Origin of the sequence: Pedobacter sp., assembly GCF_031119335.1 — a bacterium.
Taxonomy (GTDB): Bacteria; Bacteroidota; Bacteroidia; order Sphingobacteriales; family Sphingobacteriaceae; genus Pedobacter.
In genome coordinates, this window is record NZ_JAVHXT010000013.1 from 1 (window position 1) to 57,671 (window position 57,671).

Consider the following 57,671-nt stretch of genomic DNA (forward strand, 5'->3'; position numbering starts at 1 on the left):
TCAGCTGGTTAGAGCATCTGACTGTTAATCAGAGGGTCGCTGGTTCGAGCCCAGCAGAGGGAGCTTCAGTGGGCAAGCACGAAAATTCGGTCGCTTGCCTTTTTTTTGCCTTGTAATTTGCTGTTAATCTGATAGATAATCGAAAAAATATATCTGCGTTTAACGGTTCCGGAGGATATTCGAAAAGTGGCGACCTGTTTTTTCAAAGTGGCCATTTTTTTCGGTAAGAGTTCAGCTGATTTCGTTTAAAAGTGTTTATTTGGCTGATTTTAATGTTTTTTAAGGACTATTGGATTCATTTCGGGTGTTTGTCTTTGCTAAGGTTGTATTTTGCCTAGCATCTTAAAATAACTGTGGTGCTTTATATAAGATTTGTTGCGAAGCCAACTTCTCCGATCAGTAAAAATGGGTATCTTAAATTGCCTTTTGCATAGCAAAAGGAATCCTTGACAGCTTGAAAAAAACTAAAGTCTCAATCAGGAAAACAGGTATTACTCGCTAGCAGAATATACTAAGAAATTTGGACAGTTTGGAGCGAAGGAGACTAGCTACTTTTACTGGAATAAACATGAGGAACGAAGGACTGAAAATCCAGAGATTTTTTTTAACAAGTATACAGTTTGTCGGGTATTATTGAATTATTTATCCTGCATCTATCAGAATTAATAGTTATATTTTAGGTGAATTAACCGAATAGAAATGACTAAAACTATCTTTTTTCTAGTATCACTATTATTATTGGGAGTAAATGTTAAAGCAGAAATTAAATTACCCTCAATCTTTAGCAACAACATGGTATTGCAACAACAAGCTGACGTAGCTATTTGGGGTAAAGCAAATAAAGATGCCAAGGTTTATATTGTAACTTCCTGGGATAAGAAAAAATATAGTACAATAGCTGCTAATAATGGTAATTGGAAGCTAAAAATAGCTACACCAACTGCAGGAGGCCCATATGAAATTAGCATCAGCGATGGTAAAGAGTTGATACTTAAAAACGTACTTATAGGCGAAGTATGGGTTTGCTCGGGCCAATCTAATATGGAAATGACATTGCGTGGTAACTCATCACCAATTCTTAATGCAAATCAAATCATACTTAATGCCGAAAACCCTAAAATTAGGTTGTTTACTGTGAAGAGAGCTTCGTCATTAACTGCCGTAGAAGACACAAAAAGCGAATGGAAAGAAACAACTTCTGAAACTGCTAGAGAATTTAGTGCATTGGCGTTTCAGTACGGTCAAATTTTGCAGCAGAAATTGAAAGTTCCCGTGGGCTTAATTTTATCTTCGTTAGGCGGTACAAAAATTCAGTCATGGATGAACGCAGAAAGTTTAAAACCTTTTCCAGAAGTAGAAATAGTAAAAACATTAAACGGATTGGCTTCGCCCCATAAAGAAGCCACGGTATTATATAATGGTATGATTGCTCCAATAGCTGGTTATGGGATAAAAGGTTTTCTGTGGTATCAGGGAGAAAGTAATAGGCATGAACCTGAATTATATGGCAAATTATTTCCTGCAATGGTAGCAGATTGGAGAAAACAATGGGGTTTGGGCGAAATCCCTTTTTATTACGTGCAAATTGCACCTTTTGGATTAGACAGCGAAGGCCGTAGTGGACCTAAATTACGTGAAGCTCAACTTAATGCCATGAAGCTTATTCCAAACTCGGGAATGGCTTGTGCCATTGATGCTGGCATGGAGAAAGATATTCATCCTATGGACAAAACCATTCTTGCGCAACGTTTGGCCTATTGGGCTTTGGCAAAAACCTATAATATAAAAGGAATTGGCTATAACGGACCGGTTTACAATAGTATGAAAATAGAGGGAAACAAGGCCGTATTGACTTTTGATAATGCTCCTTATCTTACATCTTATAAAAAAGACTTAACACTTTTTGAAGTTGCTGGAGCAGATAAGGTTTTTTATCCAGCAGAAGCAAAATTGAGCAAGAATGAGGTTACTGTACAGAGTAGCAAAGTTCAAAATCCAGTGGCTGTTAGGTATGCATTTAAAGAGTGGGTAATGGGCGAATTGTATAATAATGATGGATTACCTGCCTCATCTTTTAGAACAGATAATTGGTAGCTTGTCTTCAGTAGTTTATTTCATTCTGATAAGTTATTGTGTTTACTTTTTTGATTTTAATAAATTACCTTTAAGTGTAAAACTAAACTATAATTGGTGAAATTTTCTTTTATTAAAGTACTGCTTTTTTTTCTGTTCCTGTTTTCATCAATCGGGATATACGCACAGTCTCCCAAAATAAACTTTAAAAATTATTCTATTAACGAAGGTCTGTCTCAAAACACGGTTCTTTGTTTGTTGCAAGACAAATATGGCTTTATTTGGATAGGTACAGAAGATGGTTTAAATAAATTTGATGGTTACGAGTTTACCATTTATAAGCATGATAATGCAGATTCTACCAGTATTAGTCATAACCAAATCAATGCGCTTTATGAAGATACGGATGGAAAAATATGGGTAGCAACATCTAAAGGTCTAAATGTATTTGATAGAGAAAAAGAGACTTTTACAAAGGTGATTTATGCTGATGATAAATCGGATGGTTCAAATTATATCATCTCTATTTATAAGGATAAACGTGGCGATTTTTGGATTGGTAGCTTATTAGATTTAAAACAATATCGACCAAAAGACAAAAAAATAAACAGTTACCGACTTTCTAACGAGAAGCAGACTGAACTGAATAAAGTCAACTATATTTTTGGCGATAAAAAAGGTTTGTTATGGGTAAGCATTGGTAGCGATATTAGGCGCTTTAATCCAGTTACTAAAAAATTCATGGCATTGCCTGCACTTTTGGAGGAGAATAAAACTTTAAGGGGTTCAACCATTCGTGTAATTAAGCAAGATAACTGGGGACGGATTTGGATAGCAACAGAAAATAATGGTGTTTTCCTTTTCAATGAAGCTAAAAATACACTTACCCACCTGCAACATCAACCAAATAATAAGAATAGTCTACCCATCAATATTATTAGGGAAATTTATATTGCCAATGAGAATGAAGTTTGGTTTGGTACACGAGATGGCCTATCGATATATCATCTGTTAAGCCAAACATTTATCAATTATCGTAATGATATTTATGATACCCAATCGTTAAGCCACAATTCTATCAGAGCTATTTTAAAAGATAGAACCGGCAACATTTGGTTGGGTACGTATGCCGGCGGAGTAAATATAATTACCCCTGGTAGTAGTATGTTTTCGCTAATAAAAGAACAGATTGGAAACAAAGCTGGTTTAAGTTATCGGGTGGTTAGTTCTATCATCAACAGTGATAATAATTCGCTTTGGGTAGGCACAGAGGGCGGAGGTTTGAACTTTATAGCGAATGATAATTCATTTTATAAGAGATATCCGTTGTTGGAAAATAGTACTGATGTTTCTGCGAATACAGTAAAATCTTTATTGAACGATGGCAAGAATATTTGGATTGGCACTTTTAAAGGGCTTTGGCATTTAGATAACAATACTAAAAAGTTGACAGGCTATCCTGTTCCGGAGAAAAAAGGTGTTTATTCTTTAGCGAAAACAAAAGAAGGGATATGGATGGGGACCAATGGTGCAGGAATTATCTTGCGGAAGCCAGACGGAAGCTATCAGATTTTTAAGCATGACCCTAAAAATCCTAATAGTATTTGTGGTAATAGCATTACAAAAATTTTAAAAGACGGTAAGGACAATTTATGGATTGGGACAGACAGGGGCTTAAATTATTATAATGGCAAAACCTTTAAGCAATATTTTTATAATGCCAAAGATAGCTTTAGCTTAAGCAGTAGCAGTATTCTTTCTGTTTTTATTGATAGTAAAAATGGAATATGGATAGGCACCAAAGGTGGAGGATTGAACTTTTTTGACGAGAAGAATGGTAAATTCTATAACATTTCTACAAAAAATGGCTTGGGAAATAATGTTGTACAGGCTATACAAGAAGATGATAAAGGGAATTTATGGGTAAGTTCAAACAAAGGTTTGGCAAAAATATCTTTTGATAGAAAGAAACTGCCATTGGCCAATCATAACTATACTATTTTCAATTATTACGTGGAAGATGGTTTGCAAAGCAATCAGTTTTTAACCAATGCTAGCAATAAAAATAGTAAGGGAGAACTTTTTTTTGGTGGTATTAACGGGATAAGTTATTTCAATCCCGAAAAAATTAAAAGTAATAACCATAAACCAACGGTAGTATTTACCGATTTTTTGATTAGAAATAAAGTTGTTGACCTTAAGGAAGAGAATTCGCCATTAACCACAACCATTAACGAAACCAAGGAAATTGTTTTAACCTATGACCAGGCTTTCATCACTCTAAAATTTGCGGCACTTAATTACACTAATCCCAATAAAAACCAATATGCCTATAAATTAGAAGGGTTAACAAACGATGATGAGTGGCATTATGTTGGCAATCAAAGAACGGCCACATACACCAATCTTGATGCAGGAACTTACGTTTTTAAAGTAAAAGCAGCCAATAACGATGGCGTTTGGAACGAGGCTCCCAAAATTTTGAAGATAAAGGTGCTGCCTCCGTGGTGGAAAAGCTGGTGGGCATTTGTTATTTACAGTTTAATTATTGCATTACTGTTATACCTCTACTATTCGTATTCATTAAGAACGGCAAAACTTAAGAACGATTTGGTTTACGAATCGCTCATTAGAGAAAAAGATCAAGAACTTTATCAGCGAAAGCTAAATTTCTTTACCAATATTTCTCACGAGATCAAAACGCCGCTTACGCTCATATTGGCTCCTTTAGAGAAATTGGTTGCGTTTAACGATGGCAATAATAAGATTCAAAATCAGCTGATGCTGATGAAGAGAAATGGCGAAAGATTAACAAGATTAATTAACCAGTTACTCGATTTTAGGAAGTTTGAAAGTGGAAATATGCATTTACAAGCTGCTGAAGGTAACATAGTAAGATTTTTAAGAGAAGTAGTATTAGCTTTTGATTCTTATGCACAATACCTAGAAATTAAATTAAACCTGGAAACCGATAAAAAAAGTATTCGCCTGTATTTTGACAGAGATAAATTCGAGAAAATTCTTTATAACCTTTTATCTAATGCCTTAAAGTTCACTAAAAAAGGCGGCGAAATAATAGTTAAGGTAAAAGAAGAAACTGAGAATGGCTACGCTGTTATAGAAATTATAGACAATGGAATTGGCATAGCTGCTCATCATGTTCCGCATATATTTGATCAATTTAAGCACTATAATGAAGAGGGAGTAAATGCCAGTGGTACAGGTATTGGCTTAGCATTTACGAAGGGGCTTGTAGAATTGCACCACGGTGAAATATATGTTTCTAGTCAAGAGCATAAAGAAAATCAACAAGGTTATACCTGTTTTACCATTAAAATCCCGACAGGGAAAAATCACCTAAAGGAGCATGAGATTATTGCAGATTATAAAGACAGTGAAAATATAGATGGTTATTTTGAACAGCAATCTGAGGCTAAACCTTCTGTTTCTTTAGAAAGTAAGCGGGAATTGATTCTAGAAAAAAATGAAGGCGAAACTCCTGTGATGTTACTGGTAGAAGATAATGCGGATGTAATGGAATTCCTAGTCTCTCATTTTCAAGATAAATTTATTATACACCAGGCTGTAAATGGAAAAGATGGGATAGATAAAGCTTTAGAAATTATGCCTGATATTATCATAAGTGACGTAATGATGCCCATAATGAGTGGCACGACGCTTTGTAATACTTTAAAAAATGATAACCGAACCAGTCATATCCCTATTATTTTGCTTACCGCCAGAACACCAATAATTTACAAGATAGAAGGATTGGAAACTGGTGCCGATGATTACATTACGAAGCCTTTTAGCATTAATATTGTAGAAACCAGGGTTTGGAACTTGCTAGAGCTTCGCCAAAAACTTCGTGAAAGATATAAGAAGGAGGTAACACTACAGCCAAAAAACATTGCCATTACCTCTCCAGATGAGATATTTTTAGAAAAGGTAATGAATTTTATAGAAGCAAATATGACGGAGCCTACACTAAATGTGGAAGAGTTAGGCAAGGAAGTTGCAATGAGTAGGGTGACGTTGTATAGAAAAATTAAAGCGCTTACTAGCCAAACCACCATAGAATTTATCAGGTCGGTTAGGTTAAAAAGAGCTGCACAACTGCTAGAGACACAGAATTACAATGTTAGCGAGGTGGCTTATATGGTTGGGTTTACGGATGTAGATTATTTTAGGAAATGCTTTAAGGAGCAATTTAAACTTACTCCGAAAGAGTTTGGGAATGATAAAAAATAAAAGTACTTGGCTATTTCTTGTTGAAAGGAATTATAACTCGCCAGCATTTAATTTTTTATATCTCAATAAAGCTTCTAAAAAATAGTAATCAGCATATACCAAAGGCGCATTTACTTCGCTATTTTTCTGCATGTGACCTACACTATTTTTCAGGATAAAGTTTCCATTTGTGCCTGGTTTGGCCAAGTATTCTTCACCACCCAGCGTATTAATGATATTTACAGCTGCATTATAATATTTGGCTTTTAGTCTCTTGCTAGAAAAGGTACTTAGCTCAAATAGGGCAGAAGCGGTTAATGCTGCTGCAGAAGCATCCCTAGATACAGGGTTGTTTTTGCTGGGGTCAAATGCCCACTTTGGATGATATCCTGCTTGTCCTACATTAAAGTCCCAAAAAGGAACTTTATCTTCTGGAAGATTTTTATGGTCTAGAAAGAAGTTAGCCATTTTTTGTGCGGTAACTAAAAATCGTTTGTCTTTAGTGTTACGATAAACCGTTGTAAAGCCGTAAATACCCCAGCCTTGCCCACGAGACCATTGAGAATTATCTGAAAAACCTTGCACAGTTTGTTGGTGAAGTACTTCCCCAGTTGATTTATCATAATTGACAAGATGAAACGAACTGTAGTCGGCACGAAGGTGGTTCTTCATTGTAGTTTCTGCATGTTTAATAGCAATATCTTTATAAATAGGGTCTTTGGTATATCTTGATACAAAAAATAACAATTCGAGGTTCATCATGTTATCTATAATAACAGGGAATTCCCAATCTGTTTTTCCATCATTAGATTTGCGTTTATTCCACGATTGGATAGCACCAACAGTAGGAGAGTACCTCGTAATTAATGATTTTGCAGATTGCACCAAAACAGGTAGATAAGCTTCATTTTTTGTAATTCTGTATCCATTTCCATAACTATCAAACATCATAAAACCTATATCATGATGGCTGGTGTTAAATTGGTTTTTTTCAAGTGAAGCAGTCCATTTTTCGGCGGCACTTCTCCATTGCTCATCCTTGGTATACTCATAAACATACCAAAGACTTCCTGGCCAAAAACCTCCTGTCCAATCACTAATAGGAACATATTTTGTTTCTCCATTTGCTGTTGTAGTCCTGGGGTACTGGCTTAAATCTGTCGATTTTTCGAGCATTTTTGAATATTGTGTTTTGGCAACATCAAAAACTTTTTCTAAAAGTGTATTCGGATTTCCATCACTCTTAAAGCAGAAAAAAAATGGTGTTATGAATATAATGGCTAAAAAATAGCTCAATTTTTTGTTCATCGTCATTGCTTGTATGCGTTTAATTTTCTTTATAAGCTTGATCTAAGGTCACGGCGTCTCCTCGCCATATTTTGCGTGATGACCAATCTTCGTTTTTTTCTGTCCAAAAGGGATCTGTAGCAGGTAAACCCAAGACCAAAAATGCCTGAGCACATAAATAAAGGCTTCCAGTAGATACATATCCCTCGCCTAATTGTGGTTGATGCCCAAAAAATCCAATCCTTAACCAGCCTTTGTCATCGAATGTTTGAGGAGCTTCAATCTGTTTTTTTATCACATTGAAAAGGGCGAACCTAACCTGCTGCGGTGTTGTCTTTTTGGGCAATGTTTTCATCAGCGCAATTTTGGATAACAAATGAAATGCCCCAAACCGGTATACTATTGAACGGCCTATTGCAGGGTAAGTAGCTTCTGGAGAAATTAACATCTCTTGGATTTCTGCATAACGTTGTGCCCGTTTTACTTCTACGGCATAGGTTTCATCGTAGTTAATTTTTTGGACAACGTTAGCGTCTTTCATCACTTTTAGCACTTCTATAAACATAGGATGTATGACATAACTATTGTAGTAATCAAAATGAAATTCGGGCCCATCGCCATAAATTCCATCTCCCTTATACCAAGCAAGGTGCTGTCTTACCGCATAGTCAACACGGGTCATGTCACATTCTCCTTCAAACTTTAATAGGGCTGCTTCTATCATGGCACTGAATAGTAACCAGTTGTTGAAGCCAGGAGTAACCGATCTTGTAGCTTTAAAGGAGAGTAGTACGTTCTTTTTAGTTTGTTCATCAAGTGGCTCCCAAAGCTGATTAGGCGCTCTCAAAAGTGCTTCGGCTAAAAAGGCTGCATCTACCAATGGTTGCCTGCCTTCACTAAAATTCATATAATCTGCCGCATTTTCATCTGTTGCATTTTTAATACAGATAAGTGCAAGGTTTGTGTATTTCTTCCGAAGTTTTCCTTCTTCGGTTTTGTCTTCACCAAGCTCAATCCACGGAGCCATGCCTGCCATTAAACGTCCAAAACCTTCTAAATGAGTATAGTTTTTGGTGTCTTCCGACTTAAATTCTACGGGCATATTCTTTTTTAATTCATTCTTGCTAAGATTGGTTAAAATAGGGTCTGCCATTTTCAGCATTACATCTACCATGTATTTTCGTTGTTTGGCAGGAGTTTCTTCAGCAATTTTTTGAGCAAAGGTATAGGTGCTTAAAAAAATGGATAGGGTTAGTGCAAGACCTAATTTGCCGTTAACTTTAAAAGTGGCTATGTTTATCATCTTATTTTTCTCAATTGAATTCCGTTTAAAATAGCTTCTCCTTTTATAGGGTTAAAATCTATCGCTATTCCCTGCTTGTCTCTAACGTTCACTCTTGTTTTAACAGATATGGCTCTTTCTGGTTCCAAATCTTCCAAGTTGTTAAAACCTTTCAGAAAATCTATATCGTTTATCTTAATGTCAAAAATTCTTTCCCTAAATTCATCATCATTGCTCTTGTCGGTACTTAAATTGTAGGCTAACTCTTCTCTTTTAACCTTTGAGAGCAATTCAGCAAAGTGTAGATATACTTCATAATCGCCATTTGGTACATCAAACTTAAACTGTTTAATACCTGTTCGTTGTGTTTCAAAAATCGGGTCTAGGTCTGTACCCAAAATGTTTTTGTCGGAACCATAGCTATGTCTGCCCTTTTTTGCCATTTTGAAGACGTTACCACCAATATATCCCCAAGATCCAGGTTGATATTCTTGTTCTGGCAACCACACCTCGTGGTTAATCTCATCATAGAAAAAGCGATTATCTCCCAAACTGATACTCATTTGCTGGAAAGGAAGTGTTTTGCTGTTAAGATTTTGAGATAATAGCTTAAAGTTGATATCAGCCTGATCTGAAATTTCGGTATCGTTTAACGTTGACAGTGCAACCAGTCTGTTTATTCCATTACTAAAAGGTACATTAAAAGAAGCTATGCCGTCTTTTGCTTCGGCACTGCCAATAATTTTACCATTTAATTTAAGGGTAATGTTTTTTTGGTTGGTAAATATTTGAACGGGTTGTACACAAGTTAAATTATCATCTGATATTGCAAAACCAGTTCTCAAATTCCATTCTTTTGAGCCTATTTGAAGGTAAGGTATTTTAAGCAGGTTGGCCTGATAGAAACGATAGGCATCCTTTGGTTTTCGGTCGAGTGTTAAAATACCTTTATTGTTGATATGGGGAACAGCTTCAGCTCTCTCTTCCGAATTAAATTCGGCCAAATTCCAAATCATCCCGGCAGCAACAAATGGTCGTTCGTTTATTGCTTTAAGATAAGCCTGATGGTAGATGGTGGTATATTCTACCGTTTTATCGAACCTTACAGGATTAAAATCATGTAATCGATTGTCTGCATCGGCACCATATTCTGTTACCAATAGTGGTTTGTTTGGTAAAAATTTTCTGTGCTGATCAAGAAAGTCTCCAAAGCCTGCGAGATTTGCACCATACCAGCCATGATATAAATTCCAGCCGACTAGTTTGGGTATCGAGGTAAGCTGTACTTTCCTGTAAAGATCAAAATTTCCATGGTTGGGAATGAGCGTGTAACGGTAAGGATCTTCTTCACGGGTAATATCCTCTAATTCTTGCGCTAATTTGGTAATGGCATTAAAATACTTTTCTTGTTCAGCAGAATCCTTTTCATATCTAGGTCTTAGTAAAATCTCATTCATGTAAGCCCAAATAATTAGGCTTGGATGATTGTAATTTTGCCTGATCATTTCCAAATGCATTTGATGCGCATTTTTAGAAAAAGCTTCAGTTTCTGTAATTCTGTTTACCAATGGTGTTTCTACAGAAGCTAAAATCCCCAGTCTATCGCAAGCTTCGAGTATAGCAGGGTCTTGAGGATAATGCGCAATGCGGAGAAAATTACCGCCCATTTCCTTTAAAAGCTCAACATCACGTATGTGCATGGCATCACTAAGTGCGTTGCCTTTATTTTTAAAATCTTGATGACGGCTTGCGCCGATAAGTTTTACAGGTTTTCCGTTTAAAAGGAAGCCTTTTTCCGAATCAAAATTGAACCACCTAAACCCTAATGGATTACTGATTTCGTCTATTTGTGAATTTGTTTCGGTGTCGGTAAGGGTAGAAATTACCTGATATAAATAGGGATTTTCTATAGACCATAATATGGGATTGCTGATGCTTTTAAAATCCTGATTGAAATTTATTTTTTGCTTTGGGCCTGTTTTGAAATTCTTACTTTGTGATGCGACAATTGTACCATCCGCATTTAAAATGGTATGCGTAACGGATATGTTTTTTTCAGTATTTGTGTTATTGATAAAGGACCCTTTAACATTTACAGATGCCTTAGAAGTATTGACGGTAGGTGTGGTGATAAAAACTCCGTTAGAGGCGTAGTTGTCCATATCAAAATGCACCTTGTTCAAAGCTTTTAGATGCACATCTCTATATAGGCCTCCAAAAAATGTAAAATCTGCAGAAAGAGGAGCAATGTCTTCACTGTGTGAGTTGTCTACACGAACCATGATTTGGTTAGCTGCGTTCCCTTTTTCTACGAATTTTAAATGCTCATTTATTTTGAAATTGAAGAAGTTATAGCCCCCAATGTGTTTACCAATTGATTTGCCATTGATAAACACTTCGGCAACTTGTGCAGCACCTTCAAAATAGATGTAAATGTCTTTGTCTTTCCAATCTGAGGGTATAAAGATTGATTTTTTATACCACCCAGCACCACGGTAATAACCAGGTTCATCGTCCATCACATCTAAAGTATTCCAGCTATGTGGTACAGAAACTTGTTCCCAAGTTACATTATCTTGATTTGGTTTGATATCTCCCTTATGGAAATTCCAATTACTGTTTATGGTTTTAGAAAGTCTATTTTGTGCAAGTAAATGAGGAGAAATGCCAAAAGAAACCAGTAGTAAAATTAATGCACAACAAGTTGTTCTTTTCATTATTTAGTAAGTTTATCAAAGTAATTTATTAACTCATATCTGTTGATATTGAGTTGCTTCATTTTCTCTGCCAATGGCAAATAGATATTATAGTTATTATCGAAAAGCCCCTTGTTTGCATCTGTATTTGATAGTTCTGCCTTGCCATTTGTTGGGTCGTTGTCTTGGTATTTGAACCAATGCCAGCCCACACAGTTTTTAGATTCTAATAAAGCCATGCAAAAGTTTTGATAGAAATTTCCACGGTCTTCCTGTGTTTTAACCTGCCAACCCGCACCAGAAATATTAGGTAAGCCAGAGTCCATTCCTTTGGTGTAAAATTCGGTTACAATAAATGGTTTTCCCGACCATTTAGACCAGTTGCTCATGTTTACTTTTGATGGTGTCCAGGAGCCATAATAATTGATTGAAATAATATCTAGGTATTTGCCTGCCACCTTCATAAATGCTGGTACGCTCTTTTCTCCAGAATAAAACCTACTGCCAATGTAAAGATGGTTCGGGTCGTACTTTTTAATGGCTTTAGCAACTATAGACAAGTATCTTTCGCCCACAAAGGCCAAAAATTCTTCTTGATGCTGTTTTGTAATTTGGGTTTCATCTATACCTTTTTCCTCAATCCATTTTTTAGCAGCAAGATATCCATAGTCGTTTTTATCCTTTAAATCTAGATAGCCTTTTAAGTTATTTATATTAAGAGGCATTTCGTTGTCAGAGAAGTAACCGAATAAATTTGGGTCATTTTTGTATTTGGATAACTGTTTAGCATGTTCATCACAAAATGCCTCAAAACCAGGGTCAAATGCAAAAATTACTCCCCCTGGATAACCAGTATGACCAGGTACGCTATAAGTGCCACCACGTTTTTTTCCGTAAGCCGACATGAAATTCCAATTGATGGTATAAGTTAATGGACGAGAAGATTTTAGGTTTTCTTTTATAAATAAATCATGTTCAGACCAGGAACCTATGCCATTAAAACCAAGTGCTAATAGTTGCTGTTGGGTATTTGAAATCCACTCTTCATCATTTTTAAATTTGCCTTTAAATTCCTTGATGTTGTTTTGTGATTTGCCTTTGTTGATGCTATTTACCGATACATTGATACCAGCATAACCTTCTGGGTCTATGATCCACCAGCGACCATCAATTTTTTCAGTCCTGAAAAAGCCTGACGCATTATATTTCTTCACCAACTGACTACCGTATTTATTAAAGTTGGCTTCTTTTAATGGAGCGAAATCTTTGGTGTTGTCTATAATTCTGGTTTCGTAGGGTTTCCAATCAGAGAATTTTGAACTTCCAGAAGCATCTTTACTTCTGGTTTTTGCATCTATATAAATAGATTGATAATTGCCACTTTGCTGCGCTAACAAAATGTAGGGGTAAAGAAATAAGGACATCAGTATTAACGCAAATGGGCTCCAATTCCTTTTCTTAATGGCAACAACAAATCTTACAAAACGGATGATATACATGAGGTAATTATATTGGTTGTGAGTTGCTACTAAAGTAGGTGGTGTAGCTAACTTGTTTACGCTATTAATAGTTCAAAAACACCCGATAAATGTATAGAACGAATGAAATACCGACGCTTTTGTTGAAATGAGACGCTATTGCGTAATATGTTGGTTGTTTATGAAACATAAGTCATGTATGAAGTGCCTTTAAAAGGGTAAATTAGCATAATCATAACTTTTAGCTATAACAATATGCGTTTATTAAATTCATTCATTTTATTTCTGTTGTTTTTCTGTTTTAAAGATGTTGCCGTTGCGCAAACTGGTAAAAAGCAATTACACCTATATATTTTAATGGGTCAATCAAATATGGCGGGCAGAGGAAAGGTTACTGGAGAACTGGAAACACTTTCGCACCCTAGAGTTTTTATGCTTGATGCGAATGGGGAATGGCAGCCTGCTAAAAATCCAGTTCATTTTGATAAACCAAAGGTCGCTGGCGTTGGCCCAGGTTTATCATTTGGTATAGAGATGGCGCAATTAGATTCGACGGTTGAAGTAGGCTTGGTACCTTGTGCGGTTGGTGGGACATCCATAGAAAAATGGCAATCTGGCGCTTACGATGCAGCCACTAAAACCCATCCTTATGACGATGCAGTAGTAAGAATTAAGAAAGCAATGGAAAATGGTGTGGTTAAAGGAATGATTTGGCATCAAGGTGAAGCCAACAGTTCTTCAAAAGACAGCACCGCTTATATCAATAAGCTTAAAGATGTGATTGATAGGGTGAGGACTTTAACGAACAATTCTAAACTTCCGGTAGTGATTGGCGAGTTGGGGCAATACAAAGAGCAATACCAACAGTTCAATAAAATTTTGGCTCAAGTACCGGGTAAAATACCATTTACTGCTTTGGCTACGTCAGAAGGTTTGATACACAATGGAGACAATACTCATTTTGATGGTAACTCTGCTAATGAGTATGGCAAAAGATATGCAGTGGAAATGAAAAAACTACAAAAAGCAACAGCTAGAAAGTAAGCATTCTTAATAGAAAGCTCATGTAACATTTGTGCAGTGAAATTGAACCATTAGTCCTTTATGAAGGGGATTGTTAAAAGGTAGATTTATTTAATAATCAATAACCATCTTTTACAATTTAAACCTTATTAAAATGGAAAAATTTTACTGTAATGATCTGTATGACAAGTTCCTCTTTGCAACTAAGCAAGAAGGAAGTGTTTATAGTTTTAAGACGCTCAAGAAGCTACTGCTCTGTTTAATGTTGTTTTTTATAACGACGCCAATTTTTGCTCAAGATGCTTTTACCGCAACTTGGCCTTTAACCGCAGACATAGTTGCGAGTAAATCTGGCGCTGGTGCTGCAGATGTTACTGCCAATGATTTGCTTATTGGCGCAGGATATGCCTCAAACGTGTTTAGCAGTGGTGGACTTGGCATTAGAGAAGCCTCTTCGGCACCCTTTTGGGCTGGAAGAAATTTTAATGTAAATGCAGGTTTTTCTGGTCCGGGTACTGTAACTAATCAGTATTTAGAGTTTTCTATAAAAGCAGGCACTGGAAAGGATTTAAAAATTAACCAGATAAACATCCCTCTTTCACGTTCTGGCAATGGTGCGAGCCTTGTTTATAACATTGCCTATTCTTTAGATGGCTTTGCTACTGCTCCAGTTTTCATAGAGGGTACGTTGTCTACACCTACGCCTACTGCTGCTACCATCACTTCCTTTAATTACACCAATGAAATTGTGGTGCCAGAAGGTAAAACGTTAGCAGTTCGTTTTATTATATGGAGAAAAAACACAGGTGCCGTAAACACTTCAAATACTATTACGTTAGGCAGTAATGTAACTATTAGTGGTACAAGTAATCCTGCGGTGCCCGTAGCGAATTTTACATGGATAGATGCTTTGGTGAAATATCAGGGCGCAGCAGATTTTACTATTCAGGCACCAGTTAGCCAAAATACCAGTCCGTTTGTTTATAGTAGCTCTGAAGCTGCTGTGGCTACCGTGAGCAATAATGTAATAAGTGTACATGGTGCCGGAACCATAAATATTACTGTACAACAAGCTGCCGATGGTACTTATCAGGCAGTTTCAAGAACAATCGTTCTAACTGTATATGGCGTTCCACTTATTCAATCTGCCACTTTAACCGCTTCAGAAACAAGTGCAGGAGCATTAGATATCAGATGGACAAAACCAAACCCCGACAATGGATATGGTGCGAATACAATTGTGGTGTTGTATAGAGAAGGGGCAACCGTTACGCCTCCGGTAAATGGCACCACTTACACTACACAACCAAGTAGTGATACTTTTGCTGCATCAGCTACTGGAACCATAGGATCGGGGGCTAATACAGGTTACGTAATTAGTCAAACGGGTACTAGGCCGGGTTCTCGTCCGTTAACAAATGTTCCCGCTGGTACTTATGATATTTATATTTATGAATTTAATGGTTTTAATTCTAATGGGGGAGAAGCTTACTTAACAACCAATCCCCTTAAGGTAACCGTAACTTCTACATTGGCGCCTTTACCTGTAAATTTGGTTTCTTTTTCGGGTAAGGTTACCAATAGTGGTGTTAGTTTGAATTGGGTAACGGCTTCTGAGCAAAATACGGAGAAGTTTGAATTAGAACGAAAAGTGGGAGCAGCTGAATTTGTTAAAATAGGAGAAAAGAAAGCTGCTGGTGATAGTAAAACTACTTTGAGCTATAACTATATCGATAATCAGTTTGTAAATAACGGAAACGTAAATTACTATCGTTTAAAAATGATAGATAACGATGGCACCTTTAAATACAGTAATATAGAAGCCGTAAAAACAGCACTATCTGAATTGGTGGTGAATGCTTTTCCAAATCCAGCAAGCAACGTGTTGAAAGTAGAAATTTTACAAAAGGATTTAGGTAATACGGATATAGCATTAGCTAATTTGGCAGGTAGTGTTGTTAGAAAAGTGACCGTTACAACGTCTGTTAACGAAATTAAGGTAGCAGACTTAGCAAAAGGGATTTATGTGCTTAGTGTAATTAAAAATGGAAAGACAATGAGCACTAAAAAAGTAATCTTGAATTAAAAGACTGTTTAAGTTTCAGTTCAAAATAAAATAGGCGGATAACTCTATCCGCCTATTTTATTGGTAATTGTTTGATATTGGAACACGAATTAAACTAATAGAGGTGTATTTCTTTCAGTAAGCTATGGTTAATTTTTACTTTGGCTGCAGTTATTTTAGCTGCAACGAGCTCTTGATATTTTTCGTCGATATAACTCGTTTCAATACGAGATTTTAGTTCTTCAAAACTCTCTTTATTATTGGCGAAAACACCCTTTTTCATTTTGTCTAAATGAAGCAAAAGTGTGCTATCTGACACATTAAAAAGGGTTTTCTTTAGTTTGTCTTTAGTTTTGATAATAGCGTTGCTAAATTGGTAATCAAAAAAGGTAAGGTCAGAAAATACAATTGGACCATAAATCACTTTGCCATCTTCAACCATCTTTTTTCTAATGTTATTTACAGCTGTCATGTCGTCAATTAAAGCCTGATGATTGAAGTAGGGCCATAAATCATTATTCTTAAATAGAGATTCCTGAACTTTGATTTTAACCAAATTCTCTAAGGCTGTTTTTCTAAGTTCATCGATGGGGCTTATGCCATTAAAATCTTTTTTCCAGAAGTTTTTTAAATCTGTAAGCTGATGGGTTTTGATAAAAATATTCATTACAGCAGCTTGAGAACGTAACATTTCTCTTTTCACTTCTGCAGTTTCGATAGTTTGCTGGTCAACAGTACCTATAACATTAGTAGTTTGCCCATGTACCGCCAGAGAACTGATAAACAACATCCGAATAAGGGCTTTGAATACCAGTTCTTTACTGATTAGGCGAAGGCAAACCATCGTTCTGTTAATGTTTGATAAATCTTGCACTGCCCATCAACTTATTTCCAACAACACTACTTACTCGCAACACGTAAACTCCGCTATTTAAGCGGTTAATATCTTGTTGGATTTCGTTAGAAGGTTTAAAGTTTAAACTGCTAACTTTTTTGCCCGTCAAATCAAAAATTTCAATTTTTACCTGTTCCTGATGGTTTCCTTTAATATTGATGTAGATCTTTTCTTTGGCAGGATTTGGATATAAAACAACTTCTAAATCATCGCCAACAGACGATACATTATAGGTTAAGGCAATTATTTTAGAACTGCTATTTTTCCCGTCGTTATCAAACTGGGTTAAGCGGTAGTAATTAGCTCCTTTGTCGGGATTGCGGTCGGTAAAACTATAACTTTTGGCAACTGAAGAATTTCCAGCCCCGTTTATTTTGCCCAAAACAATAAAAGTTTTTCCATCGGTAGAACGTTCTATGTTGAAATACGCATTATTGCTTTCGCTTGCCGTTCTCCATTGTAAAAGAGCGCCATTTGTTTTTTTGGTAGCGGTAAAGTCTAAAAGTTCTACAGGGAGTGTAGTAATCACTTCTTTCATTTTTTCAGCATATCTAATGCCTAAAGCGGTGGCAGACGAGCTGTTGAAATGAGTACCATCATTGATATCGGTAAGCCCGGTAGACGAAACCAAAGCAGTAAAAGGTACTTCGGCAACCAAACCTGGCATTACTGCTAAAATATTATCGTATTTATTAGGTTCAGCAGGGAAACGTCCCATTTCGCCAATGATAAATGGTAATTGTGGGTTATTAAATTCTGTTCTAAAATTACTGATTAATGCTTTAACGCGTGTTAGCCAAGACGTAGCTGTATTGTTGTTCGCTTCTCCTTGATGGAATAGAATTCCCTTTAATACCCCTTGTGTTCTGGCAATATTCACATATTTTATTGATTCATTATAGATACTCTTATTGGTGCGGTCGTTGGTTACACCAGGTTCAAAAGCCGTAATGCTTTGCCCACCCACAGCAGTAGGAACAAGCCCAATAGTGACATTTGGGTCTGAGTTTTCCAACATTTTTAGCGCAAAAGCTAAGCCTGGGCCAACGCCTGCTGCCGTAGGTTCTATTTCACCATGAAGCGGGTGGGTAGCTGTAGCCCAAGTACCATCCTGTTTCAGTACTTTAATTCTTGGGTTAGATACATCTACATTTGAGGCAACTGTTCCTCTACCAGACATATTAGATTGGCCAGTTAATAAGTAGATGTGGAAATTTTCATCTATAGCAGCTACATTAGTGCCTGGGCCGTTGTAAAAACCAATATTAGGTTTTACCGTTGCCGAAACTGTTATTCCAAAATAGTCTTTACCACCGTTGTTTGGTATTATTCTACCAGCATTCAACGCAGGAGAACCTGGTTTTAATTTATACCCACCCACAGAGTTTAATCCCGTGGTGGCGGTTCCCGGCGCAACAAACATAGGGTTTGACGTTAGGTTGGTCGTAAAATTAATTTGCGACGGTTGTGGTGTGTTGTAAAAGATATTGTCGACAATGGTTCTGTTTTGTATACCAGCGGAGCCAGATGGAGCAAACGCAAACCTTACGCCAGAACTGCCATTACTTGGGTTGTTTGAATTATTGGGATGGTTGTAAACAATGTTGTTATAGAAGGTGTAAGTATGGTCTCTCGTGGTGTTTTCCTGGATAATTCTTGGTCTTAAACCTTCACCTATATAAAAAGTGTTATTGTAAATTCTTATTTCACTGACATCGAAATTTAAGAATATCAGCGCATTTTTATCATTTTGGCTAATGTTGTAGCGACAAATGATACCCGTATCAATGGCATTTGTGCAAGATAAAAACAGACCATCCTGATTATCATGGCTAAAGCTGTATTGCCATATCGTACCCGGACTGCTAATATCAGGGTCGTACATACTTCCATCTAACTTTGTACCTTTATTGTTATAGCCTTCGTTATATTGAAAAATAGTATTTCTGGCACTTCTGCTAAACATAATATTTCCGCCAATATTTTCTCCGGTAGATGGGTCAATGCCATAAGAAGTATCATGACAAAGGTTTCGCTCTACCAAGCCACCATCGGCCAATCTAATAATCATTGCGTTTTTAGAAATATTGTAAATGGTATTATTTCTCACTAGCAAATTGGTTATTTTCCTTTTTTCCCAATCTACAGAGCCAGGATAATCGGATACCGTCACTTCGTTACTAGTTACAATGCCTTGGTTTTCTATATTGTAAATAAGACAATTTTCTACCTTGATATCGTGGTAACGCGTAGGTACGGTGCTGTCATCTGTTACTGTAAAATAGATAGCTGCAGATTTTTTGTCGCTTAGCGCATTTCCAACAGTTCCGTTTACGTCGTGAATAACAAGGTTATTTAGGTAGATATGTTCCATCAGCCCAAAGTTTGCACCATTTATTTCAACACCTCTTCTTTCTTGTGGAGTAGCCGAGGTGTTGGTAATTTCGAGATTGTTGATTTCCCAAAAAGACTGATTGTATAGTTTAATTGTGCCAGTGCCTACAAGTCCGTTTCCATGGATAATCGGTTTGGGGCCGGTTCCGTATTGGTCTATAATGATAGGATTTCCTGCAACGCCCGAACCAGAAGGTGCCAGTTGACCAATCCATGAACTTCCAGCTTTGAATAATAATTTAGAACCCGCCACTAAATTAACAGCATTTACTTTGGTAAGCGATTGCCAAGCAGTAGTTGTAGATAAGCCGTCGTTATTATCACTTCCATTATCTGCATCGATGTAATAGGTGTTAGCGACATCAGCATTTTGGCTAATTACCAATTGTGGTGGTGTAGCGCCACTTGCAGCTTCTTTAGAACGAAAAGTGATGGTGCTGTTGGAAGTGTTACCGTCGGACACTACAAAACTTACAATGGTATTGCTGCTCGAAGAAACGTTTAATGATTGAATATAACTGGTAATATCCCATTCATAATATTTTCCCGCCTCGGTAATTGTATTGCTGCCCACTATTGGCGCACCTGTTCTCGATGGTGCATTAGACCATGAAAGTGTGCTTTCCTGCCAGCCGTTATCTACAGGTAATAGATTTATAGTGTTATTAGCCGTTTCTTTAGCGCTGCAGTACAGTTTTATGATAGCTTTTCCGGTAGCATTTAGGTTAAAAGATGATAGGTTAAACTTGATATAAGAATATCGTGTTTGACCATTTTGAATTTTAACCAATAAGCTTTGGTTAGTGCCATAATTATTTGATTGGCTAGCCTGATAAATCATTGCATCGTCTGTAGCTGTAAAAGTTTGAGATTGTGCAAAAGCATCAAATTGAAGAAATAACAGTAGGCCGGCTAATTTTAACAGGCAATTTTTTTTAAAGAATTGGGTAGAAAAAATCATAATCATGGATGTTTCTATTGAATAATTATTTTTTGCCTTTTTAAAAGCGAATTGTTTTTGTTGTTGATGATTTCAAGAATGTATGTGCCACGTGCTAAATCGGAAACATTCAGGTAATCCTGGGCTGAGGCAGTCGAAGTTTTTGATTTTAATAAGCTCCCTGCTGATGAGTATAGTTTTAGCTTGATGTGTTCGGTGCTATCTTTTGATAAGCGTACAAATAGCTTGTCGGATGTAGGATTTGGATAAATGCTGGCTGCTTTTACCAACAACCTGTAATTTAAAACAATAGGATTTGAGAGGCTACTATCGCCATTAAAATCTATTTGTTTCAGCTGATAGTAGTTAATTCCTAAGGAAGGATTTTTATCCGTGAAGGCGTAATATTTTTTTTCGTTAGCATTTCCTGCACCTTCTAACTCTCCAATTTTTCTAAAGCTATTGCCATTTGCAGAATGTTGTATTTCAAATGCTTTATTATCGCTCTCATTAGCTGAAATCCACTCTAATAATATGCCATTAGAAATGACTTTTCCTCTAAAATCAATTAGCTTAACCGGAAGTGTAGCCTCCTCGTCCCAATTAATAGTACGAAAAGAAGAGGCCGGTAAATTGTCGCCATTATATAAATTGCCTTTTACCCAGTCTGTAAAAGCATAACGAACGGCAACTGGCTGGGCAACCTGTGTACTAGAAACGGTTATCTTATGGTCGGGAGTAATGTTGGCAATAGCCGGTTTAAAAACTTTATCAGCGCCAGCTATTTCAAATAAAGAAGAGGTATTGCCCGAAAATTTTAAACCATTTGCATGAGAAAAAGAAAGCGTGGCTACATTTCCAGAAAAAGTAACGGATTGATATTTTGGTCCCTCAAAGGGAATAGCTGTAAAGCCGTAAGTTTTATTTAAAGCGATGTAAGAAAGACGATGGGCAACAGTTGTCTTGTCTGCATAGTGAATTTCATTTTCTTCGCCAATATCCATACACAGCGCAACGGCAGAATGAGCAATGGTTTGGGCGCTATTGTACTGTACTTCTCTCATTTTGGCTCCACCACCAATAAGACTTGCTGTATTTATTCTATTGGGAGCAATTTGCACTGAATAGAATGGTAAATTTTGATTGCTCCATAGCGTTCTCCAATTGTTTACCATGGTCGAAAAAAGTTTTTGATACAGATAAGGCTCATGTCTATTGGCTTCGCCTTGATACCATAAAAATCCTTTAATTCCAAAACCAGCAATAGGATTAACCATTCCATTGAATAAAGAAGTAGTTGTTTTCCAAGGGTCTGGATTTTGTAACTGTGTAGGGATGGAGACTTCGGGAAATGCTTGCAAACTTTCTCTACTCATCCACGACTGGATAGTGGTGCCGCCAACAGCAGATACGATTATTCCGACAGGTACGTTTAGCTTATCTTTCAATGCTTTTGCATATTGATAGGCAACTGCACTAAATTCTGGCGCATTTGTGGGGTTAGCTTGTAACCAACTGCCGTTACAATCGTCTTGAGGCTTTAATGAGTAAGTATAAGGTAAGGTGAAAACGCGAATATCCAAATCGTTAGCGGCGGCAATAATGGCTGATGCATTTTGTACTGGGGAAGACGGTGGATTACCTCCAAAACCTCTCAATTTCATTTCCATGTTAGATTGCCCCGCACAAAACCAAACTTCTCCTATTTTAACATTGTTGATGGTTTCTGTATGTCCGTCTTCATCTTTCACGTTGATTTCGTAAGCGGTACTGCCACCCACAGGTGTATTTATTTTTACTTTCCATTTGCCATTAATATCGGCAGTTGTTTGATGAGGCGTACTATTCCATGATGGCGTAACAGTAATTTCAGCACCAATTCCGGCTTTGCCCCAAATTGTAACTTCAGATTGCTGTTGCAAAATCATATTGCTACTAAACAATTTTGAAAAGGTAACAGGAACTGTATTTACAGGATTAGTGCTGGCTACCGTATTAATTACCAGCTGGGGTAGGTTTGCTGTGCCATTTTCTTTGGTGTAAAAGACAATCTGATTATTTGATTTTTGTTCGTCACTTAATCCAAAACTTACCGCTGAACTGTTGGCAACCAATAACTTGATATAATTGGTTACATCCCATTCGTAATAATTATTTGCAGAAGTAATTGTGGCTGTGCTTAGTGGTGCATTAAAATCTGGTCTGTTATTATAAGTTAAACTTTGCTCTTCCCAGTCTGTACTGGTAGAAAAAGCGGTTATTTTGGTAGCAACATCTTGTTTCGTGGTACAGTATAATCTCAAAGTAGCTTTACCCACTTGAGAAGGCGTAATCGAACCTAAGTCGAATTTCAAAAATCCGTATCGTGTAATGCCGGCACTGGTAGCATTTTTAACTTGAAAAGTGGTTGCTCCATAATTTTGATTGACATTACCTACCCAAACAGAAGCATCTGCTACCGAATTATAGGTAAATACTTGCTGTGCGCTACATACGTATGAATAAACAACTCCCATAAATAAGCCCAGCATTTTGAAAAAAGATTTCTTACAGCAGATAGGAGTAGAAGTTATATTCATATGCTCGCGGCTAAAAAGTTGAAATCGCTAAAGAAGGAATACAAAATCCATAAAGGAGAGTGTAGGCAACCCTAGGTGTTTATAATTGGTTTATAATTGTAAATCTAAATTAGCGCTGAAGGGAGTTATTAATGCCCGACAAATCTTTCATAAGGGCAGGTGTTTTTTGTCAGGGTTTTGTGTCGCTTTTGATTGTTAAATTGATGGATATCTGTGTTTTATTGCTTTTTTTAACATGAAGCATGAAAGATTTAGAGCGTGCATTTGAATTAAACATCATGTTCTAGAAAATGTATTAATGTAGATATTTGAATGAAATGATAATCTCGTATTATCGAAAACACTTGGGTGCAGCGTATTTTGAAGGAAGGTTTCCTTAGTTAATATTTGTTGCTCAAGATTTGTTTAAACCAACTAACCAAATAAAAAAGTATGAATCAATTTTTACGAAATTGGCGTAGCTTACGTCTTTTGGGTGCGTTTTTCATTATTTGGAATCTGTTATCTTTCCATGTAAAGGCTCAGTCTTCATCCATTAAAATTAATGGAGTAGTGATAGATGCCAAAGGGGAGACAATTCCGGGCGTAGCTGTGAGGATAAAAGGTAGCCAAACAACTACACAGACCAATTTAAATGGAGCGTACTCCATAACAGTTCCCAATAATCAGGCAATATTAGTATTCTCTTATATAGGTTTTGTAACTCAAGAACAAAAAATAAATAACAGAACACAGATTAACGTTTCGCTTAAAGAAGAACAAACAAACTTAAACGAGGTAGTTGTAATTGGTTATGGAGCCGTTAAGAAAGGAGATTTAACTGGTTCTGTTGGTCAGGTAAACATTGCGGATTTGAATAAGGCTCCAGTAAGATCTTTTGAAGAGGCACTTGCCGGAAGGGTAGCTGGTGTGCAGGTTACTTCTCAAGATGGGCAGCCTGGTTCTGGTATAGATGTGGTTATTCGTGGAGCAGGGTCTGTTACACAAGATAATTCTCCCTTATATGTAATTGATGGATTTCCTATAGAAAATCCAGATAATAATGCCATCAATCCAGAAGATATTGAAAGCATAGATGTACTAAAGGATGCTTCTGCTACGGCAATTTATGGTGCAAGGGGTGCAAATGGTGTAATTATCATCACCACCAAGGGCGGTATAGACGGTAAAGCGGTAATCAATTATAATGGTTATTACGGCATACAGGATATTCTTCAAGAAATAGAAGTGCTAAATCCTTATGAGTTCATTAAATATCAATTAGAGCGCCAACCCGCAACCACAACTTCTTTATATCTTGGTGGAGATAAAATTTTAGAAGACTATAGAAATGTAGAGGGGGTTAACTGGCAGGATAAACTTTTTAGAACAACACCAATTCAAAGCCATACCATTTCTATAAGAGGTGGAAATAAAGATACTAAATATTCACTGTCAGGGTCTGTTTTTGGACAAGAAGGAATTGTTCGAGGTTCTGATTACGATAGGGTACAAGGACGATTTAGGTTAGACCAAACTGTAAGCAGCAAATTTAAAGTAGGCATTAATACCAACTATAGCCATACGGTAAGACGTGGCGAGCAACCTTCGGCACTATCGGGTTCAAGTAATACCAGTGCGCTAATGTTTAGTGTTTGGGGTTACAGACCAGTAAGCGGTAATCCGAATGTAGATCTATTTGATGAAGTAGATGAGGATTTGGATTTGCAAAATGATTCGCGTTTTAACCCGATATTGAATGCAGAAAATAGAATAAACAACAGAAAGACAAGTACGTTGATCGCCAATGCTTATGGCGAATATGCTTTTAATAAGTATTTAAAATTAAGAGTAAGTGGTGGTGTTACACGAGAAACCATTAAAGATGAAGTTTTTAATGGCAGCAACACCTTTTCTGGAAGTCCGTTAACAGCATCGGGACGAAATAATGGCGTAAATGGCTCTTTTGGTTATGGCGAAAGAAACAGCTATCTGAATGAAAACATCCTAACTTATAACCGCAGAATAAATAAGGACAATGATCTATCTGTGGTGGGAGGTTTTACCATTCAGGGAAGAGAAAGTACAAACTTTGGTGCAAGAGCTTTACAAATCCCCAACGAGCAACTCATTCTTTCAGGATTAGATGAAGGGATACCTACCTCTATTACTGCCAATGAAACAGATTTTACCCTAGCTTCTTTTCTAGGGAGGGTAAATTATGTATTTAAAACAAAATATACGCTAACCGCTTCTTTCAGGGCAGATGGTTCTTCGAAATTTTCGCCTTCTAATAAATGGAGTTACTTCCCTTCGGCAGCTTTCGCTTGGCGAATGAAAAACGAAAACTTTCTAAAAAATATAAAGCAACTTTCTGATGCAAAATTGAGGATCAGCTATGGTGTTACCGGTAATAATAGGGTAAACGATTTTGCCTACTTATCTGAGTTTACTTTGCCACCAAATAACTCTTACGGCTTTAATAATTCAATAGCTAAAGGATCTATTCCATTTCGTTTAGGAAATCCCGACTTAAGATGGGAAACTTCCAGACAGCTAGACATCGGTTTAGATTTAGGTTTTCTTAAAGACCGTATCTCTTTAACAGCAGATGTATATCGCAAAACCACCGTAGATCTTTTGTTAGATGCTAGTCTACCTGCTTCTTTAGGTTTTTCAAGTACATTCAAAAATATTGGAAGTGTAGAAAATAAGGGGTTAGAACTTACTATCAACACAGTGAATGTGAAGAATAAGAAATTTACTTGGAATTCGAGTTTCAATATCAGTTTTAACAGAAACAAAGTTTTGGCACTTGCACAAAACCAGGAAACGTTGTTAACCAACATTGGATGGGATAATTTTTATCGTGAAATCCCAGCTTATATAGCCAAGGTTGGGCAGCCCTTAGGCTTGTTCTATGGCTATGTTTGGGATGGAAATTATCAATATGAACATTTTAACAGAACAGCATCAGGTACTTATGAGTTAAAACCAACCGTAACGGCAAATACTTTAGATGCATCTTTGGTACAGCCAGGCGATATCAAATACAAAGATTTGAATGGCGATCTTAAAATAGATAACAATGACCTTACCATTATTGGAAATCCAAATCCCGATTTTATTGGTGGTTTTTCAAATAATTTTACCTACAAGGGATTTGACCTAAACATTTTCTTCCAATATTCTTATGGAAACGAAATTTTTAATGCCAACAGGTTGATTTTCGAAGGTGGTCCGGGCAGGCCTCAGCTTAACCAATATGCTACGGTAATTAACCGTTGGACACCAGAAAACCAAACCAATGGTATTTATAGGGCAGGGGGCGATCAAACCAGGGCGTACTCTTCTCGGGTAATAGAAGATGGTTCGTTTATTCGTCTTAAAACAGTTGCGTTGGGTTATCGTATGCCTAAAAAGCTGATGGAAAGATTGAAAGTGAACAATTTGAGATTATTCGTTTCTGCACAAAATTTATATACCTGGTCTAATTACTCAGGCTTTGATCCCGAAGTTTCATCTAGAAACTCAGCACTTACACCGGCATTTGATTATTCGGTATATCCAAGAGCTAGGACAATTACATTCGGGCTAAATTTTGATTTATAAGACAAGTTAAACAAATCATTCAGTTGATTTCAAAAGCATAGAAGATGAAAAATAAGTTTATAATATTCTTGGTTCTAGTTGCTGCCGCAATTACTTCCTGCAAAGATTATCTAAACACACAGCCAAGAGATTTTACACCTCCTGAAAATTACTTCACCACAGCCAAAGAGCTTAACGATGCACTAACGGGTGTATATGATGCACTGGGACAGGATGGTACTTTTAGTAGAAATTTAGTCATAGAGTTGGCGCATGGCAGTGATGAAGGTTTTCTTAAAAGAGATGCCATCACGGTAACTACTACGCCAATGGTTTACCTGCACACACCTTCAGACGCTGTAATTATTGCAGCTTGGAGACAGCTGTATGTGGGTATCAACAGGGCCAATTATCTATTGGCAAATATCAACAAACCCGTAATGGACGAAACAGAGCGAAATGCAATCAAGGGACAAGCATTGTTTCTCCGTGGTTTTATGTATTTCCAGTTGGCGCACCATTTTGGAGAAATTCCAATATTATTAACACCTACGGTAGATGGTAATTCCGTAGATAATCCTAAAAGGCCATTGGCAGAAGTTTATGCCCAAATATTGAAGGACATGACAGAGGCCGAAGCTCTGGTAAAAACGTATACTCAGATTGGTTTTCCCGGAAGAATTTCTAAAACTGCTGTTCAGGGTATTTTAGCTAGGGTTTGTCTTAAGATGGCAGGCGAGCCGCTAAAAGATGTAACTAAATATGCAGATGCCAAAATGTGGGCAGAAAAAGTAATTGCTTCCGGAATTCATAGCCTTAATGCAAGCTACAAACAAATCTTCATTAATCAATCTCAAGATTTATATGATACCCAAGCTAAAGAAACCATTTGGGAAATAGAGTTTTCTGGAAATAATACTACAGGGCCAGAAAGGGAAGGCGGTCGTTGGGCAAATCAGTTAGCCATAAGGAATACCGTTATGGATAGGGGATATGGCTACGCTACGGTAGGCGCAACAGCAACCCTTTACAGAAAGTACGAAGCGGGAGATCTTCGTCGTGATTGGAACATTGCCACGTTTAGATACCTAACAGGAGCATCTTCAGTTGGGCTTGGCGATACGGTAGCATTTGCCGCCACGGCTATACATGAGCGTGATCCAGGAAAATGGAGAAGATATTTAGAACTGGTTACACCTAGGGGACAAGATTGGGGGCCAACAAATTTTCCGGTACTACGATATGCAGATGTATTGCTAATGTACACCGAAGCTGTTTTGGAACTGAATGAACCAGTAGATATAGGTTCTGAAGCTTATCGTTATTACAACCTAGTAAGGAGAAGGGGGTACGGCTACACTGCAACGGCAACGGTGCCGCTGGGAGTAGAACAATTGCCAACGGTGCAAAATATCAGAGATGAAAGATCAAGAGAACTCTGTTTCGAAGCATTAAGGAAATTTGACCTCATCCGTTGGGGCAACTTTGTACAAACCATGAAAACCGTAGGTCAGGATATCAATGTAAATGCTCCGGCAACTTTAAGATATGGTGTTTTGGGTTACAACAGTGTTAGTCAGAAACATGTGCTTTTACCTATCCCCTCACAAGAATTATCATTGAATAAATCAATGAAGCAAAATCCTCTTTGGTAGACTTTAAAATTTGAATAAATGAAAAAAATATATTATTTATTAGTTCTTAGCCTCGGCTTAGCTTCATGTGCAAAAGAAGAAGTAATAGCGCCAAGTTTTGATGTTTCGGCTAAGTCATTAACTTATAAAGTAGGTGATACCATAAATTTCAACTTCAACGGACAAGCCGATATTCTTACATTTTGGTCTGGTGAAGATGGCAGAAATTACGATAACAGGGAACGAACAATTTTAACAGGTGGCGTGGTAAGAATGTCGTTTACATCTAATGTTCAGTTTGGGCAACAAGTGAGAAATTTACAGGTTTATTTATCAAATGATTTTACAGGTCAGTACACCACCACTGGGGTAGAAAGCGCTACCTGGATAGATTTAACAGATAGATTTACTTATGGTACTACCACTACTTCTGTAAATTCCGGAAACATAGACATATCAGATGTTTTAAAGCCAGGCACACCATTTTACATTGGTTTTAAGTATGATGGACAGCCAGTAACTGGTACTAATACACAAAGAACTTGGACCGTAAATGCTTTAAATATTAACAATACTTTTCCAAGCGGAAATGTGTCACAACTCATGACACAGGCAACTGCGGGTTATTTGTTTGTTAATATTTTAAATCCGAACAATTTTTGGGCGTTCAATGGTAATGCGATCATCTTTAGACCAGCTTCTTCAACAATCGCATCTTTAGATTGGGCAATTACTTCGCCAATTATAGCAGACCGTACCAAGCCCGATGTCGGTGCTGGGATCAAGAGTTTCGCAGATAATAAACTAGAATCTTATTCGTACGTGTATACTAAAGCAGGTACATATAAGGTAGTTTTTGTAGCCAGTAATGCAACAGTATCTGGTCAGAAAACCGTGTTGAAAGAGTTAAATATTACTATTCAACCTTAAAAGATAAACAGATCATGAAATATAATTTTCTTACTAAACTAAGCTCAGTTCTGCTTATTACCATAATTTTAATCACAGCCGCCTGTAAAAAAGATTCAATACAGGATAGCAGCGAAACTGCTAATCTGTATACGATGATAAAAGATGATGTGGCTAATTTCAGCTTGTTGAGGGCTGCGGTAGATAGGGCTGGTTTGGCAGATACACTCAAAGCAGCTTCTGTCAGCTTAACAATTCTAGCTCCAAGTGATGAGGCTTTTACCTCAGCGGGACTAACGCTGAGTACAATTAATGCTACCAGCCCAACAGTTTTAAAATCGATGCTACAATATCATCTTTTGCAAAATTCTTTAACCTTAGACAATTCCTTCACCAATAGGGATGTTAACACCATCAGCAATGCAACGGTAGCTATAGCAAAAACTAACGACGGCAAGTTTGCGGTAAACGGAGCAGATATTACAAACCCAAACAAAAAGGTAAGTAACGGTATGCTGCATGTTATTAATAGGGTATTGATAAGTAATGGAAATAGGTCGGTTTATCAGCAAGTAAATTCTAATCTAGATCTTTCTTTTCTTGCGGTAGCTTTAAGGAGGGCAAGTACGGGTACGCAAAATTTAGTGCAACAGCTAAGCAGCACCGGAACTTTTACACTTTTTGCACCAAATAATGCAGCTTTTATAGCAGCAGGGTATCCAGACTCTGCAACAATTAAAAGCGCTAATCCAGAAACTTTGGCAAATATCTTAACCTATCATTTGCTAAATACTAAAAAATATGCCGTTGATATGGTTGATTCTTTGGGCACACCTTCTGTAAATCAGAAAACGGTATACCTCAGCAAAAGAACGGTAGCGCCAACTCGAGTAACCTATACCCGTGGTTATTTTAACGGTGCGGCCTTTGATCGTTTTACAGCAAATATTACAGCAACTAATGGGGTCATCCATATTATTCCAGAGCTTTTTATTCCTCCGGTGCAAACAGTTAATGCTGGCATTACAGCAAATACATCATTAACATTATTGGCTGCTGCAATTGTAAGAGCTAGTCAGAGCGGTACTAATTTTACTACCATGTTAGAAGGCAATACGTTATATACACTTGTGGCACCCACAAACGCTGCTTTTAACGCCGCAGGTTATGCTAATACAACCGCCATTAACAATGCTGACCCGAATGTTCTGGCCAATATTTTAAGGGCACACCTATTTGTAGGTAACAGATTTATTTTTCAGTTCAGGAACAACACAATAGTTCAGCCTTTGTCTGGCGTAAACATTTCGGTTACCATTAATAGCAGTACGCAACAAGTATCGCTAAAGGGTAGTGGAAATATAGCAGAAATACCAGTTACAAAAACGTCGGCCTCATTTAAAACAAATGGCTTACTTTATACCGTAGGGCAATTGATATTACCTTAATTGTACTCGTTAATTTTAACGACAGTGCGGTACAATTAAATGATAACTATAGAATTAATTTAAGTAAGATAAATACATTCATTATAATCAACAATGCAATAATAAATAACCGTAAATGTGGCTTGTTTTTACCCTTAGTCTCTAATTTCATCTAAATGTATTTTAGATTAAAAGTATACTTAAAATCACCACTGTAAACATGACCTTTCTAACAGATATACGAGTTAAATCTTTCAAATCTTTTAATCATTAGGTTTTGATTTGAAGAAAAGTAAAAAACTAACAAAATGAAATATACACTAGCATCTCTGCTTCTTTTTTGTGTTTATCAAGGTTTTGCTCAGCTAAATAACGCTGCATTGCAGAAGCAGGTGATGGTAAGTTCCGAAGATAAAGCCAATCTAGCTTCTTATGCCGTAGACGGAAATTTGAATACCATTTGGAAATCTGCCAAAGATGCGAAAACGCCTCATTTCATAGAAATAGATTTGCATAAGTATCATAAAGTGATATCGGTAATGGTTACTGTGCTTAAGGGAGAAGAATTGCAAAATAGTAAAGATTTAAAGTTGCAATATTGGGATGATGCCAACTGGACCGATTTGAGTTTACAGCCGACAATCGATGGACCGAAGTCTCGACTCATTTATAAGATCGCACCCGAGCTTACCACTTTTATGGTTAGAATAAATTCTAATTCAGCTAAGGGAATTGCAATTAGGGACATTGCAGTAATGGGCAATTTGATAGAGAATCAACCGCTACCTACAGTTTCTACTGATATCAATTTGCTGGATACAACAACTAGGCACTTAAAAATCAAAGTCACTAATCAAGTTGTTGGAAAAAGCATGAAATATGTAGGTTACAATATGGGTTATTATATGCCTGGTGGAAATGTATCTTCTTGGGTAGAATATTCGCAGGTTAATGCCTTTAGGGTATGGGCCAATCTTGGCGATTACGTTCCTGTTAATGCTTTAAAAACAGCTACAGATGTAGCTACACTCGCAAGTTTCGAGCAGCAAAAAACCTTATTAAGAAAAAATCCAGAAGGCAATCAGTTTATTAACTGGGAAATGTTGAATAAAAAATTCTTCGAAACACCTGCTGGAGGAAATAATGCAATGAACCTGCAATACGTTTTTACCGAACTTGGAAAAATGAAAATCGATATTGTTTTGCAGGCCAGCGAAAAAGATTTTAAAGACACGTGGCAAGATAAGTGGCAAAAGTGGCAGCGCTACTATGCGTTAGCCTATCATGCAGCCAAACATGGTAATGTCGAGATGTACGCTATTCAAAATGAGCCCAATCATAAACATTCTGGTCCAATGAAATTGGATACCTATATGATAGGTGTGCAAATTGCAAGTGATGCTGTTCGTTGTGCGTTAGAAGATGTCAATAAAAGGTACAATAAAAAATTGAAATCACGTTTTGTAGCGCCTGTAACTGCCGGAAATAACACAGACTGGTGGGCTTATGTAGTCAAAAATATCCGTAAAGGTTATGATGGAAAAGAGTTGGACTACGATTTATTCGATATTTTTAGTACACATTCTTATAATCAACCCGCTTCAGGTTATGCAACTCGTGTAAACGATATCAGAAAGGTTATAGAAGAAAATCATCCTTTAAAAAAGCCTTTGCCAATTGTTTTTACGGAAATAGGCAGGTGGATGAATAGTATTTTGATTGATAAGTATGAGACTTACGATTCTCCCTCTGTATTTACAGAATGGGCTGGTATTTATGCCAACAACATGAAGAACGATGCTTACGGCATGTGGGCTTTTAAGTTTGCAAACACTGCAAACACAACTTTGCCTGAAGGTATAAAGTCTGGCCACCATCTTACATGGACAGGTAAACGTATTGTTGAAGATTTATATAAAAACATTGCGCTGAATGCAAAGGTAAAAGCAAGTTCAGCGAACTCAACTGCGGCTTTAGTTACAGATGGAAGTAAAGAAGATACTTCTGCATGGGTTTCCGATTCGCTATCCAAACAGCAATGGCTAGAAGTAGATTTAGGCAAGAATTATAACATTGCCAGTGCCATCGTTTACACGGGTTCATCGTATGGGGTTTTTACTGGGCCAGACAGAGTAAAAAATTATGTGCTTCAATATCAGGAAAATAATGTTTGGAAAGATATTCAGGGTACATCCATTAAAGATGGAAAGCATGTACGCTTTTTTCTACAATTTAAAAAGCCTATACTGGCCAGTAAAATTAGATTGGTAAGTACAGACCCTGGAAAATTACGTGTAAGGGAAATAAAGTTATTTGAAGAAACGGATGGTCCTGCGAAAGAAATTACTGGCGATTATAACGTTGGTGGTGTGCATAGGGTAGGAGAAGTGGTGCGTTTATTCGCAAAAGGATTTAAAGACGAACGCAACTTGTATCAGACTCAAGTAGATAAATTAGAGGCTAGGTTAGATACTTACACATCTTACGACGAAAAAAGTGGCAACTATTACATGTGGCTGGTACAACGAGGTTCATTTAATTATAATTTCGAAATTGATGTGACAGCGTTGCAAATTGCTGCAGGTACGCCAATTACCACTGAGGTGGTTAGTGAGCATTACTATGGCGAGGTTAAAGATTTGACAAGTTTGGATGCCAGCAGAAAAATAAAATTAACATTGCCAGCTCAGTCGGTTATGTTGGTTACCATACCTTCTGCTAAAATATTAAGACAACAAATGTTAGTGCCAATAGCAGATGCTACAGTTTCTGGCGGAAAAAACAGTGCTGTAAATTATGGTAGCGACAAAGAACTTAAGATATCGTTGGATGCTCAAAACCCTGAATATAACAAAGTGAGCTATCTCAAATTTGATGTTTCAAAAATTGATTTGTCTAAGAGCCAAAAAATTATTTTGAGTGTAAATGGTAAAAGTTCTGCAGATGCTATATTCCGTTTTCACGTATATGCTTTACCTGATATTTCGTGGGAGGAAGATAAAATCAACTGGAAAAATGCTCCGCTACTAGATAAAAGAGAGGCGTTGATTACAAAAGTTGCTGAAAAAGCTTTTGTTGCTGGAGAATTGGCATTTAGTGGAATAGCTGCTAATCATTATTTAGATGTAACAGATGTGCTTAAAAAACATCCTGGCAAAACCATCACATTTGCTTTGGTAAGAGAAAGTAGAGAAATGGGCGACGAAGTAGATAAAGGCAAGGTGGTAACTATACAATCTAAAGAAACAGGATTGAACCCGACATTGCGGGTATGGCAATGAATCAGATACTACCTCAACTATAAATAAACTGTAAAATGGAGCATATTTTTTCCCTAGAAAATAAAGTAATTGTACTAACAGGGGGCACCGGAATTATTGGCGAATCTTTTATTAAAGGCATAGCTGCGGCGGGTGGCACGGTATGCATTTTAGGAAGAAACGAAAAAGTGGCAAATGAACGTGCTGAGAAGATAAATAATAATGGCGGAAAGGCATTAGCTTTAATTGCAGATGTATTAGATGAAGCTTCGCTGCAAAAAGCAAAAGAGCAGATTTTAAATAAATTTGGAAAAATAGATGGTTTGGTGAATGCTGCTGGAGGTAATATGCCAGAAGCTGTTTTGCAAAATGATAAGGATGTTTTCGAAATGAGTATTGATGGTATGCGAAGAGCGTTAGACTTAAATTTGTGGGGAACATTAATCCCAACTCAAGTTTTTGGTGCGGCCATTGCGCAAAGTGGAAAAGGCAGTATCGTTAACATATCCTCTATGAGCGCTAAACGAGCTATTACCAAGGTTTTGGGTTATAGCATGGGTAAGGCCGCTGTAGATTGCTATACGCAATGGTTTGCTGTAGAATTGGCAAATCGTTATGGCGATAAAATTAGAATGAATGCAATTGCACCGGGGTTTTTCTTAACAGAACAAAACCGAACGCTTCTTACAACCGAAGATGGAGGTTACACAGATAGGGGTAATTTGGTAATTAAGCAGACGCCTTTTAAAAGGTTTGGACATCCTGATGAGTTAATTGGAGCATTACAATGGTTACTAAGTGATGCTTCGGCTTTTGTTACTGGTTCTATAGTAAATGTAGATGGTGGTTTTTTTGTTAACGGTGGAGTTTAGTAAGCATTCACAAAGCCAATAAACTAGTCAAGTTTTGCTTTAAATTCTTAATTCTCCCGGTAGCCAGTACTCCGATAATCGATTTGTTCTTGAATACGCCGGAAATCCGTCTGGTTTTGATCACTCGCTTTACAAGGATGGAGTTGCTACTGGAATTGTAATTCAAACTGTGACAAACGATAACCTGCAAAAACAAAGAAACCAATGATAAAAAAACTTTCGCTTGAAGTAAGTAATCAAAAAAGTCCTGTTTTTTTAACAATAAATGTTGTGATTATTTGAAATCTTATAAAGGATCTTCATCAATTTTTGAAATTATAGTCAAGTCGTCAAGCAAATTTTTTGAAAAGTACACAGTCTCGGGAGCATTGGTCTGCATGTCTGCAGACAACATAAAAACCCATTTCTATGCAATAGAGTGGGTTTTTTTTCTAAAAATTACGTTGACCTAATCTGCATCCCACTTTTTATTATCCAATCAACGTCGAGTTTTATAGTAAAAACTGTAGAACTTAACATAAAACCGCTACAAATATTTGACAAGGAAATCATTACGCTGGGTGGCTGCCAAATTAATTGTTCTATTTAATCCCAAATTTGAATTTTTCTTTAGGATGATATTGATCAGTCCTGAATTGCCTTCGTCAGCATATTTGGCTGGTGTAGTAATAATTTCTACTATGGATATCTGTTCGTTAGAAATGGTAAAATTAAGACTCAAAATTCACGCTGAGTAATATTTCTTTTGCTTGGGTGTGGGACTTTAACCTCAAAACTGCTCTTATATAGTACATAAGATAAAAGTGTATGACTAAGATGAATAAACTATTGGCGGTATTTATACTGCTATTGAGCAACTCTTTGTTTGCCCAGAAAACAGATTTTGTTGCTAAAAGCTTTAAAATGGCAGCTCCGTTATATGATAACTTATTAGCAAAAACTAAAGGTAATTTTATTGATTATCCGCACAGTTTGTACGCCGATGGTAGTTTGAAATACCTACAAATAGATGAATGGACAGGCGGTTTCTGGCCAGGTGCCTTATGGTATATGTACGAATACACTAAAGATAGCAAGTGGAAAGATGCCGCACTAGCTTGGACTCATTCATTAGAAAGCAACCAGTTTAACACTTCGCACCATGATATTGGCTTTATGATGTATTGCAGCTATGGCAACGCACTTCGTTTTGTGAATGACAAGAAATATCCAGAAATACTATTACAGTCGGCTAAATCATTAACTAAAAGGTATTCTGCTGTTGTTGGTAGTATCCAATCGTGGAATGAACGTAAATCAAAAGGGGATATCAATACTTGGGAATATCCAGTTATTATGGACAATATGATGAACTTGGAGCTATTATTTTATGCCAGTAAAATTAGTGGTGATACAAGCTACAGAAATATTGCCATTAAACATGCCGAGCAGACTTTGAAAAATCACCTAAGGGCAGATTATAGTTCTTATCATGTGGTAAACTATGATCCAAAAACAGGAAAAGTTCTACATAGACAAACCTTACAAGGCTTTTCTGATAATTCTACTTGGGCAAGGGGGCAGGCTTGGGGTATTTATGGTTTTACGGTGGTTTATCGAGAAACTAAAGATCCACGTTTTTTAGAGGCGGCAATAAAGATGGCTGATTTCTTTCTCGATCATCCAAACTTACCAAAAGATAAAATACCTTATTGGGATTTTAACGTTGGGCAAAAAGGCTACAAACCAGATTGGAATTTCGATCCCCAAAAATATGCCGAGGTACCAAGAGATGCTTCGGCAGCAGCCATAGCTAGTTCAGGTTTGCTGGAGATGAGTACCATGTTGAAAGGAGAGCAGGGCAAAAAGTACTACAATGCCGCTGTAACCATATTGAAATCATTGAGTAGTGACAAATACCTGAATACAGATCATCAAAATCCATACTTTTTGCTAAAGCATAGTACAGGTAACTTTCCTTCTGATAGAGAGATTGATGTGCCATTGATATATGCAGACTATTATTTTCTGGAAGCACTTTTACGATATCAAAAAATAAAGAAGTAGTTTAAATTGAGTTAAACAGCGCCTTAGACTTAGTGTCTCAAGGTGCTGTTTTTTGTTAAATCGAAAATATTAGATAGATTTGATTTGATACTTCTTCAAGTATGATTAGATCAACAGATAGTAATATAAGCGATCAATATTTATTAGAACAGATGAAAAACGATGATGAATCGGCCTTTCATTTGCTTTACGATAAGTATTGGGAGCAAGCATATAACGCAGCTTACAAACGGTTGAAGGATGCAGATTATGCCAAAGATATTACGCAAGATATCTTTTTACAACTGTGGTCTAGGCGATATGATTTGCAAGTAGCTTCTGTACCAGCATACCTTTATACGGCCATCAGAAACAATGTTTTCAAATGGATGGAGAAGGAGCAAAGATTTACAACTATCCCCGATTTACTAGATATTTTGGTACAGGAAAGAGATCAGGCAGACGTAGAGCTATTGCGAAAAGAATTCATGCAAAAATATGAAGCACTTGTAGATAGTTTACCTTCGGCACAACGCACTATCTTTAAGCTTAGGTTCAACGAAGATCTTTCTACCAAAGAAATTGCAGAAAAGCTCGACATCACTAGAAAAACTGTACAAAACCAATTAGGTAAGAGCGTAAATCAGCTCAGAGATTCACTAGATCTGCTTTACATTGTAGTTTTATTGCACCTCGGAAAATAATTTTCTTTTTTTGTGGGACTTTTTCGTTTTAGTCGGTCTTGTTAATATAGGCTGTCTATATTAAGCTGCCGTAACCAAGATGGATAAAAAAACATTTCTAGAGATTTTAGCGAAATATAACAGGGGAACTGCCAATAAGGAAGAAATAGAATTTCTAGAAGCATACTACGAATTATATGATGCCGAAGGAAATATCCTCGATAGTGTAAATTCGCAAGAAAAATTAAATATAAAGAATGAGATTTCAGCAGGTCTTTTGCTCGAAGTTTCCAGTCAGCAAAACAAGAAAATACCATTTTATTATTCTAAATGGTGGTCTGTAGCTGCAGTTTTAGCACTGCTAACTTCGCTAAGTATCTTTTATTTCAAAAGCAAAAAAACAGAGGTTTTAATTACTCAGACCGAGAAAGAAAATATCATCAAGCCTGGTGTTAATCAAGCTATATTGACTTTGGCAGACGGTTCTACCATTGGTCTAAATGACAGCTCTCATGGTGTTGTTGTAGAAGAAGATGGTTTAATAGTGACTAAAGGAACCGATGGGAAGATTAGTTACAATGTAGAAAAAGATCTAATACCAAGTATCAATACGGTTGCTACACCAAGAGGTGGACAGTATCATTTAGAATTGCCAGATGGAACAAAAGTTTGGTTAAATGCTGCTTCATCTATCAAATTTCCAACTCGATTTTCTGGAAAGAATAGGATAGTAGATGTTACCGGCGAAATCTATTTCGAAGTAGCCCGGAACAAGGAAATGCCATTTTTAGTTCGTACGCATCATCAACAGATAGAAGTATTGGGTACTCATTTTAATGTGAATGCTTACGATGATGAACTTGCCGAAAAAACAACGCTAATTGAGGGAAGTGTAAAAGTGACCAAATTAGATAAAACGGCGAACAAAAACACCCTATGGAAAGTGTTGCACCCAGGGCAAGAAGCCTCAATAAAAGCAAAAGGTGCGCAAATAGATGTTACCACAACTGATATCAATTTGGCAGTTGCATGGAAAAATGGCTACTTCAAATTTGATAGGGCAGATATTAATGCGGTGATGCGCCAGATAGCTAGGTGGTACGATGTAGAAGTAGTGTATGTTGGTGCTAAAAGTGAGGATCTTTTTGTGGGCGAAATGAAGCGCACAGAAGATATAAAAGGGGTATTGAGAATACTGGAACTAAGTAAAATAAAAACTTCCATTAAAGGAAGAACGATTATTGTAACTAATTAACTAACCAAATCAACTAACCAAACAGAAAACTAGTATGGAAAATTAACTGAAGAAAACTAGAGTTTGGCTAAACAAAAAAACCGGAGTGCGGGAACACTGCCGGCTTAATCTCCCAATGGGAGCTGTTTGGTCCAAATCAAAAAACTGTGTAAAGAACTTTCAATCAAAAACCAAACCTTACAAAAGTATGCAAATTAATTTTTACGGTAAAATCCGGATGCTTTCTGGATTCTACCCGTCCAAATTGTTTCTAACCATGAAACTTACGGTAATCATTATGATGATTAGCTGCTTTCATATAAGCGCTAAAAGTTATTCTCAAAGTCTTAACTTAACAGGGAAAGATATTCCTTTGGCCAAAGCGCTGACCATGATCAGCGAACAAAGTGGACATTACCTATTCTACAAGTATAATGAACTTAAAGATGCAGAGCCTGTAACCATCAAATTAAAGAACGCCAGTTTAACCCAAGCTTTAAAAGAGGTGTTCAAAAATCAGCCTTTTACTTTTGCTATAGAACAGAAAACTATCGTTGTTACCAAAGTGATAGGTGAAGCTCCTAAAGCACCTGTTTTTATAGATATCAAAGGGAGGGTGTTGGGAGATAAAGGAACTCCCTTGCCTGGAGCTGGCATACGCGTTAAAAATGGAAGCCAAACAGCAGTAACTGATGCCAATGGTAATTTTAGCTTAAACAATTTGCCAGAAAACTCGGTAATTGTGGTAAGTTATGTAGGATATGTAACCCAAGAAATAGCTATCGGCAACAGAACCAATATTACGGTCACTTTGTTGGAAGATGCTGCAAGTCTTAATACTCTGGTAGTTGTGGGTTACGGTAAGCAAGAACGTAAAGATATTACCGGATCAATCAGTTCCATAGATTCAAAGAAAATACAAGATCAAGCGGTAGTTAGCTTAGATAATGCAATGGCTGGCCAAATGGCTGGAGTGCAGGTTACGGCGGCAACTGGAGCACCAGGTGGTGGAGCAACGGTAAGGGTTAGGGGAGCAGGATCTTTATCTGCAGGTAACGAGCCTTTGTATGTGGTAGATGGTTTTCCTGTAACCAACGATTTTAACCAGAGGAACAACCCTTTGAACACCATCAACCCCTCAGATATAGATAATATCCAAGTACTAAAAGACGCATCTGCCACTGCTATTTATGGTTCCAGAGGATCAAATGGTGTAGTTATCATCACCACAAAATCAGGCAAAAGCGGTGTTTCTAAAATTGATTTTAGCCTAAATACCGGAGTGCAACAAGTGGAAAAAACTTTAGATGTATTAAATGCTAGAGAGTTTGCATTGTTTGTGAATGAAGCTAGAAATAATGCTTGGGTAAATTCTGGGGCGGGCAGGTCTACTACTGATCCAAACTCGGCAAGGCTTAACAACGTGATGTATTTATTACCAGCATCTTTAAGTAATCCAGATGCTTTGGGTGAAGGTACAAATTGGCAGGATGAGATTTTTAGAAGTGCGCCAATGAGTAATTACCAGATTAATTTTTCTGGAGGAAATGAAAAAACGAAATACTTTGTTTCTGGTGGATATCTTTCTCAGGATGGTGTAGTCTTGGGTTCAGATTTGAAACGTTATTCTTTCCGTGTTAACGTCGAATCGCAAGTAAATAAGGTGGTAAAAGTTGGTGCAAACATTACACCTAGCTACACTTTTTCTAACCAGACTTTGGCCGAAGGCAACTGGCAAGGTGGTGGTATTATCCAATCTGCACTTACTGCAGGACCACATATGACACCTTACAATGCCGATGGTAGCTACACTAAAATTACAGGACTTGGTATAGGAACTAGTGAAGTAGATAATCCCGTAAAAATTGCCCGAGAGTATTTTCATCAACAAAGCAATATGAGATTATTGGGTACCGCTTATGCAGAGGCAAATATCATTAGCGGTCTTACGCTTAAAGCTTTGGTGGGTGCAGATATCAGAAGTTTTAGAGAACAGATTTTTAACCCTTCCATTATCAACCCAAACAGTGTAAATGATACAAAATTGGCTACGGGAAACAGCAATACTAGCGAAAACAGAAATTGGCTGGCAGAGTTTACCTTAAACTATAACAAAAAAATTAATAAACATGCATTTGATGGTTTACTTGGTTATACCATTCAGCAAGAGAACATCGAAGCTAATGCGATAAGTGCTACCAATTTTCCAAATGATCAGATCAAAACGGTAAATGCTGCAGGTACAATTACGAGTGCGCCGGCAACTTCAGAAGCTTGGGCATTACTTTCTTATTTAGCTCGTGTTAACTATAGCTATGACAATAAATACCTGCTAACGGCAACGTTAAGAACAGACGGTTCATCTCGTTTTGGATTTGATAACAGATATGGTGTTTTTCCTTCGGTATCTCTAGGTTGGAGAATTTCTGAAGAGAATTTCATGAAGAACGTAAACTGGATATCTGATCTGAAACTGAAAACCAGCTATGGTATTACGGGTAATAATTTTATCAGTAATTACGGTGCAATTGCCTTAACTACTACCGATAACTACATTTTTGGTGCAAGCGGTGGTACGGTTAATAATGGAATTAGATTGGCAAATATTGCCAACAGTTTGCTAAGCTGGGAAAAAAATAAACAATTAGATATTGGTTTGGAATTTGGGATATTGAAAAACAGGGTATCGATGTCGTTAGATTACTATAACAAAAGAACGTCAGATTTATTACTGAATGTTCCTACACCAACTTTGACAGGTTATACCAATGCGTTACAAAATATTGGTGAAATACAGAACAAAGGATTTGAAGTAAGCGTAACCAGCAGAAATTTCGTAAATGCGTTTAAATGGACTACAGATTTTAATATTTCGACTAATAAAATCAAAGTGTTGGCATTAGGGCCAGATGGTTCAAGGATACTTTCCCGCCAAACTACTTTTGCTGCTGGCAACACCCATATAACAGAAATTGGCGCTGCACCAGGTTCATTTTTTGGCTACAAAGTAATAGGGGTTTATAGAGATCAAAATGATGTAGACAATTCTGCAGTTATCAGAAATGCAAATGGAACGGTAAGCTCGAAACCAGGACAGTTGAAATTTGCAGATATTGATGGAGATGGTGTAATTACTGCTGACGATAGGACTGGCATAGGTAGCCCATTTCCAGATTTTACTTATGGCATGACTAATAGTTTTGCTTACAAAGGGTTTGACTTTTCATTTACATTACAGGGCGTACAAGGTTTTCAAGTATTAAATGCTGCAAGAAGGTTTTATGGAAATTACGCTGGTTCATATAATGTGCTAAGAAGTACTGCTAATGGTTGGGTATCTCCAAGTAGCCCAGGCGATGGGTTTACTCCCCAAATTGACCGAAATTTTGGTGCTTTAGGTATTGCTTCAGTAGTTAATAATGCAACTTCGGCTTTCGTAGAGGACGGCTCTTTCCTTAGAATTAGAAATATCACTTTGGGCTATAATCTGCCTGCGTCAGTTGCAAAAAGTTTAAAAGTTGCCAATGCTAGGCTAAGCTTTACTATTCAAAATGCCTTCACGTTTACCAATTATGAAGGTTATAATCCAGAAGTAAGTGTTGAGGGAGCTAACCCTTTAATGCCTGGAGTTGATTCGGGTGGTTACCCGCTGGCACGCACATTTATGTTTGGTTTAAATTTTGGATTTTAAAACTGTAATGGACATGAAAAATTTTAAAACAATATACGCAACAATTCTAGTGCTTATCATTACAGCAAGTAGCTGCAGTAAAGATTTTTTAGATCGTGCACCTATTTCGCAAATGAACGGCAACAACTTTTATAAAACTGCCGAGGACATGAAAAATGCGCTTACTGCGGCTTATGGTGGTTTGCAATATGGTGGTTTATACTATTCATCTATGCATGTAATAGGCGATTTAAGGTCGGATAATACGGAAATCACCAATCCAAATGCTGGTTCTGATTTGGTAGCGATAGATAACTTTCAAAATTTAGCAACTACCTCCATCAGTAGCACTACTTGGGCGGGTCATTATCAGGCCATCCAATCGGTTAATATTGTGATAGAGAAAATAGAAGCAGTAACTATGGACGCTAACTTAAAAGCCAGATATGCTGCAGAAGCTAAGTTTTTAAGAGGCTTGATGTACTTTAATTTGGTAAGGATTTTCGGTGATGTACCATTGGTTACTAAGGTCATCAACAATCCGCAAGAGGGATACGAATACGGAAGAAATCCTAGTGCCGAGGTTTATGCACAGATCATCAATGATTTAACGGATGCAGAAAATGTACTGCCACACGAGTTTACCGGTGCAGATATAGGACGTGCAACAAAAGGTGCAGCGGCAGCATTGTTAGGTAAAGTTTATCTAACGCAAAAAAGATGGGATTTGGCAGTTCCTCAACTGAAAAAAGTAATAGATAACGTGGCATTGAATAAATATCAATTGCTACCAACTTATGCAAGCGTGTTTGGTATTGCCAACGAGAACGGCAGGGAGTCTATCTTCGAGGTACAGTTCAAAAAGGGCAGTGCAGGCGAGGGTAGTCCATATACCAACCAATTTGCGCCAATAGGTTCTGGAACAGCTGTGGTTGCTATTGGTAATCCGCTGGGACAAAATATTCCAACTGCTGATATGAATAATGCCTACGAAGCTAATGATGTTAGAAAAGCGGTGTCAATGAGAAATAGTTACGTGCTTGGCGCAAATACGGTACAACATAATTATATAGTAAAATATTTGGGCGCTCCGGCAGCTAACCTAGATAGCGATAACAATTGGATTGTGTTGAGGTATGCCGATGTATTGTTGATGTATGCTGAAGCTTTGAATGAGCAAGGTTACGTTGCCGATGGTCCTGCATTTACTTATTTAAATCAGATCAGAAATAGAGCTGGATTAGGAAGTAAGACCAGTAATAATTCAAATGCTTCACTTAGGGTTGCAGATCAAGTTGCTTTTAGATTGGCTATAGAGCAAGAAAGACGAGTAGAATTAGCTTTCGAAGGTCATCGTTGGTTCGATTTGGTTCGTACTGGAAGAGCACAAGCGGTAATGGGCGGTAAGGGAATGCAATCTCACCACGACTTGTTTCCAATTCCTCAAAGCCAAATCGATATCAACCCTTCTAAAATTAAACAGAATACAGGGTACGTAAATTAATAGATATAGATCATCCCACTTAAAAAGCTAACGTAAATAAGTTTAATAAGTGGGGTGATTTATCTTTTTTCTGTTCACCATTATCTCCGTTAATTAATGAAAAGATTATTAATTTCTTTCTTAGTGGCTATTGCTTGTCCTTTTTTAGCACTTGCACAAGTGCAAACCCTTAATCAAAAAGATAGTGGATATCGAGGGATTTGGTATAGCAACCAGCCATCTAACGACGAATATGTTTATAAATACAGTGGCGGTTTGGGAACTTACCCAGCCAACCATTATCCATTTTCCGTTTACGTTAAAGCAGTAAATAAAACTTTTTTTTGTTACGGAGGTGCCGATGCCGAGGGTACAACCTTGCTGCATACCGTCTCCTATTTTGATCATAACACGGGCATGGCGCCAAAACCTACCGTAGTGCTAGACAAAAAGACTAACAATGCACACGACAATCCGGTGCTCAATATCGATAAAGACGGATATATTTGGTTGTTTTCTACTGCTCACGGTACCAACAGCCCTTCTTACGTACATAAAAGCGTAAAGCCTTATGATATCGAAACCTTTGTAAAAGTTGATGTAACTAAGTTGGTAGATGGTAAAGTAGTGTCAATGGATAACTTTTCTTATCTACAAGCTTGGTATCAGTCCAATCATGGTTTCCTAAACCTTTTTACGCATTACGATAGAAAAGTAATTCCTAATCAACCATCAAAACCGAGACGAACCATTAGCTACATGACCAGTGCCAACGGCATTAATTATAGCGAATGGAAAGATTTGGCTACTATAGCCGAAGGTCACTATCAAACCAGTGGAAAATTTGGTGATAAAATAGCAACCTCCTTCAATTTTCACCCGGTAAAAGAAGGAGAGAACGGATTAAATTACCGTACCAATCTCTATTACATTCAGACCAGAGATTTTGGAAAAACTTGGCAGAATGTTAAAGGACAAAATCTTACAATTCCGTTAAAGGAGGTACAGAATGATGCTTTGGTCAAAGACTATCAATCGCTAGGACTAAATGTTTACATCAACGATCTGGCTTTTGATAACGCTGGAAATCCCATCATTTTATATATCACCAGTAAAGGTTACCAAGCAGGACCAGCTAATGCGCCTTACACTTGGAATACCGCAAGGTATACTGGTACCGATTGGGAGATTTTGCCTGTAACTACTTCCGATAATAATTACGATATGGGCTCTTTGGTAGTAGATGAAAAAGGGACTTGGTTAATTATTGGCCCCACGGCAACAGGACCGCAGGCCTTTAATACCGGTGGCGAAATGGTGTTGTGGACCAGTAGAAACCAAGGGAAAAGCTGGAAATCGAAGAAACTGACCGAAAATAGTATCTATAACCATTCGTATAGTAGAAAACCTGTAAATGTACATCCAGATTTTTTTGCTTTCTGGGCCGATGGTCATGGAAGAGAACGTTCGATTTCTCGTCTGTACTTTGCCGATAAAAAAGGAAATGTGTATCAGTTGCCAACAAAAATGGAAACGGATATGGTAAAGCCAACTAAACTAAAGCAGCCTAAAAAGTGAAGAAATATAGCATTATAGCAGCTTGTTTAATGTTTTTATTTGCTTGTAGCAAACCAGCAGAGGAGCTTGAAACAATAGATAATGTTCAGCTCAAAATCAATTTGCTAAAAGTAGAGGTTTTGGCCGATAATCTTAACGTGCCTTGGGATATTTGCTATGCTGACGATCACTCGCTGTGGTTTACCGAGCAGGAAGGTTTTGTGTCGAGAATAGACTTACAAACAGGCGAACAGAAAAAGCTTCTCAAAATTGATGAAGTTTGGCATAAACGTACCGCAGGCTTGTTGGCTTTGGCGGTACATCCAAATGTAAAAGAAAAGCCTTATGTGGTAATGAACTATACGCTAAAACGGGATAGTTCGATTTTTAACAAGTTGGTACGCTACGAATTTGATGGAGATACCTTGAAAAATCCGAAAGTACTCTTAGAGATTGATGGTTTTACTGCACACAATGGTTCTCGTATCGCTTTTGGTCCAGACCAAAAAATCTATTGGGCCACAGGCGATGCCTACAATGGAGAAAATGCTCAAAATACTACCAGTTTAAATGGCAAAATTCTCCGTTTAAATATTGATGGTAGCATACCTAAAGATAACCCTAAACCTCATAGCTATGTTTGGGCAAGTGGCTTTAGAAACATGCAAGGGCTTACTTTTTCTGATAAAGGATTATTGTACACCTCAGAGCATGGCGATGCCATTGAAGATGAAATTAATCTGATACAAAAAGGTGCCAATTATGGTTGGCCAGCTATCGAAGGTATTCATGATTTACCAATCGAAAAGCAATTTGCAGCTCAGCACAAAACTACAGAACCTATCAAATCTTGGACACCAGTAATCGCTCCTGCTGGCATAACCTATTACGGAAGTTCGGTAATAGGAGAGTGGTCTAATAGCTTATTGTTGACCACGCTAAAAGGTAAAAGTTTAAGGGTAATTAAATTGAGTAACGATGGCAAGAAAGCTATTGATGAGGAAATTTTCTTTGAAAACTATTATGGTAGACTAAGAGATGTTTGTACGGATAAAAATGGTGTAGTTTACGTAGCTACCAGTAACAAGGATTGGAACCCAACTCCCGGTTTTCCATTGGCTGGCGATGACAAAATACTAAAGATTAGTGTAACAGATAAGGCCATAGGCGAACCCTTAAAAGGTGTTAAACCTAATGAAACAAGTCTGCTTTCGGGCAAAACACTTTATAATAATTATTGTGCTTCTTGCCATAAAGAAGATGGAACAGGCTTGTCTGGTGTATTTCCAGCATTAAAAGCTTCTGCATTGGTTAAAGCTAAGCCCGATGAATTAATCAATGTTTTACTTAAAGGTATTCCCAACCAGAATGGTACGGCAGCAATGCCTGCTTTCAACTTTTTAAAAGACGAAGAAGCGGCCGTTATTCTTTCTTACATCAGGCAAAATTGGGAAAATGCAGCCAGTCCCGTATCGGCGGCTCAAATCAAACAAAATAGATAATGTCGACAACAAAAAATAAGTTGAGCACGGCACTCAAAAGCTTAGTGCCTGGTATTATTACCGCGGCAGTGGTTTTTGGACCAAGTAAAATGACCATTACTTCTCGTTTAGGAGCAGATTATGGTTATTCCATGTTATGGATAGTAGTTGTAGCCATTTTCTTTATGCTCGTATTCACAAATATGGGTGCAAGAATAGGGCTGAGCAGTTCATTAAGTTTGTTAACCCACATCAGAAATAAATGGGGTAAAGGTGCTGCCATAGCTATCGGATTGGGTGTGTTTTTGGTAACCACCTCGTTTCAGGCGGGTAACTCCATTGGGGTAGGCATTGCCATTGCCGAAGCCAGCGGCACTAAACCTTGGATTTGGGTAGTAATATTCAATGTACTTGGTTTAGCACTACTCTTTTTTAGAAGTTTCTACAAAGTTTTAGAACGTTTGATGATAGCCCTCGTAGGCTTAATGCTACTAGCTTTTGTAACTACTTTGTTCTTATCAAACCCATCTGTTTCAGCAATTGCAAAGGGATTTGTTCCGAGCTATGAACCTAGTTCCGCTGCATTGTTGATTGCTTTTGTTGCTTCCTGCTTTTCTATTGTAGGTGCTTTTTATCAATCGTATTTGGTACAGGAGAGTAAGAGCAACGGCGCTACACCATCAAATAAAAGTACCACAGGTATTTTACTGTTGGGATTTATGAGTGCGGTAGTGATTATCTGTGCTGCGGCGGTGTTACATCCTCAAGGCATAAAGGTAAATAGCGCTTCAGAAATGTCTAAAGCCTTACAACCGCTGTTTGGCGATTATGCAGCCGACTTGTTCTTGGTCGGACTTTTCGGAGCATCATTTTCATCTTTGGTAGGTAATGCAACCGTAGGAGGAAGCTTGCTTGGCGATGCCTTTGGTTATGGTAATCATTTAAATTCTAAAAAGGTTCGTCTGTTCATTGCGTTGGTCATGATTTGTGGAGCATCTATCTCCCTAATTTTTGGCAAACTACCGCTAGAACTGATTGTGTTTGCGCAAAGTGTGACCATTTTCTTGGTACCCTTTATTGGTTGGGCCATGTATAGTATCGCCAACGACGAGCAAATTATGGGTAAACATAAAAACAGTCCTTACGTGAAAATTGTGGGTAGCCTCGGTTTATTGTTATTGATTGCATTGGCAGTGTTCAATTTTTACGAGCTGTTTTTGAAATAAAATTATTGAATAAAGTTAAAAGAAATGGAAGATTTAGTAGCGTTGGAACGAAGGTTAACCACACCTTCAGCAGCTTTAATAGAAGATATTAAAAAAATTAGGGGCGATATAGTGCTGTTGGGTATAGGCGGAAAAATGGGGCCGAGTATGGGCAAATTATTAGTTGATGGAATTAGATTGGCTGGCATAAACAAACGTGTAATTGGTGTTTCCAGATTTTCTGATGAGAAAGCAAAAGCCGAATTACAAGCTAACGGAATAGAAACTATTAGTTGTGATTTGCTTAACGATGAAGAACTTTTTGCACTGCCAGATGCCAAAAATGTGATTTACTTGGCTGGCAACAAATTTGGTACTACAGGTAAGGAGAGCTTTACTTGGGCTATGAATGCTTATTTGCCAGGTCGTGTGGCCGAAAAATACAAACAGGCCAATATCGTTGCTTTTTCGTCTGGCAACGTTTTACCTTTTGTACCTGTTACTTCGGGAGGTGTTGCCGAAGATACTACACCCGAACCTATCGGCGAATATGCACAATCTTGTTTGGGCCGTGAACGTATTTTTGAGTACTTCGCCAAGAAAAACCAAACTCCAACATTAATCTACAGATTAAATTATGCAGTAGATTTTAGGTACGGAGTGGTTTTGGAAATTGCCAAGTCGGTTAAGGCAGGTAAGGCTATTGATTTAAGTACCGAAAATGTAAATGTAATATGGCAAGGCGATGCCAACGAAATAGCCATCCGATCCTTGCTGCATTGCCGTACTCCTGCTAAAATTTTAAACGTAACAGGTCCCGAAATTTTATCGATCAGATGGATTGCTCAACAGTTTGGTGTGCTTTTCGGTATCGAACCAAAATTTATTAATGAACCAGTAGGTACAGCATTGTTAAATAACGCATCAGAGAGCCATCGCTTATTCGGTTATCCAAAAGTTACCATTAGGGAGATTATTGATATTACCGCAGCATGGTTAAATGCAGGTGGCGACGAGTTTGGTAAAGCAACACATTTTCAAGAAAGGGGAGGGAAATTCTAATGAAATATTTAAGCACTGAACTAAATCAGCATTTACAACAGGGTACTGTAATACCGGCACATCCCTTAGCTTTAAAAGAAAATAGAACTATTGACGAGGAACAGCAACGTTTGCTCACCAGATATTACGTAGCCAGTGGTGCTGGTGGAATAGCAGTTGGTGTTCATTCTACGCAATTCGAAATCAGAGATCCTGGGGTAAACCTTTTTGCCACCGTGTTGCAATGGGCGGCAGAAGAAATTAGTAAAGCTAATTTAAACAGACCTTTCCTAAAAATAGCAGGTATTTGTGGGCCAACCGCACAAGCCATGACAGAAGCTAAAATAGCGGTTAGTTTAGGTTATGATATGGGCCTGTTAAGCATGGGTGGTTTACAAGGTTGGGCCGAGGCGCAAATTTTAGAGCGGGTAAAAGAGGTTGCTAACATCATTCCCGTGTTTGGTTTCTATTTACAACCCTCAGTAGGCGGTCGTATTTTTAGTTATGATTTTTGGCTGCAATTTGCGGAAATCCCGAATGTAATGGCGATTAAATGTGCTTCGTTTAACCGTTACCAAACTATTGATGTAATAAGGGCGGTTTGCAACAGCAGCAGATGTAACGAGATTGCGCTTTACACAGGCAACGATGATAATATTGTTCCAGATTTACTGACCAACTACCGTTTTATGGTAAATGGCAGTGCTGTAGAAAAGCGCTTTGTTGGTGGTTTGCTTGGACATTGGGCCGTGTGGACAAATAAAGCCGTGAGCCTGTTGCAAGAAATTAAAGCTTACGATAAAACCCCAACGGATAAAGCATTAGCAGAATTATTAACCAAAGGAATTGAGGTTACAGATGTAAATGCGGCGCTTTTTGATCCTGCAAATCATTTTCACGGTTGTATTCCTGGTATTCATGAAATGTTAAGGCAACAAGGGCTGATGAAAGGAATTTGGTGCTTAAACCCAAATGAAAAACTATCAGAAGGTCAGTTGGATGAAATAGAACGTGTTCATCGGGATTATCCCCACTTAAATGATGACGAATTTGTTCATGAATTTTTAGCTAGGGAGGTACGATAATGAAAATTGTTGGCGCAATAACTTCTGCAGTGCTTTTTTTGTTGGTGCAAATTACTTCTGCACAAGAAAAGGGCAAATTTGTAAATCATGGGCCACAACTTACTGCGGCAATGATACAGGGTAGCATTTTTGTAAAAGACAGTAAAAATAATCTATTATTATATACCGTTGTAAGGGGCGAACCTGCGCATTTGTTGGCTTTTAATGTAGCTAGTAAGGCTTTGGTCTTAGATGTTCCTTTGCCTAAAACAGATGGAGCTTGGGACTTGGCACAATCAACAGATGGTACACTTTACATTCCGGGTGCGGGAGGTAAGCTTTTTAGCCACCTGCCAGGAACTAAAACTATTAAAGATTTAGGTAATGCCCTGCCATCAGAAACGTATTTGTGGAACCTTGCTGCGGGAAATAATGGCGAAGTTTTTGGAGCCACTTATCCGGGCTGTAGGGTGTTTAGGTATCACCCAAAAGATGGATTTAGCGATTTGTTTAATGCTCCTTTAGTTGACGGCGAAAACTATGTGCGCAGTTTGGCCTTTGATAAAAAACGTAATAAGCTTTATGCAGGCGTAGGTTCTCATGCACATCTTATCGAGGTAGACCTCATTGCAAAAACCAAAAAGGAAATACTGCCCGAAAAATATCAGGATAGGGAGTTTGTTTACGGTTTGGAATTGATAACTGGTAGCGATGGCGTAGATCGTCTACTGGCTTTGCTTACCGCAGGCAACACAACTTTGGTATACAACCTTAAAACACAACAAGTAGAGCAGGAAGTAGTAGGAATGGACATGAAAGCTGTGGGTACTCATCTTAAAAATACCATCTATACCTCCAAAAATAGTTTGATGAGTTTTGATGCCGGCAAAAATATAAGTTCATCAATTCAATTGGCAACAGAGAGTGGTGCTGCACATGCCTTCTTTAATGATCAAAAAGGAAGTTTTTATTGGTTAAATGCAAAAGGTATTTTATCGAAATATCAGTTTAAAAGTAAAAAAGTAGAGCGTACAAAACTTACTATCCCAGAGCAGCCTATTCCTATCAACGCGATTATGGTGGGGCCAGACCAAAAAGTATGGACAGGTGGTTATTTAGCGGGTAGTCATGCTACATTCGATCCAAAAACAGGAAAGAATAAAAAATATCGAGGGTTAGACCAAACCGAGGGCATGACCTTTTTGGGAGATAAAATCTATTTTGGTATTTATCCCAAAGGGAAGTTTTATGTGTTTGATACGACCAAACCGTGGAACCTATCTAATAAAAACCCTAAGGAGGCCTTTGTAGAAGAGGGGCAAAGTCGATCTTTTGCCGTACATGCCATAGCTGATAAGCATCAATTATATTTTGGAACTGTTCCTGAATATGGAAAGCTGGGAGGGATATTAATTGGGTATAATGAAAAGACCAATCAGCATCAGTCTTATGGCGAAGTGCTACCGAAACAATCGGTAGTAAGTTTAACCAGTAAGGGAAATATACTCGTAGTAGGTGGTTCTATTTCTGGGGGATTGGGTATTAGACCAGAACGTAAAGAAGCAGAATTATTGATTTGGGATATTGAGAGTAATAAAGCATTGTTAAAACTTGTACCTGTTGCTGGTGCTGCGGCCATCACTTCGCTAATTAATGGACCAGACGGAAATATTTGGGGCGTGGCAGACGGACAGTTATTCATTTTGGATATTCATCAGCAAAAAGTATTAACCATCCATAAACTTTACGATTATCCCCCTTTTGGAAGTCATATCTGGAGAAGTGCTTTTATGGCTATCCATCCTTCGGGACAAATCTATGGAACGGATAATGGACTGTTGTTTAAACTAGATCCAATAACTAAAGTATGTACCGTTATTGAAAAAGGTGCTGGACTAATGTCGATGGATCCAAGCGGAAAAATTTATTTCAAGAGAGGTACAGAATTATGGTCGTACACACCTTAAACCTATAAGTATGAAAAGAAGAATAGCCTTTTTTAGTGTACTTTTCTTTATAGTGCAAGCGGCAAAAGCACAATCTTTAGAAGACTTAAACCATATCCAAATTAAATGGAAAATGGGAGCTAATGATCATTTGCAAAAAGGACAGTTCAGTGCGGCTTTCCTCATCACTAATAACGGAAACACAGCAGTTAATTTAAGTGATTGGATACTTTGTTTTTCCTACCCAAGGGAAATTAAAGAAGTCATTAGCAAAAATGCCAAATTTGAGAACAAGGGTGGCGAATTTGTGGTAATGAATGTGCTGAAAGGTTTTGGTATAATCGATGGTAAAAAGAAATTAGAGGTAAATTACTTAGCAAAAGGTAAAACCTTAAATATTACCGATGCTCCTTCAGGTTTGTATTTCGTATCCAAAACTAACCCTGGCAAGTTATTTACTGTAAAGAACTTTGCTTCGGACTTAAGTACGTTGAGTGCCGAAAATGAAATGTTGGCTGCTGCCCAGCGTTATCAAAAGTTCGCCAATACCAATGATATCAATATTGGCCAGCTTCATAAAGTAATACCCAAGCCCGTTTCTTATATAGAAAACAAAGGTTTTTTTAAGCTGAATGCTAATACGAAATTAATTGCCGATTCAGCTTTTGTAAACGAAGCAAAGCTCTTTAACCAAGAAATTTCATCCCTTTTGGGAACTAAACTTAATATAGCTAAAAGCCAAGCCAATAATGCAGTGGTAATAAAACTAGCCGCAGGTTTGTCTTTAGAAGAATATCGTTTAACTGTTGCCGATACAGGTGTACAGGTAGAAGCTTCCACGCCACAAGGAGCATTTTATGGTTTACAATCTTTAAAAATGTTGATGCCTACAAACGTTTGGGCTAAGAGAAGCAAAGAAATAGCAATCTCTAAGGTTGAAATCAACGATTATCCTCGTTTTGCTTATCGTTCCTTAATGCTAGATGTGGCTAGGAATTTTCAACCGAAAGCAGAAATATTGAAGTTGCTCGATCTTTTGGCACTGTATAAAATCAATACCTTCCATTTTCATTTAAATGATGATGAAGGTTGGCGATTGGAAATTAAGTCTTTGCCAGAACTTACAGAACTGGGCGCCAAGAGAGGTCATACTTTTGATGATGCTACACATTTAAAGCCTGCTTATGGTTCTGGTGCAGATACAACTAGCTTGCCTGGCAGCGGATATTACACACAAGAAGATTTCATAGAAATCTTGAAGTACGCTAAAGACAGGCATATCACTGTAATTCCCGAGTTGGAAACACCAGGTCATGCTAGAGCTGCGGTAAAGGCAATGGATTATCGGTATAGGAAATTGATGGCACAGAAAAAACATCAAGAAGCCATCGAATATCTTTTAAGGGATACTTCAGATCAATCCGTTTACAAATCAGTACAAGGTTATAAAGATAATGTGATGAATGTGGCACTGCCATCTACCTATCGTTTCATCAATACTGTAGTTGATGAACTGGTTTCACTCTATCAAAAAGCTGGTGCTCGGCTAAGTACGGTGCACATGGGCGGAGATGAAGTACCACAGGGGGTGTGGGAAAAATCTCCGGCCATTGCTCAATTAATGACAAATAAAAAAATCATTACTTATGATGATTTATGGTATTACTACCTCGGCAAAGTAAATCAACTACTAAAAAGTAAAAACTTACACCTTTCGGGTTGGGAAGAAGTTGCTATGCGGAAAGTAAAAGATGGCGAGAAATTGAACTACATCGCTAATCCAGACTTTTTAGGAGAAAATTTTCAGGTTTACGTATGGAACAATGTATGGGGTGGTGGTTCCGAAGATTTGGCCTATAGATTGGCTAATGCGGGTTACAAGGTGGTATTGTCGGCCGTTACCAATTATTATTTCGATTTGGCCTATCAGAAAGATACGCATGAACCGGGTTTGTACTGGGGATCTTATGTAGATACAGATAAACCATTTTATTTCTCACCTTTTGATTATTACAAAACAGCAAGGGAAGCACTTGATGGCACTTTGCTGAACAGAGATGTTGTAAAAGGCAAGGAGAGACTAACCGAAGAGGGTAAGAAAAATATTGTCGGCATACAAAGTCAATTATGGTCGGAAAAAATATATAACGCTCAAAGTATGCAGTATATGTTGCTGCCTAAATTAATTGCCTATGCCGAAAGGGCTTGGACTACCGAACCCGATTGGTCTAAAGAGGTCGATAGTGTAAAATCATGGCAGTTATACCTTGACGATTGGAGCCGCTTTGCCAATGTAGTAGGTAAAAGAGAGCTAAACCGTCTATCCTATTATCATGATGGATTTAACTTTCGGGTACCACCACCAGGTGTTATCATAGATCAAGGTAAAATAAAAGCCAACGTGCAGTTTCCAGAATTGGTTATTAGATATACTGCCGATGGTGCTGAGCCTCATGCTAAAAGCGAAATCTATCGTAAAGAAATCTCAGCTAAAGGCATCATTAAATTTAAAGCTTTTACTACGAGTGGAGCAGCCAGCAGAACAATAATGGTACAAAATCCTAAAATGTAAAATCTGCTTCATTCAGTTTATGGTATTATATGGCGCAGAAAAAACAACACTTTTGCTATTTGCGAAAGAGAAACTATCTGCTCAGGGTTATGGGCTAAAATATTAAGGTTTCAATAACGTTTCTAAAACCTTTTTTCCATGTTCGTTATCGGGGCTTAACGCAATAGATTTTTGATAAGCCTTTATCGCTTCTTCCTTTTTACCATCTTTCAATAAAGCCTCTCCATAACTATCGAAAGCATTGCCGCTCGTAGGAAAAAGGTGTGTATTTAGTTTGAAGATTTCTACAGCATTTTTTAAAATGCCGTTTGCCATTATTCTGTAGCCCCATTCGTTTATTTCAAATTCATTAGGCATAAACAATGGATTGTTCTTTTTCTGCGCTTCAGCAAAAGGAATTGCTTTATCAAAGCCAATCTTTCTAAGCGAAACCTTCATTAAAGTAATTGGGTCTGCCTTTGGGATATCTGGGTTGTAGCATCCAGCTAGTTCCTCTAAAAAATCTTCGGGGTAACTGCCGCCTAAATTGGTCAACACAATCACTGACAAGTCATCATCAGGATAGATTAGAAATGCAGACCTGCCACCACCAGACATGCCCACTGCTTTGTGTTTAGTTCTAAACTTGTTCATTCCCCAACCCATTGCCCAAGGTGTATTTTTGCCATTATTAAATTTTCCAGGAGACCACATCGTATCCAAGCTAGATTTAGATGTAAGTAATTTCCCACTTTGCAAGGCGATAACCCAATTTGCTAAATCAGTTGCTGTACTATTTAATCCCGCAGCTGTTTGTCTGAAATAAGGAAACTCATAATAGTTGTTAACTAGTTTAGGCGAACTAAGTTGTTGACCATCAATATTTTTTCGGTAGAAGTAAGTTGGTGCAAAATGAGAGATAACATCACGTGAGTCGCCAAAAAGTGTGTGTTTTAAGTTAGCTGGTTCAAACTGCAGTTTTTTAAAAGTTTCTTGAAATGTCTGTCCGGAGAGTTTATTAATGATTTTACCTAAAAGATAGGCATTGGTTTGGTTGTAACTGAACTTTTCGCCAGCAGCAAAATCTAGCGGAACAATTTTAATTTTTTCCCAAAGGGATGCTTCTGTGTTGTTGCCCAATCCGCCGGTTTTAGCGTCAAGCAACTTAAGTTCATCGGGTAAGCCTGATGTATGCGTAAGTAATTGTTTAATAGTTACACCAGACCAAGATGCTGGTAAATCATTAAGGTAGGCAGAAACTGGGGTAGAAAGATTTAATTTACCTTGTTCTACCAACTGCATTATTGCTACTGCGGTAAAAACCTTTGTGCAAGAATTGATAGCAAAAATAGATTTTTCGGTCACGGGAACGCTGTCTTGCACATTTGCAATGCCGTAAGATTTGCTCAGCACAATCTTCCCTTTGCTTACAATGGCAACCTGTAGTCCGGGAATTTTTCTTTCCGTCATTTCTCTTCTGATAATGTTGTCAACCTGTGAGCTAGACTGACCAAAAACGTATTGTAAAGAAATTAATGTGGTTAAGAATAGAAGTGTCGTTTTCATTATTGCTCTTTAATGGAATGACAAAGAAAAAGCGCTAACGTTGCACAATGCCAGAAATAATTGAACACAAGTTAAAAGGTCTAGCTAGATTACATTAATTTTATCATTGGATAAGTATATCTTCATATTTTGGTGTCATTGATAAAGAACCAAACATTTGCAAGCCTCATTTAATGTCAGAAAAAGAAAAGATTAAGCTATTGTTTCAAGAAATCCAACAGGGAAATAAGGAGGCGTTTAATCATTTTTTTACTATTTATTATTGGAGATTGGTTGCCTTCGCCAAGCAATACACTAAACATTTGGAAAGTGCCGAAGAAATCAGCTCTGAGCTTTTTGTGAAGCTTTGGCTAAAGCGGAGCGAATTTTCAAGCATCCTAAATCCAGAAGTTTACCTGTATGTTTCCGTTAAAAATGCTTGCTTAAATTTAATTAGAAGTGGGAAAAGACAGCTTGCAGTTATTGAAGATGAAAACAATTTGGAAGTTAGTTCAGCAAACTATTCCCATCTGGAAGATAAGGAATTGGTTAAGCTATTGGATGCTGCGGTATCATCGCTTCCTGAGCAAAGAAAAATCATATTCAAATTAATTAAGGAAGATGGATTGAAAACCTCAACAGTTGCACAAATATTAGGGCTATCTAGAAGAACAGTCGAAAATCAGTTGTACAAAGCGGTAAAAACATTGGCAGACGAGATTAGTGGCTATTTAGGTTATCATCCGCAAGCTAAAGCAGCTAAGAAAAGCTTACCGCCTGCTTTATCCATGTTATTTTTTTAGGGATGAGTGAGTATTCATTTAAAATGAAGTGTCTTTAAGCTATAAGCATTGAACAAATGGAAAAAGATAAGTTCATCAAGTTGTTATCTAAAAAGCTTTCGGGAGAAACTTTGGAGAGCGAACAAGTGCAACTGAACCACGCCCTAGAGAATGAGGTCTATCAAAATTTGGCTGCCCAAATGGAAAGTTATTTAAGTGAAAAGACGGATGGAAAAGCTGCGCCACTAGCCCTAATTTGGGAAAAAATAGACACAGCTGAAACTCATACAGCTGTGAATAAATTCGATTTTACAGCACCGAAGCAAAGCGTGTTTTCAAGTACGTTATTTAAAGCTGCTGCGATTTTATTAGCTGTTTTTGGAGTTGGTTTGGTTGGTTATTATCTTTTCAATCACAACCAAACGGCTACACTTGCGGCTACAAACGAAAAGGTTTTTAAAGTTTTAGATGATGGCACCCGTATTTGGCTCAATAAAAAATCAACCCTTAGCTATAACAAAGATTTTGGTAAGGAAAGACGAGAAATCACCCTTGATGGGGAAGCTTATTTTGATGTGGTAAAAAATACTGCCGTTCCTTTAATTATTCACGCCGGCGGTGTTGATATTGAAGTAAAAGGAACTGCCTTTAACGTTAATGCTTATCTGGAAAATAGTAGTGTTGCGGTGGCATTAGTACGTGGTGCAATAGCAGTAACCGATAGAAAAAACACAAAAAATAGTGTGTTGCTTAAACCTAACGATAAGCTGTTTTTTTTCAATCAATCTGC

At 37.6% G+C, this 57,671-nt stretch carries 32 protein-coding genes (1 of these 32 running past the window's edge); 24 read left to right on the forward strand and 8 right to left on the reverse strand.

Going from position 1 to position 57,671, the window contains the following annotated elements; translation table 11 throughout:
* Nucleotides 1-699 precede the first annotated feature (699 nt).
* Together REI64_RS13780 and REI64_RS13785 are read left to right on the forward strand one after the other, a co-directional pair.
* Nucleotides 700-2,094, forward strand: coding sequence for a sialate O-acetylesterase (locus REI64_RS13780; protein WP_308850718.1), 1,395 nt, complete (start codon nucleotides 700-702; stop codon nucleotides 2,092-2,094).
* 96 nt (nucleotides 2,095-2,190) lie between these two features.
* On the forward strand, nucleotides 2,191-6,324 hold the full coding sequence (locus tag REI64_RS13785; RefSeq protein ID WP_308850719.1) for a two-component regulator propeller domain-containing protein: 4,134 nt from the start codon (nucleotides 2,191-2,193) through the stop codon (nucleotides 6,322-6,324).
* Nucleotides 6,325-6,354: 30 nt separating this feature from the next.
* Here the strand turns inward: REI64_RS13785 and REI64_RS13790 are convergent, their stop codons facing one another.
* The 4 genes from REI64_RS13790 to REI64_RS13805 are packed head-to-tail and all read right to left on the reverse strand — an operon-like array spanning nucleotide 6,355 to nucleotide 13,067.
* Nucleotides 6,355-7,611, reverse strand: a complete 1,257-nt coding sequence (locus tag REI64_RS13790) for a glycoside hydrolase family 88 protein (protein WP_308850720.1) — start codon at nucleotides 7,609-7,611, stop codon at nucleotides 6,355-6,357.
* A 19-nt stretch (nucleotides 7,612-7,630) separates the two neighbouring features.
* Complete coding sequence (locus REI64_RS13795; protein WP_308850721.1) at nucleotides 7,631-8,893, reverse strand: DUF2264 domain-containing protein; 1,263 nt, start codon at nucleotides 8,891-8,893, stop codon at nucleotides 7,631-7,633.
* Entirely contained in the window at nucleotides 8,890-11,589 is a 2,700-nt protein-coding gene (locus tag REI64_RS13800; protein WP_308850722.1) for a glycoside hydrolase family 2 TIM barrel-domain containing protein, read from the reverse strand. The genes REI64_RS13795 and REI64_RS13800 overlap by 4 nt, the downstream gene beginning before the upstream one ends.
* Nucleotides 11,589-13,067, reverse strand: coding sequence for a hypothetical protein (locus REI64_RS13805; protein WP_308850723.1), 1,479 nt, complete (start codon nucleotides 13,065-13,067; stop codon nucleotides 11,589-11,591). The genes REI64_RS13800 and REI64_RS13805 overlap by 1 nt, the downstream gene beginning before the upstream one ends.
* Before the next feature lie 234 nt (nucleotides 13,068-13,301).
* On the opposite strand from REI64_RS13805, the gene REI64_RS13810 reads away from it, so the two are divergent.
* Entirely contained in the window at nucleotides 13,302-14,090 is a 789-nt protein-coding gene (locus tag REI64_RS13810; protein ID WP_308850724.1) for a sialate O-acetylesterase, read from the forward strand.
* A 133-nt stretch (nucleotides 14,091-14,223) separates the two neighbouring features.
* Nucleotides 14,224-16,155: a T9SS type A sorting domain-containing protein gene (locus REI64_RS13815; RefSeq protein WP_308850725.1), complete on the forward strand. Its 1,932-nt coding sequence runs from the start codon at nucleotides 14,224-14,226 to the stop codon at nucleotides 16,153-16,155.
* 94 nt (nucleotides 16,156-16,249) lie between these two features.
* Here the strand turns inward: REI64_RS13815 and REI64_RS13820 are convergent, their stop codons facing one another.
* From REI64_RS13820 to REI64_RS13830, 3 genes are all read right to left on the reverse strand, one after another.
* Nucleotides 16,250-16,924, reverse strand: a complete 675-nt coding sequence (locus tag REI64_RS13820) for a hypothetical protein (protein WP_308850726.1) — start codon at nucleotides 16,922-16,924, stop codon at nucleotides 16,250-16,252.
* A 61-nt stretch (nucleotides 16,925-16,985) separates the two neighbouring features.
* Nucleotides 16,986-20,390 (reverse strand): sialate O-acetylesterase, encoded by a 3,405-nt coding sequence (locus REI64_RS13825; protein ID WP_308850727.1) that lies wholly within the window; start codon nucleotides 20,388-20,390, stop codon nucleotides 16,986-16,988.
* 8 nt (nucleotides 20,391-20,398) lie between these two features.
* Nucleotides 20,399-22,879 (reverse strand): DNRLRE domain-containing protein, encoded by a 2,481-nt coding sequence (locus tag REI64_RS13830; RefSeq protein ID WP_308850728.1) that lies wholly within the window; start codon nucleotides 22,877-22,879, stop codon nucleotides 20,399-20,401.
* A gap of 495 nt (nucleotides 22,880-23,374) precedes the next feature.
* On the opposite strand from REI64_RS13830, the gene REI64_RS13835 reads away from it, so the two are divergent.
* From REI64_RS13835 to REI64_RS13920, 18 genes are all read left to right on the forward strand, one after another.
* Nucleotides 23,375-26,533, forward strand: coding sequence for a TonB-dependent receptor (locus REI64_RS13835; RefSeq protein WP_308850729.1), 3,159 nt, complete (start codon nucleotides 23,375-23,377; stop codon nucleotides 26,531-26,533).
* Between the two features lie 44 nt (nucleotides 26,534-26,577).
* Nucleotides 26,578-28,167 carry a RagB/SusD family nutrient uptake outer membrane protein gene (locus REI64_RS13840; RefSeq protein ID WP_308850730.1) on the forward strand — a complete coding sequence of 530 codons (1,590 nt, stop codon included), beginning with the start codon at nucleotides 26,578-26,580 and terminating at the stop codon, nucleotides 28,165-28,167.
* An 18-nt stretch (nucleotides 28,168-28,185) separates the two neighbouring features.
* A complete protein-coding gene (locus REI64_RS13845; protein WP_308850731.1) occupies nucleotides 28,186-29,076 on the forward strand; it encodes a DUF5017 domain-containing protein in 891 nt (296 codons plus the stop codon).
* A gap of 14 nt (nucleotides 29,077-29,090) precedes the next feature.
* Nucleotides 29,091-30,503, forward strand: coding sequence for a fasciclin domain-containing protein (locus REI64_RS13850; RefSeq protein WP_308850732.1), 1,413 nt, complete (start codon nucleotides 29,091-29,093; stop codon nucleotides 30,501-30,503).
* Between the two features lie 287 nt (nucleotides 30,504-30,790).
* Nucleotides 30,791-33,763, forward strand: a complete 2,973-nt coding sequence (locus tag REI64_RS13855; protein WP_308850733.1) for a discoidin domain-containing protein — start codon at nucleotides 30,791-30,793, stop codon at nucleotides 33,761-33,763.
* Nucleotides 33,764-33,798: 35 nt separating this feature from the next.
* Nucleotides 33,799-34,614, forward strand: a complete 816-nt coding sequence (locus tag REI64_RS13860) for an SDR family oxidoreductase (protein WP_308850734.1) — start codon at nucleotides 33,799-33,801, stop codon at nucleotides 34,612-34,614.
* An 807-nt stretch (nucleotides 34,615-35,421) separates the two neighbouring features.
* Nucleotides 35,422-36,660 carry a glycoside hydrolase family 88 protein gene (locus tag REI64_RS13865; protein WP_308850735.1) on the forward strand — a complete coding sequence of 413 codons (1,239 nt, stop codon included), beginning with the start codon at nucleotides 35,422-35,424 and terminating at the stop codon, nucleotides 36,658-36,660.
* A 101-nt stretch (nucleotides 36,661-36,761) separates the two neighbouring features.
* Nucleotides 36,762-37,343 (forward strand): sigma-70 family RNA polymerase sigma factor, encoded by a 582-nt coding sequence (locus REI64_RS13870; RefSeq protein WP_308850736.1) that lies wholly within the window; start codon nucleotides 36,762-36,764, stop codon nucleotides 37,341-37,343.
* Nucleotides 37,344-37,422: 79 nt separating this feature from the next.
* Entirely contained in the window at nucleotides 37,423-38,577 is a 1,155-nt protein-coding gene (locus REI64_RS13875; protein WP_308850737.1) for a FecR domain-containing protein, read from the forward strand.
* A gap of 256 nt (nucleotides 38,578-38,833) precedes the next feature.
* Nucleotides 38,834-42,247: a TonB-dependent receptor gene (locus tag REI64_RS13880; protein WP_308850738.1), complete on the forward strand. Its 3,414-nt coding sequence runs from the start codon at nucleotides 38,834-38,836 to the stop codon at nucleotides 42,245-42,247.
* A 13-nt stretch (nucleotides 42,248-42,260) separates the two neighbouring features.
* The gene (locus REI64_RS13885) at nucleotides 42,261-43,730 is read left to right on the forward strand and encodes a RagB/SusD family nutrient uptake outer membrane protein (protein ID WP_308850739.1); all 1,470 of its coding nucleotides are present in this window, start codon (nucleotides 42,261-42,263) and stop codon (nucleotides 43,728-43,730) included.
* Nucleotides 43,731-43,826: 96 nt separating this feature from the next.
* Entirely contained in the window at nucleotides 43,827-45,287 is a 1,461-nt protein-coding gene (locus tag REI64_RS13890; RefSeq protein WP_308850740.1) for a BNR-4 repeat-containing protein, read from the forward strand.
* A complete protein-coding gene (locus REI64_RS13895; protein ID WP_308850741.1) occupies nucleotides 45,284-46,768 on the forward strand; it encodes a PQQ-dependent sugar dehydrogenase in 1,485 nt (494 codons plus the stop codon). The genes REI64_RS13890 and REI64_RS13895 overlap by 4 nt, the downstream gene beginning before the upstream one ends.
* Nucleotides 46,768-47,973 (forward strand): Nramp family divalent metal transporter, encoded by a 1,206-nt coding sequence (locus REI64_RS13900; RefSeq protein ID WP_308850742.1) that lies wholly within the window; start codon nucleotides 46,768-46,770, stop codon nucleotides 47,971-47,973. The genes REI64_RS13895 and REI64_RS13900 overlap by 1 nt, the downstream gene beginning before the upstream one ends.
* A gap of 24 nt (nucleotides 47,974-47,997) precedes the next feature.
* Entirely contained in the window at nucleotides 47,998-49,014 is a 1,017-nt protein-coding gene (locus REI64_RS13905; protein WP_308850743.1) for an epimerase, read from the forward strand.
* Complete coding sequence (locus tag REI64_RS13910; RefSeq protein WP_308850744.1) at nucleotides 49,014-50,078, forward strand: dihydrodipicolinate synthase family protein; 1,065 nt, start codon at nucleotides 49,014-49,016, stop codon at nucleotides 50,076-50,078. The genes REI64_RS13905 and REI64_RS13910 overlap by 1 nt, the downstream gene beginning before the upstream one ends.
* Nucleotides 50,078-52,024 (forward strand): hypothetical protein, encoded by a 1,947-nt coding sequence (locus REI64_RS13915; RefSeq protein ID WP_308850745.1) that lies wholly within the window; start codon nucleotides 50,078-50,080, stop codon nucleotides 52,022-52,024. Before REI64_RS13910 ends, REI64_RS13915 begins: the two co-directional genes overlap by 1 nt.
* A 10-nt stretch (nucleotides 52,025-52,034) precedes the next feature.
* Nucleotides 52,035-54,575, forward strand: a complete 2,541-nt coding sequence (locus REI64_RS13920; protein ID WP_308850746.1) for a family 20 glycosylhydrolase — start codon at nucleotides 52,035-52,037, stop codon at nucleotides 54,573-54,575.
* A gap of 102 nt (nucleotides 54,576-54,677) precedes the next feature.
* Here REI64_RS13920 and REI64_RS13925 read toward each other — a convergent pair whose 3' ends face one another.
* The gene (locus tag REI64_RS13925; RefSeq protein ID WP_308850747.1) at nucleotides 54,678-56,120 is read right to left on the reverse strand and encodes a serine hydrolase; all 1,443 of its coding nucleotides are present in this window, start codon (nucleotides 56,118-56,120) and stop codon (nucleotides 54,678-54,680) included.
* A gap of 173 nt (nucleotides 56,121-56,293) precedes the next feature.
* On the opposite strand from REI64_RS13925, the gene REI64_RS13930 reads away from it, so the two are divergent.
* Nucleotides 56,294-56,902: an RNA polymerase sigma-70 factor gene (locus REI64_RS13930; protein WP_308850748.1), complete on the forward strand. Its 609-nt coding sequence runs from the start codon at nucleotides 56,294-56,296 to the stop codon at nucleotides 56,900-56,902.
* Between the two features lie 56 nt (nucleotides 56,903-56,958).
* Nucleotides 56,959-57,671: the 5' portion of a FecR domain-containing protein gene (locus tag REI64_RS13935; protein ID WP_308850749.1), read on the forward strand. It continues 295 nt past the right edge of the window; the window shows 713 of its 1,008 coding nt (coding positions 1-713); its start codon is at nucleotides 56,959-56,961; its stop codon lies off the right edge, out of view.

Bases quoted from the DNA above. Each gene is read 5' to 3' on its own strand.
- REI64_RS13780 (WP_308850718.1), top strand. From the start codon at position 700: ATGACTAAAACTATCTTTTTTCTAGTATCACTATTATTATTGGGAGTA.
- REI64_RS13790 (WP_308850720.1), bottom strand. From the start codon at position 7,611: ATGAACAAAAAATTGAGCTATTTTTTAGCCATTATATTCATAACACCA.
- REI64_RS13795 (WP_308850721.1), bottom strand. From the start codon at position 8,893: ATGATAAACATAGCCACTTTTAAAGTTAACGGCAAATTAGGTCTTGCA.
- REI64_RS13800 (WP_308850722.1), bottom strand. From the start codon at position 11,589: ATGAAAAGAACAACTTGTTGTGCATTAATTTTACTACTGGTTTCTTTT.
- REI64_RS13805 (WP_308850723.1), bottom strand. From the start codon at position 13,067: ATGTATATCATCCGTTTTGTAAGATTTGTTGTTGCCATTAAGAAAAGG.
- REI64_RS13810 (WP_308850724.1), top strand. From the start codon at position 13,302: ATGCGTTTATTAAATTCATTCATTTTATTTCTGTTGTTTTTCTGTTTT.
- REI64_RS13815 (WP_308850725.1), top strand. From the start codon at position 14,224: ATGGAAAAATTTTACTGTAATGATCTGTATGACAAGTTCCTCTTTGCA.
- REI64_RS13820 (WP_308850726.1), bottom strand. From the start codon at position 16,924: ATGTTGTTTATCAGTTCTCTGGCGGTACATGGGCAAACTACTAATGTT.
- REI64_RS13825 (WP_308850727.1), bottom strand. From the start codon at position 20,390: ATGATTATGATTTTTTCTACCCAATTCTTTAAAAAAAATTGCCTGTTA.
- REI64_RS13830 (WP_308850728.1), bottom strand. From the start codon at position 22,879: ATGGGAGTTGTTTATTCATACGTATGTAGCGCACAGCAAGTATTTACC.
- REI64_RS13835 (WP_308850729.1), top strand. From the start codon at position 23,375: ATGAATCAATTTTTACGAAATTGGCGTAGCTTACGTCTTTTGGGTGCG.
- REI64_RS13840 (WP_308850730.1), top strand. From the start codon at position 26,578: ATGAAAAATAAGTTTATAATATTCTTGGTTCTAGTTGCTGCCGCAATT.
- REI64_RS13845 (WP_308850731.1), top strand. From the start codon at position 28,186: ATGAAAAAAATATATTATTTATTAGTTCTTAGCCTCGGCTTAGCTTCA.
- REI64_RS13850 (WP_308850732.1), top strand. From the start codon at position 29,091: ATGAAATATAATTTTCTTACTAAACTAAGCTCAGTTCTGCTTATTACC.
- REI64_RS13855 (WP_308850733.1), top strand. From the start codon at position 30,791: ATGAAATATACACTAGCATCTCTGCTTCTTTTTTGTGTTTATCAAGGT.
- REI64_RS13860 (WP_308850734.1), top strand. From the start codon at position 33,799: ATGGAGCATATTTTTTCCCTAGAAAATAAAGTAATTGTACTAACAGGG.
- REI64_RS13865 (WP_308850735.1), top strand. From the start codon at position 35,422: ATGACTAAGATGAATAAACTATTGGCGGTATTTATACTGCTATTGAGC.
- REI64_RS13870 (WP_308850736.1), top strand. From the start codon at position 36,762: ATGATTAGATCAACAGATAGTAATATAAGCGATCAATATTTATTAGAA.
- REI64_RS13875 (WP_308850737.1), top strand. From the start codon at position 37,423: ATGGATAAAAAAACATTTCTAGAGATTTTAGCGAAATATAACAGGGGA.
- REI64_RS13880 (WP_308850738.1), top strand. From the start codon at position 38,834: ATGAAACTTACGGTAATCATTATGATGATTAGCTGCTTTCATATAAGC.
- REI64_RS13885 (WP_308850739.1), top strand. From the start codon at position 42,261: ATGAAAAATTTTAAAACAATATACGCAACAATTCTAGTGCTTATCATT.
- REI64_RS13890 (WP_308850740.1), top strand. From the start codon at position 43,827: ATGAAAAGATTATTAATTTCTTTCTTAGTGGCTATTGCTTGTCCTTTT.
- REI64_RS13900 (WP_308850742.1), top strand. From the start codon at position 46,768: ATGTCGACAACAAAAAATAAGTTGAGCACGGCACTCAAAAGCTTAGTG.
- REI64_RS13905 (WP_308850743.1), top strand. From the start codon at position 47,998: ATGGAAGATTTAGTAGCGTTGGAACGAAGGTTAACCACACCTTCAGCA.
- REI64_RS13910 (WP_308850744.1), top strand. From the start codon at position 49,014: ATGAAATATTTAAGCACTGAACTAAATCAGCATTTACAACAGGGTACT.
- REI64_RS13915 (WP_308850745.1), top strand. From the start codon at position 50,078: ATGAAAATTGTTGGCGCAATAACTTCTGCAGTGCTTTTTTTGTTGGTG.
- REI64_RS13920 (WP_308850746.1), top strand. From the start codon at position 52,035: ATGAAAAGAAGAATAGCCTTTTTTAGTGTACTTTTCTTTATAGTGCAA.
- REI64_RS13925 (WP_308850747.1), bottom strand. From the start codon at position 56,120: ATGAAAACGACACTTCTATTCTTAACCACATTAATTTCTTTACAATAC.
- REI64_RS13930 (WP_308850748.1), top strand. From the start codon at position 56,294: ATGTCAGAAAAAGAAAAGATTAAGCTATTGTTTCAAGAAATCCAACAG.